57 protein-coding genes and 1 other RNA gene (1 of these 58 cut by a window edge) are annotated in these 56,158 nt (G+C 74.2%); 40 read left to right on the plus strand and 18 right to left on the minus strand.

From position 1 onward, the window contains the following. The 5 genes from cobC to ABD160_RS06020 all read left to right on the plus strand — a co-directional run. Positions 1-62 carry the 3' portion of an Rv2231c family histidinol phosphate aminotransferase CobC gene (cobC, locus tag ABD160_RS06000; RefSeq protein ID WP_344019139.1) on the plus strand. It extends 1,036 nt beyond the left edge of the window, so 62 of the gene's 1,098 nt are visible here — the last part of the coding sequence; its start codon lies beyond the left edge, outside the window; its stop codon occupies positions 60-62. Between the two features lie 59 nt (positions 63-121). Further along, positions 122-1,273: a Nif3-like dinuclear metal center hexameric protein gene (locus tag ABD160_RS06005; protein WP_425563587.1), complete on the plus strand. Its 1,152-nt coding sequence runs from the start codon at positions 122-124 to the stop codon at positions 1,271-1,273. Next, positions 1,270-1,995: a zinc ribbon domain-containing protein gene (locus ABD160_RS06010; protein ID WP_344019143.1), complete on the plus strand. Its 726-nt coding sequence runs from the start codon at positions 1,270-1,272 to the stop codon at positions 1,993-1,995. The genes ABD160_RS06005 and ABD160_RS06010 overlap by 4 nt, the downstream gene beginning before the upstream one ends. Positions 1,996-1,997: 2 nt before the next feature. Continuing rightward, a complete protein-coding gene (locus tag ABD160_RS06015; protein WP_344019359.1) occupies positions 1,998-3,140 on the plus strand; it encodes a bifunctional RNase H/acid phosphatase in 1,143 nt (380 codons plus the stop codon). A gap of 215 nt (positions 3,141-3,355) precedes the next feature. Then, positions 3,356-3,541: a hypothetical protein gene (locus ABD160_RS06020; protein WP_344019145.1), complete on the plus strand. Its 186-nt coding sequence runs from the start codon at positions 3,356-3,358 to the stop codon at positions 3,539-3,541. 129 nt (positions 3,542-3,670) lie between these two features. On the opposite strand, the gene ABD160_RS06025 is transcribed toward ABD160_RS06020, so the two are convergent. Together ABD160_RS06025 and ABD160_RS06030 are read right to left on the minus strand one after the other, a co-directional pair. After that, the gene (locus tag ABD160_RS06025; RefSeq protein WP_344019147.1) at positions 3,671-5,167 is read right to left on the minus strand and encodes an SLC13 family permease; all 1,497 of its coding nucleotides are present in this window, start codon (positions 5,165-5,167) and stop codon (positions 3,671-3,673) included. Beyond that, entirely contained in the window at positions 5,164-5,928 is a 765-nt protein-coding gene (locus ABD160_RS06030) for a sulfite exporter TauE/SafE family protein (RefSeq protein WP_344019149.1), read from the minus strand. The genes ABD160_RS06025 and ABD160_RS06030 overlap by 4 nt, the downstream gene beginning before the upstream one ends. A gap of 176 nt (positions 5,929-6,104) precedes the next feature. On the opposite strand from ABD160_RS06030, the gene ABD160_RS06035 reads away from it, so the two are divergent. Then, entirely contained in the window at positions 6,105-7,055 is a 951-nt protein-coding gene (locus ABD160_RS06035; RefSeq protein ID WP_344019151.1) for a bile acid:sodium symporter family protein, read from the plus strand. Positions 7,056-7,089: 34 nt separating this feature from the next. On the opposite strand, the gene ABD160_RS06040 is transcribed toward ABD160_RS06035, so the two are convergent. Then, positions 7,090-8,268 (minus strand): LLM class flavin-dependent oxidoreductase, encoded by a 1,179-nt coding sequence (locus tag ABD160_RS06040; protein WP_344019153.1) that lies wholly within the window; start codon positions 8,266-8,268, stop codon positions 7,090-7,092. A 30-nt stretch (positions 8,269-8,298) separates the two neighbouring features. Further along, a complete protein-coding gene (locus tag ABD160_RS06045) occupies positions 8,299-9,783 on the minus strand; it encodes an aldehyde dehydrogenase (protein ID WP_344019156.1) in 1,485 nt (494 codons plus the stop codon). Between the two features lie 247 nt (positions 9,784-10,030). Here ABD160_RS06045 and ABD160_RS06050 point away from each other — a divergent pair, with 247 nt between their 5' ends. The 6 genes from ABD160_RS06050 to ABD160_RS06075 all read left to right on the plus strand — a co-directional run bounded on the left by ABD160_RS06050 (position 10,031) and on the right by ABD160_RS06075 (position 15,018). Next, the gene (locus tag ABD160_RS06050) at positions 10,031-11,008 is read left to right on the plus strand and encodes an AraC family transcriptional regulator (protein ID WP_344019158.1); all 978 of its coding nucleotides are present in this window, start codon (positions 10,031-10,033) and stop codon (positions 11,006-11,008) included. A 57-nt stretch (positions 11,009-11,065) separates the two neighbouring features. Continuing rightward, on the plus strand, positions 11,066-12,508 hold the full coding sequence (locus tag ABD160_RS06055) for a protein adenylyltransferase SelO (RefSeq protein WP_344019160.1): 1,443 nt from the start codon (positions 11,066-11,068) through the stop codon (positions 12,506-12,508). A gap of 151 nt (positions 12,509-12,659) precedes the next feature. Continuing rightward, positions 12,660-13,091, plus strand: a complete 432-nt coding sequence (locus tag ABD160_RS06060) for an ATP-binding protein (protein ID WP_344019162.1) — start codon at positions 12,660-12,662, stop codon at positions 13,089-13,091. Then, positions 13,088-13,789: a response regulator gene (locus tag ABD160_RS06065; protein WP_344019165.1), complete on the plus strand. Its 702-nt coding sequence runs from the start codon at positions 13,088-13,090 to the stop codon at positions 13,787-13,789. The genes ABD160_RS06060 and ABD160_RS06065 overlap by 4 nt, the downstream gene beginning before the upstream one ends. A gap of 15 nt (positions 13,790-13,804) precedes the next feature. Further along, positions 13,805-14,213, plus strand: an RNA gene (rnpB, locus tag ABD160_RS06070) — RNase P RNA component class A. Between the two features lie 370 nt (positions 14,214-14,583). Continuing rightward, complete coding sequence (locus ABD160_RS06075; RefSeq protein WP_344019167.1) at positions 14,584-15,018, plus strand: hypothetical protein; 435 nt, start codon at positions 14,584-14,586, stop codon at positions 15,016-15,018. 223 nt (positions 15,019-15,241) lie between these two features. Here the strand turns inward: ABD160_RS06075 and ABD160_RS06080 are convergent, their stop codons facing one another. Both ABD160_RS06080 and ABD160_RS06085 read right to left on the minus strand, forming a co-directional pair. Then, positions 15,242-15,775, minus strand: a complete 534-nt coding sequence (locus ABD160_RS06080; protein WP_344019170.1) for a GNAT family N-acetyltransferase — start codon at positions 15,773-15,775, stop codon at positions 15,242-15,244. Beyond that, on the minus strand, positions 15,775-16,557 hold the full coding sequence (locus ABD160_RS06085; RefSeq protein WP_344019172.1) for a GntR family transcriptional regulator: 783 nt from the start codon (positions 16,555-16,557) through the stop codon (positions 15,775-15,777). The genes ABD160_RS06080 and ABD160_RS06085 overlap by 1 nt, the downstream gene beginning before the upstream one ends. Before the next feature lie 108 nt (positions 16,558-16,665). Between ABD160_RS06085 and ABD160_RS06090 the strand changes: the two genes are divergently transcribed. From ABD160_RS06090 to ABD160_RS06120, 7 genes are all read left to right on the plus strand, one after another. Next, positions 16,666-17,088, plus strand: a complete 423-nt coding sequence (locus ABD160_RS06090; RefSeq protein ID WP_344019174.1) for a plasmid replication, integration and excision activator — start codon at positions 16,666-16,668, stop codon at positions 17,086-17,088. 122 nt (positions 17,089-17,210) lie between these two features. After that, on the plus strand, positions 17,211-17,642 hold the full coding sequence (locus ABD160_RS06095) for a hypothetical protein (protein ID WP_344019176.1): 432 nt from the start codon (positions 17,211-17,213) through the stop codon (positions 17,640-17,642). Continuing rightward, positions 17,639-17,989, plus strand: coding sequence for a WhiB family transcriptional regulator (locus ABD160_RS06100; RefSeq protein WP_344019178.1), 351 nt, complete (start codon positions 17,639-17,641; stop codon positions 17,987-17,989). Before ABD160_RS06095 ends, ABD160_RS06100 begins: the two co-directional genes overlap by 4 nt. A gap of 154 nt (positions 17,990-18,143) precedes the next feature. Then, positions 18,144-19,775 (plus strand): FtsK/SpoIIIE domain-containing protein, encoded by a 1,632-nt coding sequence (locus ABD160_RS06105; protein WP_425563581.1) that lies wholly within the window; start codon positions 18,144-18,146, stop codon positions 19,773-19,775. Then, complete coding sequence (locus ABD160_RS06110) at positions 19,772-21,457, plus strand: replication initiator (RefSeq protein ID WP_344019181.1); 1,686 nt, start codon at positions 19,772-19,774, stop codon at positions 21,455-21,457. The genes ABD160_RS06105 and ABD160_RS06110 overlap by 4 nt, the downstream gene beginning before the upstream one ends. Then, on the plus strand, positions 21,447-21,647 hold the full coding sequence (locus tag ABD160_RS06115; protein WP_344019183.1) for a helix-turn-helix transcriptional regulator: 201 nt from the start codon (positions 21,447-21,449) through the stop codon (positions 21,645-21,647). Before ABD160_RS06110 ends, ABD160_RS06115 begins: the two co-directional genes overlap by 11 nt. A gap of 2 nt (positions 21,648-21,649) precedes the next feature. Next, positions 21,650-22,891, plus strand: coding sequence for a tyrosine-type recombinase/integrase (locus ABD160_RS06120; RefSeq protein WP_344019185.1), 1,242 nt, complete (start codon positions 21,650-21,652; stop codon positions 22,889-22,891). A 122-nt stretch (positions 22,892-23,013) separates the two neighbouring features. On the opposite strand, the gene ABD160_RS06125 is transcribed toward ABD160_RS06120, so the two are convergent. Further along, entirely contained in the window at positions 23,014-23,520 is a 507-nt protein-coding gene (locus tag ABD160_RS06125; RefSeq protein ID WP_344019187.1) for a hypothetical protein, read from the minus strand. A gap of 359 nt (positions 23,521-23,879) precedes the next feature. On the opposite strand from ABD160_RS06125, the gene ABD160_RS06130 reads away from it, so the two are divergent. Next, on the plus strand, positions 23,880-24,311 hold the full coding sequence (locus ABD160_RS06130) for a VOC family protein (protein ID WP_344019189.1): 432 nt from the start codon (positions 23,880-23,882) through the stop codon (positions 24,309-24,311). A 36-nt stretch (positions 24,312-24,347) separates the two neighbouring features. Here the strand turns inward: ABD160_RS06130 and ABD160_RS06135 are convergent, their stop codons facing one another. Then, on the minus strand, positions 24,348-24,992 hold the full coding sequence (locus ABD160_RS06135) for a TetR/AcrR family transcriptional regulator (RefSeq protein WP_344019191.1): 645 nt from the start codon (positions 24,990-24,992) through the stop codon (positions 24,348-24,350). A gap of 49 nt (positions 24,993-25,041) precedes the next feature. Here ABD160_RS06135 and ABD160_RS06140 point away from each other — a divergent pair, with 49 nt between their 5' ends. The 3 genes from ABD160_RS06140 to ABD160_RS06150 all read left to right on the plus strand — a co-directional run bounded on the left by ABD160_RS06140 (position 25,042) and on the right by ABD160_RS06150 (position 27,792). Beyond that, entirely contained in the window at positions 25,042-26,328 is a 1,287-nt protein-coding gene (locus tag ABD160_RS06140; RefSeq protein ID WP_344019193.1) for an FAD-dependent oxidoreductase, read from the plus strand. Positions 26,329-26,527: 199 nt separating this feature from the next. Beyond that, a complete protein-coding gene (locus tag ABD160_RS06145) occupies positions 26,528-27,025 on the plus strand; it encodes a VOC family protein (RefSeq protein ID WP_344019195.1) in 498 nt (165 codons plus the stop codon). 62 nt (positions 27,026-27,087) lie between these two features. Next, positions 27,088-27,792: a hypothetical protein gene (locus ABD160_RS06150; RefSeq protein WP_344019197.1), complete on the plus strand. Its 705-nt coding sequence runs from the start codon at positions 27,088-27,090 to the stop codon at positions 27,790-27,792. Here ABD160_RS06150 and ABD160_RS06155 read toward each other — a convergent pair whose 3' ends face one another. Continuing rightward, on the minus strand, positions 27,793-28,200 hold the full coding sequence (locus ABD160_RS06155; RefSeq protein WP_344019200.1) for a VOC family protein: 408 nt from the start codon (positions 28,198-28,200) through the stop codon (positions 27,793-27,795). Between the two features lie 103 nt (positions 28,201-28,303). On the opposite strand from ABD160_RS06155, the gene ABD160_RS06160 reads away from it, so the two are divergent. Next, positions 28,304-28,780: a hypothetical protein gene (locus tag ABD160_RS06160; protein ID WP_344019202.1), complete on the plus strand. Its 477-nt coding sequence runs from the start codon at positions 28,304-28,306 to the stop codon at positions 28,778-28,780. A gap of 44 nt (positions 28,781-28,824) precedes the next feature. Here the strand turns inward: ABD160_RS06160 and secD are convergent, their stop codons facing one another. From secD to ABD160_RS06175, 3 genes are all read right to left on the minus strand, one after another. Next, positions 28,825-31,128 carry a protein translocase subunit SecD gene (gene secD / locus ABD160_RS06165; RefSeq protein WP_344019204.1) on the minus strand — a complete coding sequence of 768 codons (2,304 nt, stop codon included), beginning with the start codon at positions 31,126-31,128 and terminating at the stop codon, positions 28,825-28,827. Positions 31,129-31,259: 131 nt separating this feature from the next. Then, positions 31,260-31,631 (minus strand): hypothetical protein, encoded by a 372-nt coding sequence (locus ABD160_RS06170; RefSeq protein WP_344019206.1) that lies wholly within the window; start codon positions 31,629-31,631, stop codon positions 31,260-31,262. Between the two features lie 65 nt (positions 31,632-31,696). Next, complete coding sequence (locus ABD160_RS06175) at positions 31,697-33,202, minus strand: amidase (protein WP_344019208.1); 1,506 nt, start codon at positions 33,200-33,202, stop codon at positions 31,697-31,699. A gap of 257 nt (positions 33,203-33,459) precedes the next feature. Between ABD160_RS06175 and htpG the strand changes: the two genes are divergently transcribed. Both htpG and ABD160_RS06185 read left to right on the plus strand, forming a co-directional pair. Continuing rightward, positions 33,460-35,340 (plus strand): molecular chaperone HtpG, encoded by a 1,881-nt coding sequence (gene htpG, locus ABD160_RS06180; RefSeq protein WP_344019210.1) that lies wholly within the window; start codon positions 33,460-33,462, stop codon positions 35,338-35,340. 61 nt (positions 35,341-35,401) lie between these two features. Then, positions 35,402-36,460, plus strand: a complete 1,059-nt coding sequence (locus ABD160_RS06185; RefSeq protein WP_344019212.1) for an ABC transporter substrate-binding protein — start codon at positions 35,402-35,404, stop codon at positions 36,458-36,460. A 124-nt stretch (positions 36,461-36,584) separates the two neighbouring features. Here the strand turns inward: ABD160_RS06185 and ABD160_RS06190 are convergent, their stop codons facing one another. Next, the gene (locus ABD160_RS06190) at positions 36,585-37,190 is read right to left on the minus strand and encodes a TetR/AcrR family transcriptional regulator (RefSeq protein WP_344019214.1); all 606 of its coding nucleotides are present in this window, start codon (positions 37,188-37,190) and stop codon (positions 36,585-36,587) included. A gap of 86 nt (positions 37,191-37,276) precedes the next feature. Between ABD160_RS06190 and ABD160_RS06195 the strand changes: the two genes are divergently transcribed. From ABD160_RS06195 to ABD160_RS06215, 5 genes are all read left to right on the plus strand, one after another. Continuing rightward, on the plus strand, positions 37,277-37,810 hold the full coding sequence (locus ABD160_RS06195) for a GNAT family N-acetyltransferase (RefSeq protein WP_344019216.1): 534 nt from the start codon (positions 37,277-37,279) through the stop codon (positions 37,808-37,810). 101 nt (positions 37,811-37,911) lie between these two features. Further along, entirely contained in the window at positions 37,912-38,586 is a 675-nt protein-coding gene (locus tag ABD160_RS06200; protein WP_344019218.1) for an HAD family hydrolase, read from the plus strand. Positions 38,587-38,665: 79 nt separating this feature from the next. Continuing rightward, entirely contained in the window at positions 38,666-40,012 is a 1,347-nt protein-coding gene (locus tag ABD160_RS06205; protein WP_344019221.1) for an MFS transporter, read from the plus strand. 70 nt (positions 40,013-40,082) lie between these two features. Then, entirely contained in the window at positions 40,083-40,979 is an 897-nt protein-coding gene (locus ABD160_RS06210) for a pseudouridine-5'-phosphate glycosidase (RefSeq protein WP_425563582.1), read from the plus strand. A 4-nt stretch (positions 40,980-40,983) separates the two neighbouring features. Further along, positions 40,984-41,850, plus strand: coding sequence for a carbohydrate kinase family protein (locus ABD160_RS06215; protein ID WP_344019225.1), 867 nt, complete (start codon positions 40,984-40,986; stop codon positions 41,848-41,850). A gap of 70 nt (positions 41,851-41,920) precedes the next feature. Here the strand turns inward: ABD160_RS06215 and ABD160_RS06220 are convergent, their stop codons facing one another. The 4 genes from ABD160_RS06220 to ABD160_RS06235 all read right to left on the minus strand — a co-directional run bounded on the left by ABD160_RS06220 (position 41,921) and on the right by ABD160_RS06235 (position 45,888). After that, positions 41,921-42,463, minus strand: a complete 543-nt coding sequence (locus ABD160_RS06220; protein ID WP_344019228.1) for an NAD(P)H-dependent oxidoreductase — start codon at positions 42,461-42,463, stop codon at positions 41,921-41,923. After that, the gene (locus tag ABD160_RS06225) at positions 42,460-42,981 is read right to left on the minus strand and encodes a flavin reductase family protein (protein ID WP_344019230.1); all 522 of its coding nucleotides are present in this window, start codon (positions 42,979-42,981) and stop codon (positions 42,460-42,462) included. The genes ABD160_RS06220 and ABD160_RS06225 overlap by 4 nt, the downstream gene beginning before the upstream one ends. Positions 42,982-43,183: 202 nt before the next feature. Continuing rightward, positions 43,184-44,344 (minus strand): sigma-70 family RNA polymerase sigma factor, encoded by a 1,161-nt coding sequence (locus ABD160_RS06230; RefSeq protein WP_344019232.1) that lies wholly within the window; start codon positions 44,342-44,344, stop codon positions 43,184-43,186. Positions 44,345-44,529: 185 nt separating this feature from the next. Then, on the minus strand, positions 44,530-45,888 hold the full coding sequence (locus tag ABD160_RS06235; protein ID WP_344019234.1) for an alpha/beta fold hydrolase: 1,359 nt from the start codon (positions 45,886-45,888) through the stop codon (positions 44,530-44,532). Between the two features lie 269 nt (positions 45,889-46,157). On the opposite strand from ABD160_RS06235, the gene ABD160_RS06240 reads away from it, so the two are divergent. The 4 genes from ABD160_RS06240 (at position 46,158) to ABD160_RS06255 (ending at position 50,551) form a co-directional block, all read left to right on the plus strand. Beyond that, on the plus strand, positions 46,158-47,954 hold the full coding sequence (locus ABD160_RS06240) for a PHA/PHB synthase family protein (RefSeq protein WP_344019237.1): 1,797 nt from the start codon (positions 46,158-46,160) through the stop codon (positions 47,952-47,954). Positions 47,955-48,105: 151 nt separating this feature from the next. Continuing rightward, positions 48,106-48,621, plus strand: a complete 516-nt coding sequence (locus ABD160_RS06245) for a helix-turn-helix domain-containing protein (RefSeq protein WP_344019239.1) — start codon at positions 48,106-48,108, stop codon at positions 48,619-48,621. A 106-nt stretch (positions 48,622-48,727) separates the two neighbouring features. Then, entirely contained in the window at positions 48,728-49,096 is a 369-nt protein-coding gene (locus tag ABD160_RS06250; RefSeq protein ID WP_344019241.1) for a hypothetical protein, read from the plus strand. Positions 49,097-49,246: 150 nt separating this feature from the next. Then, positions 49,247-50,551: a patatin-like phospholipase family protein gene (locus ABD160_RS06255; protein ID WP_344019243.1), complete on the plus strand. Its 1,305-nt coding sequence runs from the start codon at positions 49,247-49,249 to the stop codon at positions 50,549-50,551. 6 nt (positions 50,552-50,557) lie between these two features. Here the strand turns inward: ABD160_RS06255 and ABD160_RS06260 are convergent, their stop codons facing one another. Next, positions 50,558-50,842, minus strand: coding sequence for a YggT family protein (locus ABD160_RS06260; RefSeq protein ID WP_344019245.1), 285 nt, complete (start codon positions 50,840-50,842; stop codon positions 50,558-50,560). Positions 50,843-51,006: 164 nt separating this feature from the next. Here ABD160_RS06260 and ABD160_RS06265 point away from each other — a divergent pair, with 164 nt between their 5' ends. From ABD160_RS06265 to ABD160_RS06285, 5 genes are all read left to right on the plus strand, one after another. Beyond that, positions 51,007-51,990, plus strand: a complete 984-nt coding sequence (locus ABD160_RS06265) for an ABC transporter substrate-binding protein (protein ID WP_344019247.1) — start codon at positions 51,007-51,009, stop codon at positions 51,988-51,990. A 137-nt stretch (positions 51,991-52,127) separates the two neighbouring features. After that, a complete protein-coding gene (locus tag ABD160_RS06270) occupies positions 52,128-53,174 on the plus strand; it encodes an iron chelate uptake ABC transporter family permease subunit (protein ID WP_344019249.1) in 1,047 nt (348 codons plus the stop codon). After that, positions 53,171-54,238 (plus strand): FecCD family ABC transporter permease, encoded by a 1,068-nt coding sequence (locus tag ABD160_RS06275; RefSeq protein WP_344019251.1) that lies wholly within the window; start codon positions 53,171-53,173, stop codon positions 54,236-54,238. Before ABD160_RS06270 ends, ABD160_RS06275 begins: the two co-directional genes overlap by 4 nt. Beyond that, a complete protein-coding gene (locus ABD160_RS06280) occupies positions 54,235-55,059 on the plus strand; it encodes an ABC transporter ATP-binding protein (RefSeq protein WP_344019253.1) in 825 nt (274 codons plus the stop codon). Before ABD160_RS06275 ends, ABD160_RS06280 begins: the two co-directional genes overlap by 4 nt. A 59-nt stretch (positions 55,060-55,118) precedes the next feature. Then, complete coding sequence (locus tag ABD160_RS06285) at positions 55,119-56,132, plus strand: ABC transporter substrate-binding protein (RefSeq protein ID WP_344019255.1); 1,014 nt, start codon at positions 55,119-55,121, stop codon at positions 56,130-56,132. The last annotated feature ends 26 nt before the right edge of the window (positions 56,133-56,158 follow it).

Here is a 56,158-nt window from a genome sequence, read left to right on the forward strand (position 1 = left end):
TCGCCCGCCGGCTCGTCGAGGAGCTGGAGCTGGCCCTGCGCACGCTGGTGGTGCCGGCATGAGCGCCACCCTGCGCGACGTGACCGACGCGCTGGAGGCGGCCTACCCGCCGGCCCTGGCCATGGAGTGGGACGCGGTCGGGCTGGTCTGCGGCGATCCCGCGGAGCCCGTCGGCTCGGTGCTGTTCGCCGTCGACCCGACCCCGGAGACCGTCCGGGAGGCGATCGACTCGGGCGCCGGGCTGCTCGTCACGCACCATCCGCTGCTGCTGCGCGGGGTGCACGGCGTCGGCGCCGACACCCCCAAGGGCGCGCTGCTGCACACACTGATCCGGGCCGGCGTCGGGCTGTTCACCGCGCACACCAACGCCGACATCGCCGATCCCGGCGTCTCGGACGCGCTGGCCGCGGCACTGGGCCTCGCCGTGGCGGGCCCGCTGCAACCGGAACCCGCCGAGCCGCTGGACAAGATCGTCACCTTCGTCCCGGTCGGGCCGGCGATCGCGCAGGTGCACACCGCGCTGTCGGACGCGGGCGCCGGTCGCTTCGGCAACTACTCGCACTGCTCGTTCGCCACCGCCGGCACCGGCCAGTTCCTCCCGCTGGACGGGGCGGTGCCCGCGATCGGCGAGGTCGGCCGGCTGGAGCGGGTCGCCGAGACCCGTCTGGAGATGGTGCTGCCGCGGTCCCGGCGGAACCAGGTCGTCGCCGCGCTGCGCGCCGCGCACCCCTACGAGGAGCCCGCCTACGACCTGCTGGAGATGGCCCCGCTGCCGTCGTCGCGGGGGTTGGGCCGGATCGGCTCGCTGCCGGAGCCGGAGCCGTTCGCCGCCTTCACCGAACGGGTGGCGGCGGCGTTGCCGGCCACCGCGTGGGGCGTCCGCGGCGCGGGTGACCCGGACCGGCCGATCCACCGGGTCGCGGTGAGCGGCGGCTCCGGCGACTCCGCGCTGGGCGCCGCCGCCCGGGCCGGGGTCGACGCCTACGTGACCGCCGACCTGCGGCACCATCCGGCGTCCGAGCACCTGCTCGACGGCACCGGGCCGGGCGGCCCGGTGCCCGCGCTGGTCGACGTCGCGCACTGGGCGTCGGAGTGGCCGTGGTGCGAGCAGGCGGCGGGCGTCGTCCGGGCGGCGCTCGGCGGTAGCGTCTCGGTGTCGGTCTCCCGGCTGCGCACCGATCCGTGGACCACGGCGGCCACCGCCGCTCCCGGGGCCGTGTCCTCAGCGGCTGCGCACCAGCCGACCCCCCATCACACGGAGGCGAGATCATGAAGGCCGACCCCACCGCCCAGGCGAAGCTGCTGCAGCTGGCCGAGGTGGACGCCGAGATCGGCCGGCTCGCCCACCAGCGCCGGACGCTGACCGAGCACAAGCAGTTCGACGACGCCGAGCAGCGGCTCCGGGACGCGCGCGATGCCGCCGTCCGGGCCGAGACCCGGGCCGGTGACCTGGACCGGGACATCGCGCGGATCGAGCGGGACGTCGACGGTGTCCGGGCCCGCACCGAGCGCGACCAGAAGATGCTGGCCGGAGCCGGGATCGGGGCGAAGCAGGCCACCGAGCTGCAGCACGAGCTGGACACCCTGGCCCGCCGGCAGGGCGTGCTGGAGGACGAGCAGCTCGGCGTCATGGAGGAGCGCGAGGCGGTCGGGGCGGAGCTGGAGCACGCCCGCGCCGAGCTGGCCGCTGCCGAGGAGCACATCGCGGAGATCCGGGTCCGCCGCGACGCCGCCGAGGGCGACATCGACGTGTCCCGGGCCGGGCGGGACCGCGCGCGGGCCGAGCTGGTCGCCGCGCTGCCGGACGACCTGGTCGCCAACTACGAGCGGATCCGGGCGAAGGGCGGGGTCGCGGCCGGCGCGCTGCGCGAGTCGCGGTGCAGCGCCTGCCGGCTCGAGCTGGACCGCACCTTCATCGCGCAGGTCCGCGGGACGCCGGCCGACGAGATCGTGCACTGCGAGGAGTGCGGCGCGATCCTGGTGCGTGGCAAGTGAAGCTGGTCGTCGAGGCGGACGGCGGGTCGCGCGGCAACCCCGGGCCCGCCGGATACGGCGCGGTCGTGCTCGACGCGACCGGGCGGCAGGTGCTCGCCGAGGTCTACGACGGGCTGGGCACCACCACGAACAACGTCGCCGAGTACCGCGGGCTGATCGCCGGTCTCGCCGCGGCCCGGGAGCTGGGCGCCACCGAGGTCGAGGCCCGGCTGGACTCCAAGCTCGTCGTCGAGCAGATGAGCGGTCGCTGGAAGGTCAAGCACCCGGCGTTGCAGGAGCTCGTCGACGAGGCCCGGGACCTGGTCCGCCACTTCGACGCCGTGACGTTCGGCTGGATCCCGCGTGCGGACAACGCGCGCGCCGATGCGCTCGCGAACCGGGCGATGGACGGCGGATCGAGCCCGACGCCGGAGCCGTCGGCCGGCCCGGAGCCCAAGCCCGGATCGGCGACCGAGTCCTCCGAGATCGGCGCGACCGACTCGTCGGCGGTGGCGGCGGCCTGGACCGGGCAGGTCGGTACCCCGGTCCGGATGATCCTGCTGCGGCACGGGCAGACCGAACTGTCGGTGGAGCGCCGCTACTCCGGGCACGGCGACCCGGAGCTGACCGGCGTCGGTCAGGAGCAGGCCGCCGCGGCGGCCCGCGCGCTCGCCGCCCGGCTGGCGAAGGAGGGCGTCGCCCCGGCCGCGGTGCTGTCGTCGCCGCTGCGCCGGGCCCGGCAGACCGCCGCCGCGGTCGCCGAGGCGACCGGCGCCGACCTGCTGGTCCGGGACGCGCTGATCGAGACCGACTTCGGCGGCTGGGAGGGCCTCTCGTTCGCCGAGGCGCGGGAGCGGGATCCCGAGCTGCACGGCCGGTGGCTCGGCTCGGCCGACGTCGAACCCCCCGGCGGGGAGAGCTTCCGCTCGGTGGGGGAGCGGATCGAGGCGGAGCGCCGCCGGATCGTCGAGGACTTCCCGGGATCCACGGTGATCGTGGTCAGCCACGTGACGCCGATCAAGATGCTGATCCGGGACGCGCTCGGCGCCGGCGACGAGGTGCTGTTCCGGATGCATCTCGATCTCGCGTGCACCAGCGTCGCCGACTTCTACCCCGACGGCGGGGCGTCCGTCCGCCTGGTGAACGACACGTCCTACCTGGACTGAATCGGCGGGCGGCCGGGCCCGGCCCGATACCGCGGAACGGCGCGCCGCGCACGCAGGCGCGCCGCTGGATCGATACAACCATGGCCCGAACGGGCGGAGTCGACTCCGGAGCGTTGTCCCCCCACCCCGCCCGGGCGATGATCTGCGAGCACCGTACGGGGTGGATCTCGTACGGAGCGTGAACGCTGTCTCGGTGTCGGGGAACGGAGAGACAAATGTCGGTGCGGTCTTCTGGAGCGCTGTCCCACGAGCACGACTACGGATACGACCTGGCCCACGAGATGAGCACGATCGCGCGGCTGCCCCAGCAGCGGCGCGGCACGTCCCGGCCGATCGGTGCGCCGGCCCGCGAGCTGGACCCGGACACCGATCTCGGGCACGACATGGCCCACGAGATCTGACCCACCGACCGCGGACCCACCCAACGCGGACCCACCCAACGCGGACCCACCCAACGCAGACCCACCGACGGCCCCGCCCGGCACCCGCCGCGCGGGGCCGCCGCACGTCCGCCCCCGCCGCTGCGGCGTTCAGGTCAGCAGCGCCAGCGACGCCCACAGCGCGAGGGTCGACGCGAGCAGTGCCGGCGGGACCGTGACGGCACCCAGGCCGACGAACGTCCCCAGCCGGGGCGGGTCCCCGTACCCGGCCGCGATCCGCCGCCACAGCAGCGTCGCCAGCGATCCCGGGTAGGTCAGGTTCGGCCCGATGTTCACCCCGAGCAGCATCGCGAGGACCAGCCCGGCGTGCGGCGACGGGCCGAGCGCGGCGAGCAGGACGAGGGTCGCGGGCAGGTTGTTCACCAGGTTCGCCAGCACGGCGGCGACGACCGCGGTGAGCAGCAGCCCGGCGAGATCGGGGGTGTCGGGCAGCAGCGTGCCGAGCCCGGCGGCGAGCCCCTGCCCGGCCACCCCGGCCACGACGACGCCCAGCGCGAGCACGAACAGGCAGAATCCGGGGGAGGCGGCCGCGACCAGCCGCACCGGCCCGGTCTCCCCGCGCCGCAGCGCCCGGACCGCGAGCACCGCGGCACCGGCGGCGGCGATCACGCCCGGGCCGACGCCGAGCGCCGAGGACAGCGCGAACCCGGCGAGCGTCGCGGCGAGCACCGACAGCGCGAACACCGGCACCGGTTCCGGTCGGGGCGCCCCGCCGAACCGCTCCCCGGGACCGGTGCCCGGCCGCTCGGTGCCCCCGGGACCGGCGCCTGGCTGCTGGGTGCCTCCGGGACCGGCGCCTGGCTGCTGGGTGCCCCCGGCGTCGGCATCCGGTGGCTCGGTGCCCCCGGGACCGGTCCCCGGCCGCTCCGGCCCCTCGGGACCGGCCACCGGGCCCTCCGGCGTCCCGGCAGCCGGATCCCCGGTGCCGACGCGCCGCCCCACCGACCCGCCGTCGCCCCCGCCGGACCCGCCGGACCCGTCCTGCAGGTCACGGGCGAAGTACCGGCGCAGCACCAGGTACTCCACGACGAGCACCGCCACCCACGGCCCCACCATCAGCCCGGCGAACCCGAGGAAGCTCAGCCCGGTCGCCGGGAACGCCAGCAGGTTCGTCAGGTTCGACACCGGCAGCAGCCCGGAGCCCGAGTTCGACAGGTGCGCGCACGCGTAGGAGTGCGGCCGCGACGGCAGCCGCAGCCGGGCCGCGGTGGCCAGCACCACCGGCGTCAGCAGCACGACCGTCGCGTCCAGGCTCAGCACCGCGGTCGTCCCGGCGGCCGCGCCGAACACCAGCACCAGCAGCCGCCCGGGCCGCCCGCCGGACGCGCTGCCCAGGCGCGCCCCCAGCCACCGGAAGACGCCCTCGGCGTCGGCGAGATGGCCGAGCAGCAGGATCGCGGCCAGGAACCCGACGGTCGGCGCCAGCCCGCCGATCTCGGCCAGTGCGCCGTCGACGGTGACCAGCCCGGCGGCGACGCTGAGCAGTGCGGCGGGCACGGCGACGGCCGCCTCGGGCAGCCCGAACGGTCGTAGCGTCGCGGCGGTGAGCACCGTCGCCAGCAGCGCGACCGCGAGCAGCAGGCTCACTGCAGGAACAGCGCCACGCCGACCGCGAGCCCGAGCAGCACGACCGCCCAGCGCAGCACGTTCTCCTGCAGCCGGCGCGCGACGAGCGCCCCCAGGAAACCGCCGACCAGCGTGGTCGGGGCCAGCAGCGCCACCGCGAGCCAGTCGACCGGCGCGCCGATCGCGAACACCACGACCGTGACCGAGGCGACGACCAGCGAGAGCACCCCCTTGAGCGCGTTCAGCCGGCGCAGCTCGTCGTGCGCGAACAGGGCCAGCGTGGAGATCAGGATGACGCCGAGCGCGCCACCGAAGTAGCCGCCGTAGATCGCCGCCAGGAACACCGCGACCAGCAGCCCGGTGGAGCGGTCCCCCTTCCCGCCCGCCGGGTCCCCGATCAGCCGCTTCAACCGCGGGCCGAGCGCCATCGTCAGGCTGGCCAGGATCACCAGGCCGGGGACGACGGCGTCGAACACGGTCGCGGGCAGCACCAGCAGCAGGGCGCAGCCGACCGCGGAGCCGAGCGCGGCGACCGCGGCGGTCCGCGCGATCCGGCCGCCCTGACCGACCAGCTCGCGACGGGCACCCGCGACCAGGCCGACGTATCCCGGCCACTGGGCGACCGAGTTGGTGACGTTCGCCGCGAGCGGTGGGAAGCCGACCGCCAGCAGGGCCGGGAACACCAGCAGCGAACCGCCGCCCGCGACGGCGTTCACCCCGCCCGCGAGCAACCCGGCGACCAGCAGGAAGACCAGGGTCCACGGCTGCGAGGGGTCGATCACCAGCAGACCGTAGACCGGCCCGCGCCCGCCCGCGTGATCGCCGTCGTGGTGCGCGGGGCCGCGATCCGCGTGGCCGGACGCACCACGACGGCGATCATGCCGCCGGCGTCCCGCCATCCGGACGTCCGGTTTGCACCGATGGTGGGGTGCGGTGCGAGGCTGCACGGGTGAGTGCGATGCAGCGCGTGCAGGCGGTGGGCGACGTGGTCGGCCGATGGTTCCCGGTGATCGTCCTCGCGGCGGGCGCGGTCGCCCTCGCCGTGCCGGGGGTGTTCACGGGCTGGTCGTCGGCCGTGCCGTGGCTGCTGGCGCTGATCATGCTGGGGATGGGCATGACGCTGCGGCCGGTCGACTTCGGCTACATCGTGCGGCGGCCCGCGGCGTTCGCGATCGGCCTGGGCGCCCAGTACGTCGTGATGCCCGCGATCGGCTGGCTGCTCACCGTGCTGGTCGATCTGCCGCCGGAGATCGCGGTCGGGGTGATCCTGGTGGCCTGCGCACCCGGCGGCACGGCGTCGAACGTGATGGTCTTCCTGGCCCGCGGCGACGTGGCGCTGTCGGTGGCGATGACGTCGGTGTCGACGCTGGTCGCGCCGATCGTGACGCCGCTGCTGGTGCTGCTGCTGGCCGGGCAGTACCTGCCGGTCTCGGCGGGCAGCCTGTTCCTCTCGATCGTGCAGATCGTGCTGATCCCGGTGGTGCTGGGCTTCCTGCTCCGGCGGTACGCGGGCGGCGTCGTCGACCGGGTGACGCCGGCGCTGCCGCTGGCGTCGGTCGTCGGCATCACGGTGGTGGTGATGATCGTCGTCGCCGGTTCGGCGGATGCGCTGTTCACCGCCGGGCTCGCGATCGTCGGTGTGGTGGTCGTGCACAACCTGGCCGGGCTCGCCCTCGGCTACGCGGTGGCCCGGGCGTTCGGGCTCGACGCGACGGCGCGCCGTGCCGTGTCGATCGAGGTCGGGATGCAGAACTCCGGGCTCGCCGCGACCCTGGGCACCGTGCACTTCGGTCCCGCGGCGGCCCTGCCCGGCGCGGTGTTCTCGGTGTGGCACAACGTGTCCGGCGCCGCGCTGGCGAGCTACTGGTCGAAGCGCCCGGTGCCGGCCACCACCGCCGTGCGGGAGTGACCGGCACCTGCCCGGGTGCCTGCTCGGTGGCTTCTCAGTGCCTCAGCCCGGCCTCCTTCAGCAGCGGCATGACCCGCTCGCCGAAGTACTTGAGCTCCTCGTTGTAGTCGATCAGGCCGAAGATCATGCCCTCCATGCCGGCCTCGTTGAGCTTGCCCAGCTCCTCGGTGACCTGCTCCGGGGTGCCGACGATCGGGTAGCCGCCCCAGCCGGCGATGAACCGCTCCTGCATCGCCTTGACGGCGTGGTCGAACGACTTGCTCTCGCCCGATCCGGCGATCTTGATGACGTTGCCGGCGGCACCCCAGTCGCCCTCGTCGATCACCTGCTGGAAGGCCCGCTTGGCCTCCTCCTCGGTGTCCCGGCAGACGACCAGGCCGTAGGTCATCACCTGGATGTCGCGCTGGTAGTCGTCGCGCGCCTTGGACCGGACCTTGTCGGTGTAGGCGGCGATGTTCTCCAGGGTGTCCAGCGACGCGAAGTTGATGTCGACGTTGCGCGCGGAGAACTCGATGCCGGCCGGCGAGTTGCCGGCGTTGAGCAGCGCCGGGCGGGGCGCCTGGTGCGGCTTGGGGTACGCCTCGAGCAGGTCGCCCCGGAAGAACTCCGACTCCAGGCTGAACGATCCCTCCTCGGTCCAGAGCCGGGTGGCGAAGTCGATCCAGTCCTGGCCGAAGGCGTAGCGCTGGTCGTGCTCGCGCTGCTCGGTGCCGAACATCTCCATCTCCGGCGGCACCCAGCCCATCACCAGGTTCAGCGCGAACCGGCCGCCCGAGATGTGGTCGATGGTCGTCGCGGCCTTGGCGGCGACGATCGGGTGCACGGTCGGCAGGTGCGAGGTGGCGGCGATGGAGATCCGCTCGGTCGCCTCGGCGAGCCCGGCGGCCCAGGCGTAGGTCTCGAAGCAGTTGCCGTTGAAGTTCGTCGACCCGCCGAAACCCTTCCAGCGGGCGACCGGGACGAGCACGTCGAAGCCGAGATCGTCGGCCCGGGTCGCGATCTCCCGGGTGTGCTCCCAGGTGATCCGGTAGTCGCTCGGGGCGTGGCTCATGATCAGCCCGTACGAGCAGTTGGTGCCGAACAGGCCGAGCTTCATCTTCTGGTCGCCGAACAGCGGATTGGTCTGCGTGCGGTCGACCAGCGGCCGGGTCTCCTCCGGCGGGCGGGGATCGGTCGGGTTGAGGCCGAGGCGCTCGTTCGCGGTGACGGTCACGGGGGTGTCTCCTTGGATCGGGTGCGGGCTCTAGCCGAGCTGGAAGGGATCGCGGGTGCCGCCGGTCAGCTCGACGAACACGGACTTGTTCTCGGTGTACTCGTTGATCGCGTCGACGCCGTTCTCCCGGCCGATGCCGCTGGCGCCGAAGCCGCCGAACGGCATGTTCGGGGCGATCACCCGGTACGCGTTGATCCACACCGTGCCGGCGCGCAGCCGCCCGGCGACCCGGTGCGCGCGGTGCACGTCCTTGGTCCAGACCGCGCCGGCCAGGCCGTACGGGGTGTCGTTGGCGAGCTTGAGCGCCTCGTCCTCGTCGGTGAACCGGTAGGCGGAGAGCACCGGCCCGAACACCTCCTCGCGGACGATGGTGTTCTCCGGCGTCACATCGGTGACGACGGTCGGGCGGACGAACAGCCCGCCCCGCTCGGCGTCCGGCTCGCCACCGCAGGCGAAGGTCGCGCCCTCGGCGGCGGCGCCGCGCAGGTAGCCGAGCACCTTCTCGTACTGCGGCCGGTTCGCGACCGGGCCCATCTCGGTGGCCTGCTCGGTCGGGTCGCCGAGGACGATCGCGTTCGCCCGCGCGACGACCTTCTCCACCAGCGCGTCGTGCACGTCGGCGTGCACGATCAGCCGGGACCCGGCCATGCAGGTCTGCCCGGTCGCCGCGAACACCCCGGCGACCAGCCCGTTCGCCGCCGCGTCCAGGTCGGCGTCCGGGAACACGATCTGCGGGGACTTCCCGCCCAGCTCCAGGGTGACCCGGTTGACGTTCGCCCCGGCGGCCTGCGCGACGGCCGCACCGGTCGCCGTCGAACCGGTGAAGGCGACCTTGTCCACCCCGGTGTGCCCGGCCAGCGCCTCTCCGGTCGCCCGGTCCCAGCCGGTGACGACGTTCAGCACGCCGTCCGGCAGCCCGGCCTCGTGCAGCACCTGGGCGAACGCGACGGTGGAGGCGGGGGAGTGCTCGGACGGCTTGACGACCATCGTGCAGCCCGCCGCCAGTGCCGGCGCCAGCTTGAACGTCAGCAGCAGCAGCGGCGAGTTCCACGGGGTGATCGCGCCGACCACGCCGACCGGCTCGCGGGTGGTGTAGCCGAAGTAGTTCGGGTTGACCGGCGGGACGGTGCGCCCCTCGACCTTGTCGGCCAGCCCGGAGAAGTAGTAGTACCACTGCGGGAGCGCGGTGAGCTGACCGCGCATCTCGCGCAGCAGCTTGCCGGAGTCGTTCACCTCCAGCCGGGCCAGCCGCTCCGCGTTCGCGGCGATCGCGTCGCCGCAGCGGCGCAGGATCGCGGCCCGCTCGAACCCGGTCCTCGCACCCCACTCGCCGTCGAACGCGCTGCGGGCCGCGGCGACGGCCTCGTCGACGTCGGCGGGGGAGCCGTCGGCCAGCCGGGCCCACGGCTCGCCGGTGTAGGGGTTCTGCGACTCGAACGTCGCGCCGGACCGGGCGGGCACCGTCCGGCCGTTGACGAAGAGCCCGAACTCTTCCAGTGCTGGTGTCTGCGACATCGTGTCCGGCATCTCCCTCGCAGGTCTCCCCGGCCGGCTCCGTCGCCGGTCGGCGGTGGATCCGGACGCTAGGGCGGCCCGCGCGGCACTCGATATCCGCGCGCCGCGCCGGTCCAGCCGTTCCGTGCACCGGCGCGGGTCTGCACCGAGCGGACGGCCGCACGCACGCAACGGCTGGTAGGGGCGCCGCGAACGGACATAGGCTGCGCGGGACGAGTGATCCGCGGCACGAGGAGGTGTCGAGACGATGCGGTCCGGCGGCACGCTCGAGCGTTTTCCGGTACTGGCGACGCACAGCCTGGAGCAGGCCCGCGACGCGGTCACCCGGACCTACCTGCGGCACGACCTCACCGCGCCCGACGAGCAGGTCGCGATGACGCTGAACGCCACCACCGACCGGGTGTTCACCGTCGGGTACCTGACGTACCGGTCGCCGGCGACGCTGGTCATGCCGCCGACCGAGGACAACTACCACGTGAACCTGACGGTCGCGGGCGTCACCAGGGCCGAACGCAGCGACGGCGACCGGGCGCGGACCGGTGCCCGGGCGTCGGGCATCGTGCTCCTGCCGGACCGGACGAACACGGTCCGCTGGTCACCGGACGCCGAGCAGCTCATCCTCAAGATCCCGCGGACCAGCCTGGAGACCCACCTGAGCGAGCAGCTCAACCGGCCCGTGCACGACGTCGTCGACTTCGGGTTCGGTCTGGACCTCACCACCCCGGCCGGCCGGACGCTGCTCGCGTCGGTCGAGTTCCTGGCGCGCGAGCTGGACCGGCCCGGCGGGCTGGCCGAGATGCCGATCGCCCGCGAGCAGCTGGAGGCGTTCGTGATGACGCAGCTGCTGCACGCCGGGCGGCACCGCTACAGCGACGCGCTGGTGGGGCCGCCCGATCCGGTGCGCTCCGGCCGGCTCGGCCCGGTCCTCGACCACATGGAGCAGCACGCCGACGATCCGCTGACCCCGCAGGAGCTGGCGAGGGTGGGCTGCATGAGCGTCCGCACCCTGCACGCCGCGTTCCAGCAGGAGCTGGGCGAGTCGCCGATGGGGCACCTGCGCCGGATCCGGCTCGACCGGGTCCGGGCCGAGCTGCAGCGCTGCGACCCGGCGACGGTGCGGGTCACCGACGTCGCGCTCCGCTGGGGGTTCCTGCACCAGAGCCGGTTCGCCCAGCAGTACCGGCAGCGGTTCGGCGAGCTGCCCAGCCAGACCCTGCGCGGGTGACGCGGGCCGCCCTCACCGGCCCTGCCGGTCCGGCCCGCGGCTCGTAGCCTGGACGGCATGACCGCAGCCACGGAGATCGCGTTCGAGAACACCTTCGTCCGCGACCTGGACGGCCTGTACCTGCCGTGGAACGCCGCACCGGCGCCGGAGCCGCGGCTGGTGCTGCTCAACGAGGCGCTGGCCGCCGAGCTGGGCCTCGATCCGGCCGCGCTGCGCGGGCCCGCCGGACTCGGCCTGCTCACCGGGACCGCGGTGCCGGAGTCGGCGACGACGGTCGCGCAGGCCTACGCCGGGCACCAGTTCGGCAACTACTCGCCGCGCCTGGGCGACGGCCGCGCGCTGCTCGTCGGCGAGCTCGTCACGCCGTCCGGGGAGCGCCGCGACCTGCACCTCAAGGGATCCGGGCGGACCCCGTTCGCCCGCGGCGGCGACGGGAAGGCGCCGCTCGGGCCGATGCTGCGCGAGTACCTGGTGTCCGAGGCGATGCACGCGCTCGGCGTCCCGAGCACCCGGTCGCTGGCGGTCGTCGCGACCGGCGAGCACGTCATGCGCGAGCGCGGCCCGGAACCGGGCGCGGTGCTGGCCCGCACGGCGTCGAGCCACCTGCGGGTCGGGACGTTCCAGTTCGCCGCCGCCACCGGCGAGACCGAGCTGCTGCGCAGGCTCGCCGACCACGCGATCGCCCGGCACCATCCCGGCGCCGGCTCGTACCTGGAGCTGTTCCGCCGGGTGGTGCAGGCCCAGGCGCAGCTGGTCGCACGTTGGATGCAGGTCGGCTTCGTGCACGGCGTCATGAACACCGACAACATGACGATCTCCGGCGAGACCATCGACTACGGCCCCTGCGCGTTCCTCGACGCGCACGACCCGGCGACCGTGTTCAGCTCGATCGACCACGGCGGCCGCTACGCCTACGGCAACCAGCCCGGCATCGCGCAGTGGAACCTGGCCCGCTTCGGCGAGGCCCTGCTCCCGCTGCTCGACGACGACCCCGAGGAGGCGATCCGGCTCGCCACCGGCGTGCTCCAGGAGTTCGCCGACCGTTACCTCGCCGCCCGCGACGACGGGTACCGCCACAAGCTCGGCCTGCCGGACGGGCTCGACGCCGAGCCGCTGCTGGTCGACCTCGCGACGCTGCTCGCCGAGCGGAAGCCGGACCACACGCTGTTCTTCCGGCGCCTGGCCGACGCCGCCCGCGGCGACGCCGGACCGGTCCGCGACCTGTTCGACGACCCGGCCGCGGTGGACGGCTGGCTCGCCTCCTGGCTGGCGACCGGGCCGGACCCGGCGGCGATGGACCGGGTCAACCCGGTCTACGTGCCGCGCAACCACCTCGTCGAGGAGGCGCTCGGCGCGGCCGTCGCCGACGGCGATCTCGAGCCGATCCAGTGGATGCTGCAGGTGCTGGGGCATCCCTACGACGAGCGCGAGGGCTACGAGCGCTACGCCCGGCCGCCGGGCCCGGACGCCCCGCCGTTCATGACCTTCTGCGGCACCTGACCGGCCCCGCCCCACCTCGCACCGGTTTCCGCGCCGAGATGCAGCTCAGCGGGCCGTGAAGATCGACGATTCCCGCTGATCCGCATCTCGGTGACCGGGCGGGCCGGGACGCGGTGTCCCTGGAACCCGGGACGCGAGGACGGACACGGTCGTGCTCCGCGACCGTCCCGGTCGTCCCAGGCTGCAGGAGGACCGATGTCCGGAACACGTCCAGCGCCTCGACGCTCGCGGCCGGCCTGCAGCTGACGGTGACCTGCGCGGCCGGCGGCGTCGGCCGCCGCCACCCGGGAGCCCCGCCGCGGAGGTCGCGCTCCTGCGGATCGCCCAGGAGGCGCTGGCCAACGTCGTCCGGCACTCCGGCGCGCGCACCGCGCGGATCGAGCTGACGGTGCAGGAGGCGGACACGGTGCTCGTCGTGGCCGACGACGGCGGCGGGCAGCGGCCGGCCCGCCCGGATCCGGCCCTCGGCGGGATCGGCGGGGCGTCGATGCGCGAGCGCGCCGCGGAGCTCGGCGGGACGGTCACGGTCGGCCCCGGACCCGGCGGCACCGGTACCCGCGTCGTGACGAGGATCCCGCGGTGAGCGACGGCACCGCGGGCCCGATCGACGTGCTGGTCGTCGACGACCATCCGGTGTTCCGGCTCGGGGTGCGGACCAGGCTGTCGGCCGAGCCGGACATCGTCGTCGTGGGTGAGGCCGATACCGGTGCAGCGGCCCTGGAGCTGGTGGAGCGGACCGCGCCGGACGTCGTCCTGGTCGACCTGAACCTGCCCGACATCGACGGCGTCGAGCTGATCCGGCAGCTCGGTGCCGTCGCGCCACGGACCGCGCCGCTGGTGCTGACCATGCTCTCGGCCGACGCGGTGACCGCTGCCGTACGGGCCGGGGCGCGCGGCTACCTGCTGAAGGACGCCGAGCCCGGCCGGATCGTCGCCGCCGTCCGCGCGGTCGCCGCGGGCGACTCCGTGTTCGGTCCGCAGGTCGCCGCGCGGCTGCTCGGGGGCCTCGACCGGGCGATGCCCGACCGGATGGCGTTCCCGGACCTGACCGGGCGCGAACGCGAGATCCTCGGCCTGCTGGCCGACGGTCTGGGCAACGCCACGATCGGCCGCCGGCTCGGGCTGCGGTCGAAGACGGTGCGCAACTACGTGTCGAACGTGATCGGCAAGCTGCAGGCCGCCGACCGGGCCGAGGCCGTGTTGCGGGCCCGCCGGGCCGGTCTCGGCGAGTCCCGGCCGGGCCTGCCGCCCACCGGGGGCCGGGCCGAACCGGATCGCTAGAATCCGCGGTGCGGACGAGTCGGTCGGGCGACCGCGTCGGGATCCACGGGTCCCGTCGAGGAAAGTCCGGACTCCACAGGGCAGGGTGGTTGTCAACGGCAACCCGGGGCGACCCGCGGGACAGTGCCACAGAGAACAGACCGCCTCCGGGTCCGCCCGGAGGTAAGGGTGAAACGGTGGTGTAAGAGACCACCAGCACCCCGGGTGACCGGGGTGGCTCGGTAAACCCCACCCGGAGCAAGGTCGAGAGACCGCTCCGTCATCCGTGACGGGGCGGTTGCGCAGGCGTTCGAGGGCTGCCCGCCCGAGCCTGCGGGTGGACCGCTGGAGCCTGCCGGCGACGGCAGGCCGAGATGGATGGTCGCCGAACGGTGCACCGTGAGGTGCCCGGGAACAGGATCCGGCTTACAGACCGACTCGTCCGCCCCGCTCTCCCCGACATGCGCCGGGGGAGCGGGTTCGTACGCTGAGCAGCGGAAACGCTCTCGCGACCTCTCGTCGTCTCTCGACGGTCTGCGACGTCCTACGGCCCAGTGACGGCCCGGGACATGATCATTCACCTGGCTCGGTCCCGGTTCTTCTGCCATGCGCCCGGTCTGCTGGTGATCTCCTCGCGGCGCGGGCTCGTCCCTGCCAGGGCGGGGAGTGGGGTGCAGGGCACGGGGTCCCGCCTTGCACCCCACTCCCCGGTCTGGCTGCCGTCTCGGCGCGCCGTGAGGAGATCACCAGCCCCGCCGCGCTTCCCTGATCTCCGAGCGGTGTCGGGCCCGGGCGGAGCCCGGATATCCTTGGTTATGACGGATGACGGTTCCGAGGACGCCGATGACGTCGACCGTGCGACGGTCCATTGCGGGAAGTGTGGCTCACCGGTGCCAGATCCGGCGGCCTGGCTGCATGAGCCGGAGCTGCAGCAGCGGTCATGTCCGATGTGCGGGGCGGTCGGACGCGGGATCGCGGAGATCTTCGCGTCGGATACCGCTCAGGGCTATGAGTTCGCCGAGCGCAAGAGCAAGGTGCAGGGCAAGAAGAAGCCTCGATCCGAACTCCAGGTCGGTGATCAGCTAGCGGTGACGGCGGGCAGGTACGTCAAGAAGCGTCGGCTGATCGACCGGGACGCGGACTGGTACGAGGAGACCGTCGTGGATCCGGAGACCGGAGACGTTCTCCACTCGTGCGCGGAGCCTCTGAGCGACCACTTGGGCCACGGCTCGGATAGGGCCCGCGAGTAGCGCAGGTCCGGGTGAGCGGTGCCGTTCGCCGTCTGAGATCAGTTGCCGCTTCAGTGTGGCCTGGGGCCGGGTAGCCGAGCCACGGCGCCGCGAACGGGCCGGAGGTGTAGTGAGCGAGCGACGGGGCCGGCGTGGCCGGCCCCGCGCCGCCGGAGGCGGCGCCTTGATCCTCAAGAGGCGGAATCGGCAACGCACGGGCTCGCGGTCCGCGCCGCCATCGGGTTCAGCCCGCGACCCGTGGCTCGGGGAAGACGTAGACGAGGGCGGGTTCGGTGAGGCCGTCGTTGAAGCGGTGTGTGACTTCGGCGATCCGCGCGGCGCCCGAACGGTCGTAGAGCCGGACGGCGGCCGTGTCCTTGGCCATGACGTCGAAGACGACAGTCCGGCCCAGGAGGTAGGCGTGGTGGCGAAGGACGAGGATCAGGAAGCCTGCAAGTCCCTGGCCCCGATGTCGGGGGTCAACGAACAGGCGGGCCATGACGGCGATGTCGGTGACCGATCCGCCGGTGTGCTCGGCCCAGGCCCGGGCGGCGTCGTCGTCGGGTTGGGCCTCGGCGAGCGTGACCTGACCGACCGGCGTGCCGTCGACCACCGCGGTCCAGTGCTGGATGGCGTGGGGGTGCTCCAGCCAGGCCGGAGGATCGGCGATGCCCTCGACCGGGTAGCCGTTCTCGGCGTAGACCCGCTCGAGTACTGCGGCGAGTTCGGGCAGGTCGGCGTCCTCACGCTCTCGGACGGTGCGCACGGCGTCAGCCATCAGTCCTCCACCGGCATGTCGTAGTCCAGGGCGGCGAAGTCGGCACGCATGACGAAGCGGGTCACCTCGAACGGCTCGCGGTCGGCGTTGATCCCGGTGTGCCACAGGTCGATCACCGGGACGCCGTCGGGGATCGTCATGCGCTGGGCCTCCTCGCGGGTGGGCATCCGCGCCGAGATCTCCTCGCGCACGTGGGTGATCACGTGTCCGAGCGCTGCGAACTGGCCGTAGATGCCCTCCGGTCCGAGGTCGGCAGAGTCGGCGAGCGGGTTGCCCTCGACCAGGCTCCACGTCGCGTAGGTGATGCCGATCTGCAGCGGCTCGTCGTCGGCGAAGTACCAGTTCTCCCGCTGCACGACGAGGGTTCCGGGCACGATGCCGAGTCGTTCTGCGACTTCGGCCGGTGCCTCGATCCTCGTGATCCGCGAGTCGACGTGCGGGCGACGGCCCTGGGCGACGGCCTCTGCGCCGAACGGGCCGAGCTCGTTGGTCGCACGCATCGCCGCGCTGTAGCGACGCCGGCCGAACCGCATCCACCGCGGCTTGGCCCTGACGAACACCCCGCGCCCGTGCTCGGCGCTGACCAGCCCCTCGCGGCGCAGTGCGGCGATCGCTTCGCGGACGGTGTTGCGTGCGGCGCCGTGCTGTTCCGCGAGCGCGCGTTCTGACGGGAGCTTGTCGCCGGGCTGGTACCGGCCTGCCGTGATCGCCTCGCGCAGCTCGTGCGCGATGGCCCTGTAGTCGCTGGTGGCGCCCCTCGGCGCCCGTGCCGAGGACGTCATGACTTCACAGTAGCGAACTGGCATGAGCCAGTCACTTGACCCACTGGCTCAAGCCTGCTCTACTGGCTCAAGCCAGTGATGCGAATCACACTTATCAGGAGGCCTGACATGGCTATCACCACGAAGTTCCCGGTCGCGATGGGCGATGTGTTCCCGCACGGCGCGTTCGTCGTGTCGGAGGTCGAGCCGGTGCGTGACTTCGACAAGTCCGCGCCGGGGCGTCCGGTGCAGCAGCTGGACAAGGAGTCCGGCCTGCCGGTGTGGTCGGTGTCGGTGCTCGACGCCGACCCGGCTGCGCGCCGGAGCGACAAGACGGTGACGGTGAAGATCGCTGCGCCGCATCAGCCGGTCCCGCCGGAGGCCGCTGCGGGTCTGCCGTTCCGGCCGGTGGAGTTCGACGGGCTGACCGTGACGCCGTACGTGCAGGAGTCCGGGGGCCGGCCGCGGGTGGCCTACAGCTTCCGCGCCGCCGGGATGCGCGCACCGGGGCATCAGCGCCCGGCGTCGGGCAAGAACCAGGACGCCGCCTGACCGTGCTTCTCACCTGCCGTTCGTGCAGGTGGAGGGGGGCCCGCTGCAACGGGCTCCCCCTCCGGATCTCCCTCACCCCTCGCCCTAGCCAGGCACTGAGTTCGGAAGGACACCGACCCTAGATGAACACCCAGCCCGCTGGTTGCGCCACCGTCGTCCCGACCGCCCTGCTCGTGGAGGCCGGCCTGCGCCGGGTCGCCACGGCGATCCGCACGGTGGCCCCGCCCCCGCCTGGGGACGTGCTCGCTCACGCCGCCCGCGCCCGACGGCTCGCCGAGCTGCATGCCCGCCGGGCCCGCTGGTGGACGGTGCTGGAACGCGACATCGTCGGCAACCACGACCTTCCGATGATCTACGCCCAGGCCGCCTACGCCGCGGTGGCCGCCGCCGAGCGCGAGGCCCGGTTCTGGACCGACACGGCCGAGGACTGGACCGCGCGCGCCGAGCAGCGCCCGACCTCCGACGTCGCCGGGGCCATGTCGAACTGGCACGACCTCGGTCTGACCGCACCGCCCAACGGCCTGCCCGCCACCGGCACGGGCCTGCTCCGATGACGGCGCAGACCACCGGCCGGCCGGTCCTGCGACTGGTCGCGCTGGGCGATCCCGCCGCCTCGTTCGACACCCGGTGGCGTGAGGACGCGGCGTGCTCCGGGTTGGACACCGAGCTGTTCTTCCCCGTCGACGAGCGCGCCGAGTCGGTGGAGCCGCCTCGTCGGGTGTGCCGGGGCTGCCCCGTGCGCGCCGCCTGCCTGGCCGACGTCCTGGCCACCGAGGACCCCGCCCGCCGCTACGGCATCACCGGCGGCACCACACCGGCCGAGCGCCGGACCCTGCACCGCGCCGGACTCACCACCGCCCCCGCCGCCACGGTCCCGGCCGCCGGGGGTGACGTCGCATGACCAGCAAGCCGCGTCCGCCTCGGTGCGAGGTCTGCCGGGTCCCGCTGCACGAGCGCCCCGACCCGCGCCGCCGTCGGTGCGCCGACCACCTCGACCAGCTCGCCCTGGTCCCCCTCACCACCGTCCGCTCCGCTCGCCGGAAGGGTGACCGTCGATGATCACCACCGTTGCCCCGCCGGCCGCGGACGTCCCCTTGTCGTGGGAGCAGATCACCATGGTCGGCGGTGCCGTCGCGGCCGCGGTGCTCTACGTGCTGTACCGGGTCGGGCACTACCTGGCGCGGGTCCTGGAGGCCCTCGCCACCGCCGCGGTCGTGTTCGTCGCCGTCTACCTCGCCGCCAAGGGCGTCGTCGTCGCGCTGGTGTGGACGGTGCGGCACTGGCGCACCACCTCCACGGTCACGGTGGTGTCGGCGTGGTGCTGGTGGTGGGGCTGGCTCTCGCTGCTGCTCGTCGCGCTCGCAGTCGCAGCCGGTCTGGGGCTGTGGCGGATCGCCGCGCCGCTGCCGTTCGACCAGCACGCTGGGCGGCGGATCCGGTCGTGGTGGCAGCGCTGGGCCGTCTACGCGCCCCGGATGCCGCGCTGGCTGCGCTCCTGCAACCTGACCGTCCCGGATCGGGCCGGGGCGACGGTCATCCAGGTCAACCCGCTGCGCCGCACCGCGACCGCGCCCCGGTCCCGGCCGCGCCGCGACCAGCTCCCGCGCATCCTCGCCGTCCGCTCCGGCCCGTCGTGGGATGAGGTCCGCGTGCGGCTGGTGCCCGGGCAGACCCCGGAGGACTTCGACCAGGCCGCTCGTGCCCTCGCCGTGGCCCGGGGTGTGAACCGCTGCCAGGTCCGCGAGCTGGGCCCGAACGTGGTGTCGATCGACTACCAGCGCCGCAACCTCCTGGATCGGGTCGTCGACGCCCCCGCCCTCGACGCGATGGCCGGCCTCACCGGCGACGCGATCGACCTGGACCGGGTGCTGTCCGGTGCGACCGAGTACGGCACCGGGTGGCGGCAGTCGATTCGCGGCAGCCACACCCTCGTCGGCGGCGCCACCGGCGCGGGCAAGGGCTCCCTGATGTGGGCACCCCTGCTCTCGATCGCCCCGGCGATCCGGGACGGCCTGGTGCGGGTGAACGGGATCGACCCGAAGGGCATGGAACTGGCCTACGGCCGCGACGTGTTCCACCGCTACGCCGTCACCTCCCGCGACGCCCTGGCGCTGCTCGACGACCTCGTCGAGCAGATGGAGACCCGCAAACGCGAGCACGCCGGAACCACCCGGCTCGTCCCCATCACCCGCGATACCCCGTTGGAGATCGTGGAGTTCGACGAGATCGGCGCCCTGCTGCGCTACGTCGGGGACCGCAAGACCCGCGAGGCGATCACCGAGCGCATCGCGCTGCTGACCACACAAGGGCGCGCACTGGGCTACACCGTGCGCGGCTACGTCCAGGAGCCGACCAAGGACACCGTCCCGGTCCGCGAGCTGTTCCCGCGCCGCATCTGCCTGCGCGTGGCCTCCAAGAGCCACGTCGCGATGGTGCTGGGTGATCAGGCCTATGACCGGGGTGCGTGGGCGAACCGCATCGGCGAGTCCGAACCCGGCGTCGGCTACCTGTTCGGCGAAGGCGTCCGCGAGCCCCTGCGCGTGCGCGCCGCGTGGGTGCCGGACGAGGCGATCAAGGCCCTCGAACGGTTCGTGACCGCGCCGTCACCGGACCCGGCCCGTCACCCGGCGCCGGTGCTGCCGTTCCGGCCCGGGACCCCGGCCCAGCCCGCCGGAGGTGCCGCATGAGCGCCGACCAGACCGTCCCGGCCCCGATCGACCAGGAGTCGATGACCCGCGCCCAGAAGGCGATGCTGGCGCTATCGAACGAGGTCGCCACGCAGCTCGCCGAGGACCACGGCGTCTGCGTCCGACCGCTGGCCATGCGCAGGATCGACCAGAGCAGCGGCCGGGTCGACGTGGTTCCGGTGCCGTGTGGGTCGACGCGGGAGGACCAGTGCCGCCCGTGCGCGGAGAAGGCCCGACGCCTGCGGATGGTCCAGTGCCGCGAGGGCTGGCACCTCGACAACGAACCGATCGCGAAGCCCGCGGACCCGACCGCCGCGCAGAAGGAGCTGATGGCGGTGCGGGCGGATCTGCACGTCGCCTACACCGACGCCCGCGCCCAGGGCGACGAGGCCGAGTGCGAGGAGATCCGCGAGACGGTCGCCGAGCTCGACCAGGAACTGCGCGCGCTCGGGGTCCGCGGACGGCTCGCCCCGCTCGACCCCGGCCCACAGACCGTGCGCCGCTCCACCCGGCGTCGGCAGGATGCGCCGAACCTACCCCGTCGCCCGGTGGAGGACCGCACGGTGGGCCGGGTGTTCGGCGGGAAGTACCGGCCCTCCACGTTCTTGACGTTGACCCTGGACAGCTACGGGCGGGTTGACAAGCACGGCGCCGCGCTCGACCCCGAGTCCTACGACTACCGCCGGGCCGCGCGGGACGCGATCCACTTCCCCAAGCTGCTGGACCGGTTCTGGCAGAACACCCGCCGGTGCGTGGGCTGGGACGTGCAGTACTTCGGCACCGTCGAACCCCAGAAGCGCGGGGCACCGCACTTCCACGCCGCCATCCGCGGCACCGTCCCGCGCTCCGAGCTGCGCGCGATCACGGCCGCGACGTATCACCAGGTGTGGTGGCCCGCGCACGACGAGATCGTCTACTCCGGGGACCGGCTCCCGCGCTGGGACAACCACCACAAGGCGTTCGTCGACCCCGACACCCGGGCGCCGCTGCCGACCTGGGACGAGGCCACCGACCCGGACGCGCTGGCCACCCCGGCGCACACGGTGGTGTTCGGGCCGCAGGTCCACGTGAAGGGCATCCTCGGCGGTTCTGAGGAGGCCGGACGGCACATCGGCTACCTGACGAAGTACCTCACCAAGTCCGTCGGGCAGGTCGCCGGCCTCGACGAGTCCGCGACGTCCCGCCAGCGGGAGCACGCCCGCCGCCTGGCCGCCGAGCTGGCCATCACGCCGTGCTCGCCGCGGTGCCCGATCTGGCTGCTCTACGGGATCGAGCCCAAGGGCGCCCGACCCGGAACTACCCCGGGGCACTGCAAGGGCAAAGCGCACAAGCCCGAACATCTCGGCATCGCCGGACGCCGCGTCCTGGTCTCCCGCAAGTGGTCCAACAAGTCCCTGTCCGACCACCGGGCCGAGCGGACCGCGTTCGTTCGGCAACTGCTCGACCGCGCCGGAGTCGCGCCCGCCTACGCCGTCGACGACGGCCCGTTCGAGTGGGAGACGACCAAGCCGGGGGACACCGACGTGCCACCCCGCACCGTGCTGCTGCTCCACGCGATCAGCCAGCGCTCCCGATGGCGCGCCGACTACGACGCCGCGGTCCTCGCGACCACCGACGCACCATCGGACGACCTTTCGGCAACCGGGCCCGGCGACGCCACGGAGGACCGTCATGCAGCGTGAGCGACCGGAGATCGATCCGCTGTGGACGGCCGCTGAGCTGTCCCACTACCTCGGCGTCCCCGTCCAGACCCTCTACCAGTGGAAGTGGCTCGGCCAGGGCCCGCCGGTGCACAAGATCGGTCGCCACCTGCGGTACGACCCGACCGAGGTGCGCGCCTGGATCGCCGCGTCCCGCTCGAAGGTGGCGTAGGCATGGGACACGTCGAAGACCGCTGGTGGCGCGACGAGCGCGATCCCGCTACCGGCAAGACGGAGCGTCGCAAGACCGAGCGGTTCGGCCGTGGACACCGCTACCGGGTCCGGTTCCTGGACCCCGAAGGCCGCGAGCGCAGCCGGAGCTTCCCGGACCGCCGGAAGCGCGCCGCCGACGAGTTCCTGGTCAGCATGGAGAGCGACAAGAGCCACGGCAGCTACATCGACCCGAAGGCCGGCCGGATCACCTTCGGCGACTACGCCCGGCGCTGGCTGGCCTCCCAGACGTTCGAGGCGTCGACCCACAACAGCGTGACGTGGCGGCTGAACGCGCAGATCCTGCCGTTCTTCGAGCGCCGGGAGCTGGGGGACATCAGCCCCACCGACGTGCGCACCTGGATCCGCGGGATGCAGGATCGCGGCGTCGCCGAGAGCTACCAGGCCGGGTGCTTCGCGCACGTCTCGTCGATCTTGACCGCCGCGGTCGACGACCGGCTCATCCGCGAGAACCCGTGCCATGCCCGCTCGGTGGTCCGGCCCAAGCGTCCGCCGGTCAAGGTGATCCCGTGGTCGCGCACTCGTGTCGACGCGCTGCGGACCGCGATGCGGGACCGGTTCGCGATCTTCGTGGCGCTCGGCGCCGGGTGCGGGCTCCGGCAGGGGGAGGCGTTCGGCATGTCCCCGGACGACATCGACCGGGAGGCCGGCGTACTCCATGTCGTTCGGCAAGTGCGCCTCGTCGACAGCCGACTCGCGTTCGCACCTCCCAAGCGCAACAAGACTCGCGACGTCCCGATCCCGGACGCCGTCCTGCACCTGGTCGACCAACACATGCGGCGGTTCCCGCCGGTGCCGGTCACGCTGCCGTGGCGCACACCGTCCGGCGAGCCGACCACGGCCCGCCTGCTGCTCACCGACGAGCGTGGGGGAGCGCTGAGGCGCAACCACTTCAACGAAGCCGTGTGGAACCCGGCCCGGAAGGCGGCCGGTGTCGTCAACCCCACCCGACAGGACGGGACACACGCGCTTCGGCACTACTACGCGTCCGTCCTGCTCGATGCGGGGGAGAACATCCGCGCGCTCTCCGAGTACCTGGGGCACCACGACCCGGGCTTCACCTTGCGCACCTACACCCACCTCATGCCGTCCAGCTCGGCCCGCACCCGTCGTGCGATCGACGCCGCGTTCGGGGGCCGTGAGGAACAAGCTGACGGCCCCGGGACGGCCCAGGGCGATTCATAGGTCTCTGACCTGCGGCGACTTCTGCATCCGGCTTACAGACCGACTCGTCCGCACCCCAGCGCCTGACCTGCCGGTCGGTCCGGATCGACCGGTCGGGGGCACACACGGGGCACCCGGCCGGCCTACGCCGGATGAGCTTTGCCCCACGCCCAGAGCGCCCGGTCGAGGGTGCGGAGGTCGGTCCCGCAGCGCCGGGCGATGCCGCGACACGTCGTCAGATAATCGGCGTAGGCCGGCCAGGTCGAGTCCTGTTCGCCGTGCCGCCGGAGAGTCCGCATCGCGAGGACATCGATGACCGTGAACGTGTCAGGCTTCGCGACGGTCAGGAAGGCGCTGGCGACCGGCACACCAACGCCCCGGAGCAGCCCGAGCACCCGGTGCGCGAGGTGTTCCGGCGCCCGAAGGGCCATCTCGGTGATCGTCTCGACGTCCGCCGGATCGTTCCGTCGGAGGAAGGTGATCGCACGGTTCGACTTCCACTTGATCACGTCCTCGGCTTCCGGGAACGTGAAGTACCCGCGCTCGCCGACTGCTCGGTGAATCAGTCCGAGCACGTGGTCGTCGGCAGTCGACGGATAGGCGGCTGCCCACGCAGTCACGAACTCCGCATCGATCTTCTTCGTCGTCATCGGTGTATCCCCATGCTCGGAGGATCGGCGACTGCTGTCCCGTCGTGAAGTGGGTCCACCCGCACGTGCGACACCGAGTCGATAAGACAGTTGCCTACTCAGCTTCCGCGGATCGTGTGGAATCCGGTGCAGCGCCGAGGACGGTGTCGATGGCCTCACGTGTCCTGTCGTCGGAGTCGGGCCAGACGTGCGCGCAGGTGTCGAGGGTCGCCGCAGCGGTGGCGTGGCCGAGCCTGCTCTGGACCGTCCTCTCGATCGGTCCGTCGGAATGGACGAGCGGGTACTGCCGGCGTGGCACCGCCGGTCGTCCCCAATCCTCGCGTCGTCCGCATCCGGAACTCGAAGTAGCCTGCCGCCCCATGGAGCAGCGAGTCAGCCTCATCACGCTCGGCGTCGCCGATCTGCCGCGCGCCCGGGCGTTCTACCTTGCGCTCGGATGGCAGGGGCAGGAGGTGGAGGAGACGGTCTTCTTCCAGGCCGGCGGGCTGGCACTGGTCCTCTGGGACAGGGCGAAGCTCGCCGCGGACTGCGGGGTGCCCGACGAGCGGGGCGGCGGGTTCGGCGGGATGGCGCTCGCCCACAACGTCCGCTCCGACGCGGAGGTCGACGACACGCTCGCCACCGCGGAGCGGGCCGGCGGCACGGTGACCAGGCCGGCGGCCGTCACCCCGCTCGGATTCCGCTCCGGGGTCTTCGCCGATCCGGACGGTCACCTGTGGGAGGTCGCGCACAACCCGGAGTTCCTGCTGGCCGACGACGGCACCCTCACGTTGCCGGACTTCGGCCGGTAGCGGCCGCACGCGCCGAAGCCGGGTGCGCCCCGGTTCTCACGGCGCCCCGCGGGGCCCGAGCAGGCTCGCCGCGGCGACCCGCTCCAGCCAGTCCCGGTAACCCTCGACCGGCCACCCGCGCAGCCCGACCAGGCGGCGGTAGGACGCGCCGTCGTTCAGCGTCCAGATCAGGTCTGCGGCGTCGTCGACCGACAGCCCGGGGTGCAGCCCGTCCAGTGCCGCGAGGTGGCTGGCGAACGCCCGCGCCCCGGCGAGCCGTTCGGTCTCGGCCTTCGTCCGCAGTGCGGCCGCGTCGGCGTCGACGTCGGCCGCCGCGTCGATCACGGCACCGAGCGCCGCCGCGCGCTGCTGCACGCCGACGGTCATCCCGGCCCAGAGGCGCAGCGCCTCGGCGGGGTCGGTGGCGGCGACGATCCGCCGGACCTCGGGCCGGTCCGCCATCGGGACCGGCTCGTCGTCGCCGACCAGGCAGAAGTCCCAGGCCAGCGACAGCAGCGCGGGCTTGCCCCCGGCGGCGTTGACCACGGTCCGGCGGCTCACCCCGGCGGCGGTGGCGACCGCGTCGAGGGTGGTGGCCGCGTACCCGTCGCGTTCGAACAGGCCGGCGGCGGCCGCGACGACGGCTCGCCGGGTGGCCCGCGCGCGCTCGTCACGCAGGTCCGAGCGGTACGTCCTCGACATCGGCCACCTTTCAGTGCACTCTGAGTGCAGTCATAATACGGGAGGCGTCGTGCGGATCTCGATCATCGGTGCCGGTCCGGCCGGCCTGTTCCTCGGGGCCGCGCTGGCGCGCCGCGGGCATGCGGTCGTCGCCGTCGACCGTGACGGCGGCCCGGCCGCCGACGGGCGCTGGGACCGGCGCGGCGTCATGCAGTTCCACCATCCGCACGGGGTCCGCCCGCAGGTCGGTGCGGCGCTGCGGGCCGAGCTCCCCGAGGCGTACGACGCGTGGCTGGCCGCCGGAGCGGAGCCGATCACGTTCACCCTGCCGGACGGGCGCCGCGTGTCCGGCGGCATGCGCTCGCGCCGCGAGACGTTCGAGCGCGCCCTGCGGGCGGTCGTGGTGCGCGAGCCCGGGTTCACCGTCCGGCAGGGGCACGTCGACGCCGTCGCGATCGCCGACGGCCGCGCCCGCGGCCCGGTCGTGGACGGTGCGGTGCTGCCGTCCGACCTGGTGATCGACGCGTCCGGGCGGTCCGGTCGGGCGACCCGCGCGTACGGACCGGCGCCGGCGCCGGCGGGCGACACCGGGATCGCCTACGTCAGCAGGCAGTACCGGCTGCACGATCCGGCGGCCCCCGGCCCGATGACGAACCCGCTGGCCTGGCAGGCCGATCCCGACGGGTACCAGGTGGTCGTCTTCCGGCACGAGGCCGGGATCTTCTCGGTGCTGCTGGTCCGGCCGGCGGGGACGCTGCGCGACCTGCGGCACGACGCCGCGTTCGACGCCGCCTGCCGGGCGGTCCCCGGTCTCGACGACTGGACCGACCCGGACCGCGCCGCGCCGATCACACCCGTGCTGCCCGGCGGCCGGCTGCACAACCGGTACCGGCCCCAGCCCGGGATCGACGGCCTCGTCCTGGCCGGGGACGCCGTCTGCACCACCACGCCGATGTTCGGCCGCGGCCTCGCCACCACGATGATGCAGGCCCGGGAGCTGCTCCGGCTCCTCGACCGGGGCACCCCCGGGGACTTCGGGGCGTGGTGCGACGCCGAGATGCGGCCCTGGGTGGACGACCACGTCCGGTCCGACGCGTGCACCCGCCTGCTCTGGACGGGCGCGGACGTCCCGGACGGCCCGCTCCCGTCGAGCCTGGTGCTGGCCGCGGCCGAGGCCGATCCGCGGATCGGCGCGTTCTGCGGGGACTACCTGGCGATGACCGCGGGCCCGTCCGCGCTGGCCGCCGCCGAACCGCTGGCGAGGGAGGTCTACGACTCCGGCTGGCGCCCGGCCCCGTCCGACGGACCGACCCGCGACGAACTGGCGCGCATCATCCGTACCGCCGTCCCCGCCTGACCGCACCGCCGAGATGCGCACCAGCGTTCCGCAGAGATCGACATTTCGCGCTCACGCGCATCTCGGCGGTTCAGGGCACGGGCGTGTGCCCGGTCCGGCGTGACTCCCGCGGGGCGGGGCCCCCGGGCGCGCTCGTCGGGGGCGGCCGGGGTGCGCGGCGGGGCTCGCCGGGCGCCGGATCCGCTGCCAGGATCAACGGATGGGCGGCTTCTACCACCTCTGCTTCGCCGTACGGAGCATCGAGGCGGCGACCGGGGAACTCGCCGCCGTGCTCGGAGTGGAATGGAACCCGATCCGGGACGGCAGCCTGGGGGACTGGTCCTACCGGATCGTGTTCTCGACCGCCGGGCCGCCGTTCTTCGAGGTCATCGAGGGCTCCCCCGGGAGTCCCTGGGACGTCACGGAGACCGGGTCCCGGTTCGACCACATCGGATACTGGTCCTCCGACGTCCGCCGGGACCGGAACCTGCTCGTGCGCAGGGGAGCTCCCGTCGACTTCGACGGCTGCCCTTACGGCAGGTCCTTCACCTACCACCGCCTGACCGGGGTCGGGGCACGGGTGGAGTTGGTCGATCTCGATGCCCAGCAGGGCTTCCTCGACGCGTGGGCGCCGGGCGGAGGGCCGATGCCACCGTTCGATCCCGGACCGCCCGACAGCACCGACGGCACCGACGGCGGGCCACCGGCCCGCCCGTGAACCGCCGGTAACCCCCCGCCGTCCCGCTCGTTGGGCAGGACACGGCGAGTCGAGGGGGACGCATGCGCCGAGGGCGACGGAACGTACTGGCGGCGACCGCGGCGACACTCGCCGCCCTGGTCACGGCGGGGGCGCTGCATCCGGCACTGGCGTTCGACCCGTTCGGCCCGTCCGGCACCGTGGTGGTCACCCCGGCGTCGTCGAACCAGTTCGCCGGGACCTACGACCGCGGCGCGGGCAGCCGCGGGTTCACCTCCCGGCTCGGCGCCCCGCCCGGTGGCGGCACGGGCGCGCTGGAGCTGCGCACCCCCGGCGACGACGACCGGATCCAGTTCGGCACCGACGAGATCGCCGGCCCGCTCGGCCGGTTCCGGTCCAGCAGCTACTGGGCGGTGCGGGACCCGGCGTCGCCGGGGACGGCGATGCCGTCGTTCCAGATCGCGGTCGACATCGACGGCGGGCACCTGGAGCCGCGCGACCTGCACGTGCTGAGCTACGTCCCGGAACCGGCGCCGGCCGGGGAGTGGACCCGCTACGACGTCGGCTCCGGCACCTTCTGCCTGATCCGGCAGGTCGGCGCGGCGGACGCCTACCGGGAGTGCGTGGCCGGCGGTGAGCGCCGGACCCTGGACCAGATCATCGAGGCGTATCCGCAGGCCACCGGGTACGCGGCCGGGGTGAACCAGGGCGGCGGCACCGCAGGCCTGGTGTCCGCGGTCGACCTGATCCAGGTGGGGAACCGGACCTACGACCTGGAGCCCGGCTGATCAGGACACGCAGAACTCGTTGCCCTCGGGATCGCGCAGTGTGGTGGTGACCGGGCCGCGATCGGACGTCGTCCACAGCACCGCGGCGCCGAGCGCCACCAGCCGGGCCACCTCGGCGGGCGCGGCGTCCGGGCCGACCTGCAGGTCCAGGTGGACGCGGTTCTTCGCGGTCTTCGGCTCCGGCACGCGGGCGATGAAGATCCGCGGCCCGGGACCCCGGCAGGTGGCGACGTCCCGGAAGGCCCGCCGGTCGCCGTCGGCGACGGTCTCCGCCTCGGTGATCCGCCCCGCGGCCAGCAGCCCGTCGACGACCGTGGTGTGGTCCTCGATCTCGTAGCCCAGGGCGGCCGCCCAGAACCGGGCCAGCGCGTGCGGGTCGGCGGCGTCGAACGCGATCTGCAGCTGCACACCGCCGATCGTGCCGCCGAACCCGGTCAGGCGCTGTCCTGGATCGCGGAACTGTCGGTGCCCCGCGCCATCATCGGCGCACACCGACGACGAGGAGCGCGCGATGACCGGGAGCGACCCCACGATGGCCGAGATCACCGCCGCGGTGGAGGTGGGCCGAGCCGGCGATCCGGCGGCCGCGCGGGGCCTGCTCGCCGCGCTCTGGGAACGCATCGGTCCGGCGGGCGATCCGCTGCACCGGTGCATCCTGGCGCACTATGCCGCCGACGTGGCGGGCGACCTGCAGGAGGAGCTGCGGTGGGACGAGCGCGCGCTGGCCGCGGCCGGCGAGATCACCGACGAGCGGGCCCGCGCCCTCGATCCGTCGCTGCGGATCGCCGGTTTCTACCCGTCGCTGCACCTCAACCTGGCCGACGTGCACCGCAGGCTCGGCGACGACGCGGCGGCGCACCGGCACCTGGGGCAGGCGGCGGAGCGCGTCGACGCGCTCCCCGGGGACGGCTACGGCGCGATGATCAGGTCCGGGATCGAGCGCTGCGGCGAGCGGCTGGCCCGCGGTGACCGATCGGTGTCGGGGTGAGGCGCGGGGATCACGCCCGGTCCGGGCGCGACCCCCGCGCGGGCTCACACGACGGCGCCGTCGGAGTTGCGGGTGCGGGCCCGGTCCGCCCGCGACGGGTTCCGCCGGCCCGCCTTGCCGACCGGCTGCTTGGACTTCCCGACCCGCGGCGGCATCCCGCCCCAGCGGCGCTGCAGCAGGATCGAGACCGGGCCGGCGACCACGATCGTCGAGATCGTGCCGACCACGATGCCGACGATCAGCGCCAGCGCGAAGTCGGCGAGCGTCGCCCCGCCGAGCACCAGCAGCATCACCAGGATCGTCAGGGTGGAGATGCCGGTGTTGACCGTCCGGGGCAGGGTCGAGAGCACCGCGGACCCGACGACCCGGTGGAAGGGTTCCTTCGCCCGCTGCGCCCAGTGCTCGCGCACCCGGTCGAACACGACGACGGTGTCGTTCACCGAGTAGCCGATCACGGTGAGCAGCGCGGCCAGGAACACGCCGTCGGCGGTCCGGCCGGTCCAGGCGAACACACCGACGACGACCATCACGTTGGTGAACAGCGCGGCCACCGCGCCGGCGCCGAGCGTCCACCGGAACCGGTAGGCCAGGTAGACGAACTGCGCGGCGAGCGCGACGCCGAGCGCGATGATGCCGCCGCGGGCCAGCTCGGCGCCGAGGCTCGGGCCGATCATCTCGTCGCGCAGCACCTCGGCGCCGCCGCCCGCGCTGCCGACGGCCTCGCGCAGCGCGGCCACACCGGCGTCGTCGAGCTCGCCGGCCCGCAGGCCGATCGCGCCGTCGCCGGTCGCGGTGACCGACAGGTTCGGGAACCCGGCCGCGGTGACGGCGTCGCGCGCCTGCTCGACGGTGATGTCGTCGGTCGTCGTGAACTCGACCAGCCGGCCGCCGGTGAACTCGACGCCGAGCTCGAGGCCGCGCAGGAACAGCCCGCTGACGGCGACCACGAGCACGGCGCCGGCGACGGCCAGGATCTTGCCCGGGTTGCGCAGGAAGCCGGGATCGCGGGCCTCCAGCTTCCGGCGGACCGGGCCGATGGCGGCGATACCGGTGATCTTCGGCCGGCGCCGCACCGCGGGGATCTTCAGCACGGCCAGGGTCAGCAGCCGGGACAGCACCAGCGCCGAGAACAGCGACACCACGACACCGATGACGAGCGTGACGCCGAATCCGCGGACCGGCCCGGAGGCCAGGCCGAACAGCAGCACCGCCGCCAGCAGCGAGGTGACGGCGACGTCGCCGACCGCGGACAGCGAGTTCTTGTAGCCGTTCTCCGACGCGCGTTCCAGGCGTGGTTTGACCGCGTACTCCTCGCGCGACCGTTCCGCGATCAGCACGTTCGCGTCCACCGCCATACCGACGGCGAGCACGAACGCGGCGAGGCCGGGCAGGGTCAGTGTCGCGCCGAGCCCGGTCTGCACCGCGTAGGCGGTCAGCGCGTACCCGCCGAGCGCGACGACGGCGACCAGGCCGACGAGCCGGTACACCACGATCAGGAAGGCACCGGCCAGCGCCGAACCGATGATCGCGGCCAGCGCGCTGGCCTCGATGGCGTCGGCGCCGAGCGTCGGACCGACGGTCCGCTGCTCGATGATCTCGACCGGCACCGGCAGCGCGCCGCCCTCGATCAGCACCGCCAGCTCGGACGCCTGCTCGGGCGAGAAGTTGCCGCTGATCTGGGTCTGGCCGCCGACCATGCCGATGTTGCACTGGATGGTCTCGTGCACCTGCGGCGAGGAGATGACCTGGTCGTCGAGCACGATCGCGACCCGGCGCTGCGGGTCGCCGGGCGGGTTGCACGCCGCCTGCCCGGTGAGCGCCTGCCACCGGGCGGGGCCCTCGCCCTCGAACCGGACGTCGACGACGTGCCCGACGCCCTGCGGGTTCGGCGCCGACATCGCCGAGCCGATCAGCTCACCGGCCAGCGCGGGCGGGCCGAGCTGCAGCGGCTGCCCCTCCTCGTCGGTGTTGGCCTGGTCCTCGCCGGGCACGCCGACGCCGAGCACGGGATGCATGGTCAGCTGGGCGGTCCGGCCGAGGGTCTCGGCGGCCTCGGCCGGATCGGTGAGGCCGGGGAGCTCGACGATGATCCGGTTCTCGCCGGAGCGGGCCAGGCTCGGCTCGGCGACGCCGAGACCGTCGATCCGGCCGCGCAGCACCTCGAGCACCCGGTCGGTGGCCTCGGCGTCGGCGGCCACCTCCTCGGTGTCGCGGGTCTCCAGCACGATCTGGGTGCCGCCGCGCAGGTCCAGGCCCAGGGTGGGGGCGGTGGTCAGCGCGATGACGGAGGACAGGACGAGTACGGCGAGCGCGATCAGCGAGCGCCAGAGCACGGGTCGTTGCTGCACGGGGATCCTCGGGGGAGCGTCCGGTGTGGGACGGGGGAGGGGCGGCGGGCGGGTGCGCGTCGCGCCGGCCCGGACCCGGCTCCGGCACGCGGGGTGCGGGCCCGGAGGCGATCCGGGAGGGCGGCCGCGGATCAGGCCGTGGGCGGCCCGCGCGGATCGGCCGGGGTCCGGTGCCCCGGTTCGGGCCCGGTGGTGGGGTCCCGGTCCGGCGTCGCGCCGTCCGCGGCGACCTCCGGCAGCGCCGGGACCAGCGCGTCCAGCGCGGGTCCGGGATGCCCGTGCACGGTGCTGTCGTCCGGCGCCGAGCCGGGGCCGCCCGGGGCGGCCCGGCCGGGCAGCGCCGACTGCGGCGCCGACGCGCTCGGCGCGAACTCGCTGTGCACCGTCGTCGGCGCCGGTGCCGGTTCGGCCACGGCGGGCCCCGCGACCGGGGCGAGGACCGCGAACAGCGACAGCAGCAGCACGGCGACGACGCGTCGCGCGGGTGTGCGGGTCGGGCTCACGAGCGGTCCGTCCGGTTCGGGAGGGATACGGCGGTTCCGTCCCGACGGTACCGGCGCCCGCGCGGTCAGCCGTCGGCGGGCAGCACCGCCGCCGGCAGCGGCGGCCGGACGCGCTCCGGCAGCGCGGCCTCGACGGCCGCCGCGAGTGCGAGCAGCTCGGCGTCGCCCCAGCGCGGGCCGATCAGCGAGACGCCCAGCGGGAGGGTCCCGCCGTCGCCGTCCGGCGCACCGCCGGCCGGGACGGTGATGTTCGGATACCCGGCCATCGCGGCCGCACCCGAGCTGCCCAGCACGAAGTCGTCCCCCGCGCCCAGCTCGACCGGCCAGGCCGGGCTGTTCGTCGGGGCGATCACGGCGTCCAGCCGGTGCCCGGCGAGCGCGGCGTCGAGGTCGCGGCGGCTCAGCGTCGTCGCGGTGTCGCGCGCCGCCCGGTAGTCGGCGCGGCCGGTGTCGCCGCCGGTCGCCAGCGCCGCCTCGAACAGCTCCTGGCCCCAGTGCGGCATCTCGACGTCGGCGTGCCGGCGGTTGTACTCGACGAGCTCGGCCAGCGAGGCCGGGCCGGTCACGCCGGGCGAGCGCAGGTAGGCGTCGATGTCCCGGGCGAACTCGGTGACCAGCGCGGTCAGCTCTGCCCCGGCGGCGTCGGCGCTGCCGGGCAGCTCCACCGGATCGACGAGCACGGCGCCGCGGTCGCGCAGGGTCCGCAGGGTGGCGGCGAACGCGGCGTCGGTCTCCGGGCTGGCCCCCTCGGCGACCCGCAGGACACCCAGCCGCACGCCGTCGAGGTCCCGGGCCGCGGGTGTGGCCGGCAGCGGAGGGGCCGGTGCCTGCGCCGTCGCCGGATCGGCGGGATCGGGTCCGGCGATCGCGGCGAGCACCCGGGCGGCGTCGGCGACCGAGCGCGCCATCGGGCCCGCGGTGTCCTGCTCCGCCGAGATCGGCACGATGCCGCTGCGCGACACGGTGCCCAGGGTCGGCTTCATCCCGACGATCCCGTTGGTGGCGGCGGGGCACACGATCGAGCCGTCGGTCTCGGTGCCGATCGCGACCGGGGCGAGGGCGGCGGCCACCGCGACGGCCGAGCCGGCGCTCGACCCGCAGGCGGTCCGCCCGGGGGAGTGCGGGTTGCGGGTCAGCCCGCCGACCGCGCTCCAGCCGCTGCTCGAGCGGCCGGACCGGAAGTTCGACCACTCCGACAGGTTGGTCTTCCCGAGCAGGACCGCACCGGCCTCGCGCAGCCGGGTGGCGATCGCGGCCGCCGGCGGGCGGGACCCGGCGAGCGCGGTGGACCCGGCCGTGGTGGGCAGCTGCGGCCCGGTCGAGGTGTTGTCCTTCACCAGCACCGGGATGCCCTCGAGCAGCCGGGGCGGCTCCCCGGCGGCCCGCCTGCGGTCGCTCTCGGCCGCCTGCGCCGCCGCCGTCGGATCGACGGCGACGACCGCGCGCAGCTGCGGGTCCAGCTCGGCGATCCGGTCGATGTAGAAGGAGGTCAGCCGGGCGGAGGTCAGCCGGCCGGCCGCCATCGCCGCCTCCAGCCCGGCCAGGTCCGTCCGGTCGAGATCCAGATCCACCGTTCCTCCTCCGCCCGCCGTGCCGCCGGGGGGTGTCCCCGCGCAGCCGGCGACCACGCCGAGTGCCAGGGTGGCGCACAACGCGACCGCTGCCATGCGCACGGTGCCTCCTCGGTCGGGATTCCGGCGAGCAACGATCTTGGCCGGGAGGTCCGGCCGCGACAAGGCGGACGGGACGTCGATCACGCCGGCGGGTTCGGCAGAATCGGGTCACCCGCACCGGGGCACACGGCAGCACCAGGGAAGAGAGGACCGACGTGAGCACGGAGACGATCGAGTTCCAGGCCGAGGCACGCCAGCTGCTGCGCCTGATGATCCACTCGATCTACTCGAACAAGGACGTGTTCCTGCGCGAGCTGATCTCGAACTCCTCGGACGCGCTGGACAAGGTCCGGCTCGCCGCCTACCAGGACAAGGATCTCGGCGCCGACACGTCCGACCTGCACATCGAGCTGGTCCCCGATCCGGAGGCGCGCACCCTGACGGTCCGCGACAACGGCATCGGCATGACCCGGGACGAGGTCGTCGAGCTGATCGGCACGATCGCGAAGTCGGGCACCGCAGAGCTGCTCGCCCGGCTGAAGGAGGCCGAGGGCGACTCGGCGTCCGAGCGCAACCTGATCGGCCAGTTCGGGGTCGGCTTCTACTCGGCGTTCATGGTCGCCGACCGGGTGGTGCTGACCACCCGCAAGGCGGGCACCGACGAGGGCGTCCGCTGGGAGTCCGACGGCGAGGGCTCCTACACGATCGAACCGGCCGAGGGACTGCCCCAGGGCACCGCCGTCACGCTGCACCTCAAGGCGTCCGACGCCGAGGACCAGCTGCACGACTTCGCGGACCGCACCGTGCTGCGCCGCACGGTGAAGACCTACTCGGACTTCATCACCTGGCCGGTCCGGATGCCGGCCGAGGGCGAGGGTGAGGGTGAGGGGGCCGGGCCGGAGACCCTCAACTCGATGAAGGCGCTCTGGGCCCGTCCGCAGCGCGACGTCTCCGAGGAGGAGTACGCCGAGTTCTACCGGCACGTCAGCCACGACTGGCAGGAGCCGCTGGAGACGATCCGGCTCGCCGCCGAGGGCACCTTCGAGTACCAGGCGCTGCTGTTCCTGCCGAAGGTCGCGCCGATGGACCTCTACATGCGCGACGCCCGCCGCGGCGTCCAGCTCTACGTCCGCCGGGTGTTCATCATGGACGACTGCGAGGCGCTCGTCCCCGAGTACCTGCGGTTCGTCAAGGGTGTCGTCGACGCGGCGGACCTGTCGCTGAACGTCTCCCGGGAGATCCTCCAGCAGGACCGGCAGATCTCGGCGATCCGCCGGCGGCTGGTCAAGAAGGTGCTGTCCACCATCGGCACGCTGCGCGACGAGCAGCCGGAGAAGTACGCGACGTTCTGGGAGCAGTTCGGCCGGGCGCTCAAGGAGGGGCTGCTCTCCGACGCCGACAACCGGGAGACGATCCTCGGGGTGTCGTCGTTCCTCAGCACGCACGGCGAGGAGCCCACCGGCCTGGCCGCCTACGTCGAGCGGATGCGCGAGGGCCAGGACGCGATCTACTACATGACCGGCGACTCGCGCAGCGCGATCGAGTCCTCGCCGCACATGGAGGCGTTCCGCGAGAAGGGCTACGAGGTCCTGCTGCTCACCGACCCGGTCGACGAGGTGTGGGTGGACACCGTCGACGGTTTCGGCGGGACCCCGCTGCGTTCCATCGCCAAGGGCCAGGTGGACCTGCAGACCGACGAGGAGAAGGAGCAGGCGCAGCAGCGGCAGGCCGAGTTCGGCGGGCTCTGCGAGTGGATGGCCGGGGTGCTCGCCGACGACGTCAAGGAGGTCCGGCTGTCGTCCCGGCTCACCACCTCGCCCGCGGTCCTGGTCGGCGACGAGTTCGACATGACCCCGACCCTGGAGAAGATGTACCGGGCGATGGGCCAGGAGCCGCCGAAGGTGAAGCGGATCCTGGAGCTGAACCCGTCGCACCCGCTGGTCACCGGACTGCGCGACGCCCAGGCGGCGGGCCGCGACGAGAGCGGAACGGCCGAGCTGCTGCACGGCATGGCGCTGCTCGCCGAGGGCGGCGACCTGCCCGATCCGTCCCGGTTCGTCGGGCTCCTCGCGGAGCGGCTGCAGCAGACGCTGTGAATCACGACTGAACGACTGCACAGATGTCGATCCCGGCGGGAGTGCGGGCTAGCGTGTCCCGGTGCCCCGCTCCCGCCGGATCCCGGCCGCGTCGCTGATCGCGGCGCTGGCGCTCGTGCCCGCCCTGCTCGCCGGCTGCGCCGCCGGACCGGAACCGGACGTCCCGGCGGAGCAGCCGGCCGCCGGGACGATCCGCAACTGCGACGTCGACGTCCCGGTCGAGCGCCCGGAGCGGATCGTCGCGATGTTCCACAACGCGGTGGAGGCGGTGCTCGCGCTCGGCGCGGCCGACCGGCTGGCCGGCGCGGCCTACCTCGACAACCCGCTGCTGCCCGAGCTGGCCGGCGAGTTCCACCCGGAGACCGACCGGCCCGTCTACTGGCCGGAGGAGTACCCGTCCCGGGAGGAGGTCCTGCGGGTCGCACCGGACCTGGTGGTCTCCGGGTTCACCGGCGCGTTCACCCGGGAGGGCCTCGGCACCCGCGCCGACCTGGCCGGGACCGGGATGAACACGTTCCTGTTCAGCTCGTTCTGCCCGGCCGCCGACGGCGGCACCCAGGAGGCGCTGGCCGCCAACGACGTCTCGCTCGACGCCGTGCAGCGCGACCTCACCGATCTCGGGCGGCTGCTCGGCGCCGAGGACCGCGCCGCCGAGCTGACCGGCCGGATGCAGGCCACCCTGGCCGACGTCGCCGAGCGGCTCGACGGGGTCACCGCACGACCCCGGGTCGCGATGCTGAACGCCCCGGCGGGCAGCACCGAGCTGCGGGTGTTCGGCACCGGCGACGTCGCGACGACGATCATCGAGGCGGCCGGCGGCACCCAGGCGTTCCCGGAGATCGCCGGTCGTCAGCGGACGGTCGGCCCCGAGGGGATCATCGCGGCCCGGCCGGACGTCGTCGTCATCCCGGCCTGCTGCGGGATCGACGCCGGCCCGGAGTCCGCGGAGTCGCTGGCGCAGCGGCTGCGCGACGACCCGGCGCTCGCCACGGTGCCCGCCGTCCGGGACGGCAAGGTCTTCACGACGACGTTCGCCGAGGTGAGCCCCGGCATCCGGAACGCCGACGCGGTGCGCACGCTGGCCGGTCGGCTGCATCCGGAGCTGTTCACGGACGGCTGACGCGGGAGCGGTGCGGGGGAGTGGGTGCATCCGCCCGGCGCCGTTGCCGAGCGGACGCCGGTGACCGTAACCCGACACCTGTGGCCGAGTACAGCGGGCGAGATTCGATCGTTGCCGTGGCGCGCTACCCGGCGGCGGGCAGCGGCGGGTGGCCCGGGCGCAGCCCGTCGAGCAGCAGGGCCAGATAGCGGCGCCGGTCCTCGCCGGTGGTGTCCCCGGCGCCCTCCGCGCCCTCGGCGACGGCCAGCGCCATGACCAGCAGCGCCGACAGGTCGCGGGCGGTCAGCTCGGGCCGGACGGCACCGGCGTCGCGGGCCCGGTCGAGCAGCCGGTTCAGCGTCCGGCCGTAGCGCTGCACCGACTCCACGTCGAAGGCGCCCGCCTCGCGGGCGAGCCGCAGGATCGTGCGGCGCCCGGCGATCGCCTCGACCGCGCGGGACAGCGACCCGGCCAGGTCGGCCCACGGGTCGTCGGTGCCGGCCGCCGCGGTCGGCTCGATCTCGTCGGCGAAGACCTCCTCCAGCACCGCACGGATCAGCTGGTCCCGGGTCCGGAAACGGCGGTACAGGGTCGCGACCCCGACGCCCGCCCGGCGCGCGATCTCCTCGAGCGCCACGTCCGGGCCGTCGGACTCGAACGCGGCCGCCGCGGCCTCGACGATCCGACGGTGGTTGCGCGCCGCGTCGGCCCGCAACGGCCGGGCCGGGCCGGGCCCGGTCATGGTGGTCATCGGAGCACGGTAACGGGTGACCGGCCCCGGACGTGGCGGGACGGCGAGGGGCGGCGGCGCGGCGCCGACTGCGGAAGGATCGCGGCGTGCGTGCCGATCTCCGCGTCCTGCCGACCGCCGACCTCGGGAAGGACGGGTTGCGCGGGCTGCGCGGGTTGCTGGACGCGGCGTTCGACGACTTCGACGACGCGTCCTGGGACCACGCGCTCGGCGGCCTGCACGTGCTGGCGGGCCCGCCGGACGCACCGTTCGGGCACGCCGCCGTGGTGCTCCGGCGGGTGCTGCACGGCGGCGTCGCGCTGCGCACCGGCTACGTCGAGGCGGTCGCCGTGCACCCGTCCCGGCAGCGGCAGGGGCTGGGCGGCGAGCTGATGGACGTCGTCGACGGGCTGGTCCGCGGCGGCTACCGGCTCGGCGTGCTCGGCGCCTCCGAGCGCGCCGCGCCGCTCTACCGCAGGCGCGGCTGGCAGCTGTGGCGCGGACCGCTGGCCGCGGTCACCCCGGACGGTGTCGTCGCCACCCCGGACGAGGCCGGCAGCGTGCACGTCCTGCCGGTGGACGCGCCGCTGGACCCGGCGGTGCCGCTGATCTGCGACTGGCGCGACGGCGAGCTCTGGTGACCGCGCGCGGTGCGGGCGCCGCCCCGGAGTGACCGGGCCGGTTCACCGCGGCGTCAGGTCGAGGTCGCCCGCCGGACACCCGGGGACGTTGGAGTTCCCCCGTGCAACTCGCGGTCCTCGATCTCGCAGGCACCACGATGGCCGACGACGGGTTGGTCCTCGCGGCGCTGCGGGCCGGACTGCGCGCGGCCCGGGTCCGGGTGGACGGCCCGGGCTACCCGGCGCTGGACCGGCAGGCCCGCTCGACGATGGACCGGTCCGCGATCACCGTTCTGGGCGAGCTGCTCGACGGCGACATGTACCGGGCCCGGCGCGCACACTCGGCGTTCACCGAGTACCTGACCGCCGCCGCGGACGACGGCCGGGTCCGCCCGGTCCCGGGCGCGCCGCAGGCGCTCGACGCCCTGCACGACGCCGGCCTCAAGATCGCCGTGATCTGCGGCTTCGATCCGGACCTGCGGGACCGGCTGGTCGTCGCCCTGGATTTCGGCGCGCGGGTGGACCTGCTGCTCTCACCCGCCGACGTCGACGGGCGGGGCCTGCCTGAGCCCGACCTGCTGCACGCCGCCATCCGCCGGACCGGCTGCACGGCGTCGCAGGTGGCGGTGGCCGGGGACGCCACCGCCGACATCGACGCCGCGGTCCGGGCCGGGGCCGGACTGGTGATCGGCGTCCGCGGGGGAGCGCACGGCGAGCCCCGGCTGCGGGCGGCCGGCGCGGACGCCGTCATCGACTCGGTGGCCGATCTCCCGGCGCTGCTCGGGCTGCCCGGTTGAGCCCGGCCACCCGGTGAGGTCCCACCGCACGCGACCGGGCGTACGGTCGGCTCGGCTCATCGGTCGGGGAGGGGAACGCGTGGCGCGACGCACGGTGGCGGTGGCGGCCCTCGGGACGACCCTCGCGCTGATCTCCTACACCGCTCCGCTCGCGACCCTGGAGGCGATCTCGGCCGATCTCGGGACCGGCCCCTCCGGGCGGTCCTGGATCCTCAGCTCGATGAGCCTCGGGCTCACCGCGCTGCTGCTGACCGCAGGCACCCTCGCGGACCGGTTCGGCAGGCGGGCGACCTTCGTGACCGGCGCCGCCGTCCTCGCACTGACCTCCGCCGGCGGTGCGCTCGCCACCGGCACGGCCGGGTTCGTCGCGGGCCGGATCGGGCAGGGCGTCGGCGCGGCCGCGATGATCGCCTGCAGCCTGGCGCTGATCGGGCACGCGCTGCCACCCGGCCCGCGACGCGCCAGGGCGACCGGCCTGTGGGGCGCCGCGCTGGCCGCCGGGATCGCCGCCGGCCCGCTGCTCGCCGGTGTGCTGCCGTGGCGGTGGCTCTACCTGCTGATCGCGGTCGCGGCGGTGCTGCTCGCGGTCGCCGCCCGGTCGCTGCTCGTCGAGTCCTCGGCCGCCCGCCCGCGCCCGGTCGACCTCCCCGGCATGGTCCTGCTGGCCGCCGGGCTCGCCGTGCTGCTGGCCGGCCTGACCGAGGCGCGCCGGCTGCCGGTCGGCGCCGGCACCGTGGCCCTGCTGGTCGCCGGGGTGCTGCTGCTGGCCGGGTTCGTCGTCGTGCAGTTCCGGTCGCCGCACCCGATGGCGGGCCCGGAGCTGTTCCGCAATCCCGGGCTGATCGCGGCGACCGTCGCCAGCCTCGCCACCGGGCTCGGCATCATCTCGCTCAGCTCGTACCTGCCCGCCCTGATGCACGGGGTGCACGGCGACCCGCCCGCCGTCTCCGCGCTGCTGCTGCTCGGCTGGTCCGGCACCGGCATCGTCACCGCGCTGCTCGCCCGGCGGATCAGCGAGCGGATCGGCGACAGCGTCCGGCTCGGTGCCGGGCTGCTCGTGATGGCGGTCGGGCAGGTCGGCCTGCTGGCCGCCGGCGGCGGATCCGGCGTGGTCCTGGCATCGTTGATCGTCACCGGCGCGGCGACCGGCGTGGTGAACGCGAGCCTGGGCCGGGAGGCCGTCGCGTCCGTCCCGGCGGACCGGGCCGGGACCGGCAGCGGGATCAACAACACCAGCCGCTACCTCGGCGCCGCGATCGGGGTGACCGTCACCTCGGTGCTCACGGCGCCCACCGGCGGGGAGACCGCCGCGCAGCTCCTGGCCGGCTGGCACGTCGCGGTGCTGGTCGCGGTCGGTGCGACGATCGTGGGTGCGGTCGTGGCGCTGGTCTGTGCCCGGGTGGCGGCGCGCAGCCCCGTGTCCTGACGGCGGCGGGCCCGCCGCCGGCACCCGGCCTGCGCCCGGCCCCGGCGCCCGATCGCTAGTGTCGATCACGATGAGGATCGCCCACGAGGTCTCCGACGCCCTTGCCGCGGGCCGGCCGGTGCTGGCCTGCGAGTCCACGATCGTCACGCACGGCCTTCCCCGGCCGCGGAACCTGCAGGTCGCGCGGGAGGCCGAGGAGCTCGTCCGGTCGCTCGGTGCCGTCCCGGCGACGATCGGCGTGCTGGACGGCGAGGCCGTCGTCGGGTTGTCGGGCGCCGAGCTGGACCGGTTGGCGGGCGACGCCGGTGTCGCCAAGCTCAGCGCGCGGGATCTCCCGGTGGCCGCGGTCACCGGGGTGTCCGGCGGGACGACGGTCGCGGCGACCGCGCACCTCGCCCACCGGGCCGGGATCCGGGTGTTCGCCACCGGCGGCCTCGGCGGGGTGCACCGGGGCGCGTCGACCACCTTCGACGAGTCCGCCGACCTGCCCGCGCTGGCCCGGCTGCCGATCGTCGTGGTCAGCGCCGGGGTGAAGTCGGTGCTCGACGTGCCGGCCACCCTGGAGCGGCTGGAGACCCTCGGCATCCCGGTCGCCGGGTACCGGACGGACGCGTTCCCCGGCTTCTACGTCGCCGACTCCGGCCATCCGGTCACCCAGCGCGTGGAGTCCCCGGAGCAGGCGGCGACCGCCTGGCGGGCGGCCCGCGAGCTCGGCCTGGACGCCGCGCTGCTGGTCGCGAACCCGGTGCCGGTCGAGCACCAGCTGCCGCCCGCCGAGCACGACGCCGCGCTCGCGGACGCGCTGGCCGCCCTCGGCGCGGCCGGGATCACCGGCCAGGACGCGACCCCGTTCCTGCTGCAGCGGGTCCGGGACGCCACCGGTGACCGCAGCCTCGAGGTGAACGTCGCGGTCTACCGGAACAACATGACGCTCGGCGCCCGGATCGCCGCTGCGCTGGCCGGCTGATCCGGTGCCGGGTACCGCGGGGACGCTGGCGGTGCTCGGCGACCTGGTCGAGGACGTCGTCGTCTGGGCGTCCGGCCCGCTCGATCCCGGCACCGACACCCCGGCCCGGATCTTCCGCCGGCGCGGCGGCAGCGCCGCGAACGTCGCCGCGGGCGCCGCGCTGCTCGGCGCGCCGGTGCGGTTCCTGGGCCGGGTCGGCGCGGACCGGGTGGGCGAGGCGCTGGTCGCGGACCTGGCCGGCGGCGGGGTGGACGTCCGGGTGCAGCGGCACGGGACGACCAGCTGCGTGGTCGTGCTGGTCGACGCGGACGGCGAGCGCACGATGCTGCCGGACCGGGGCGCCGCCGCCGGGTACACGCAGCCGGATCCGTCGGTCGTCGACGGGGTGACGCTGCTGCACCTGCCCGCCTACGGGCTGCTGGCCGATCCGTGCGCGACGGCCGCGCGCGGGCTGGCCGCCCGGGTCCGCGACGCCGGGGGAGCGGTCTCGGTGGACGTGTCGTCGACCGGTGTGCTGCGGGCCTACGGGCCCGGGCGGTTCCTCGACGACCTGGCCGCGCTCGCCCCGGCGCACCTGCTCGCGAACCGGGACGAGGCGGACCTGCTGGGGCTGCCGGCGACGGCACCACCCCGGACGGTCGTGGTCGTCAAGGACGGCGGCGCACCCGCCCGGGTGTGGACGTCGGGGCCGCCCACCCGGGTCCCGGCGGAACGGGTCGACACCGTCCGGGACACGACGGGGGCCGGTGACGCCTTCGCGGCGGGCTACCTGACCGCGGTGCTCGCCGGCGCCCGGCCGGTCCCGGCGACCGCCGCCGGGCACCGCAGCGCGGCCCGGGTGCTGGCCGGCCCCGGCGCCGGCGGCGGCTGAACGAGCCGGCCGCGCCGGACCTGCCGGACCTGCCGGACCTGTCGGACCTGCCGGACCTGCCGGACCGCTGTCAGACGACCGGCGTGATCGACCGCAGCGCCTCCGAGGACCGCACCGCGGCGGTCAGGTCGGACAGCGCCCGCCCGTGCGCCGCGGCCAGCTCCGCGGAGTCCCCGGTGAGGGTGTTGCGGTCGACGTAGCCGGAGTGGTCCAGGTACAGGCCGGGGGAGAGCACCTGCACCGCGAAGAACCCGGCGAGCACGGAGCGGAGCCCGTCGACGGCGAGGAAGTGGTGGCCGGTCGCGCCGGTCAGCACGACGGCGGCGGCCTTGCCCTGCAGCGGCGCGGTCTGCTCGCCCCACTTGCCGCGCTCGGTCGCCTCCAGCAGCGCCTTCAGCGACGCCGTGTGCCCGGCCCGGTACACCGGGCTGCCGAACACCACGGCGTCGGCCTCGGCGAACGCCGCGGTGACGTCCTCGGACGAGGTCTGCGACAGCTCGATCAGCCGGGTGCTGTCGCCGGCCTTCTCCGCTCCGGCGAGGATCCCGGCGACCGCGGCGGCGGTGCGCCCGCCCGGCTCCGGACCTGCGACGACACCGACGATGCTGCTCACGAGGACTCCCGCGGGGTGAGGTGGTAGCCGCCGCGGTAGAACAGCAGCGGCAGGCGTTGCGGATCGGCGCCCAGCGCCTCGACCCGGGCGGCGACGATCGTGTGGTCGCCGCCGTCGTACTCGTTCCAGAGGGTGCAGTCGACCCAGGCGCCGACCCCCTCGAGCACCGGCGCACCGGACGGCGCCGGTGTCCAGCTGACCCCGGCGAACTTGTCCGTGCCGGAGCGGGCGAACCCGGCGCTGTGGTGCTCGTGGTCGGCGGCCAGCACGTTCACGCAGAACCGGCGGACCTCCCGGATCCGCGGCCAGGTGGACGAGCCGCGGGACGGCGAGAAGCTGACCAGCGGCGGGTCCAGCGACAGCGACGAGAACGACTGGCAGGTGAAGCCGATCGGACCGTCCGGTCCCTGTGCCGTCACGACGACGACCCCGGAGGCGAACGCACCGAGCGTGTCGCGCATCGCCTCGGGTGTGACCGGGCCGGGAACGGACGACGTGTGGGTCGTGGATCCGGGCATGCCCCGACCCTAGGCAACCCGCGCCCCGGCGGCCAATGATCACCGGCTCGCCGTCCCACCCAGTGCGACGCGGCCCCCGCGCTGTACGGACCGAGCTGTACCGACCGCCAGGCCCCGCACACGACGACGGCCGTGCGGATCGCTCCGCACGGCCGTCGGGTACTGCCGTGGACGTGCCGGGGCGGGGAGTGCCCGGCCCGGCTCAGCTCGCGTAGGCGCGCAGCTTGTCGGCCCGCTCGCCGACCCGCAGCTTCGCCATGACCTCGCGCTCGATCTGGCGCACCCGCTCCCGGGAGAGCTTGAAGGCGCGGCCGATCTGGTCGAGCGTGTGCGGCTGCCCGTCGTCGAGACCGAACCGCATCCGGATGACCTTCTGCTCGCGGTCCTCCAGGGTGGCCAGCACCCGGCGGAGGTCGTCGTGCAGCAGGCTGGAGATCACGGTGTTCTCGGCGTCGGTGGCCTCGGCGTCCTCGATGAAGTCCCCGAGCGGGGCCTCCTCCTCGGAGCCGACCGGCATGTCCAGGCTCACCGGGTCGCGGGCGTGGTCGAGCAGGTCCGCGATCTTGTGCTCCGGGATCCCGGACTCCTCGGCCAGCTCGGCCTCGCTGGGCTCGCGGCCCTGCCGCTGGTGCATGTCGCGCTTGATCCGGGCCAGCTTGTTCACCTGCTCCACCAGGTGCACCGGCAGCCGGATGGTGCGGGCCTGGTCGGCCATGCCACGGGTGATCGCCTGCCGGATCCACCAGGTGGCGTAGGTGGAGAACTTGAAGCCCTTGGTGTAGTCGAACTTCTCGACCGCCCGGATCAGCCCCAGGTTGCCCTCCTGGATCAGGTCCAGCAGCGGCATCCCGCGCCCGGTGTAGCGCTTGGCGAGGCTGACCACCAGGCGGAGGTTGGCCTCCAGCAGGTGGTTCTTCGCCAGCAGCCCGTCCCGGACGATCGCGCGCAGGTCGCGCCGGTACTGCGGGTCCAGCTCGTCGAGCGTGCCGTCGGCGGCGGCGGTGTCCAGCCGGTGTTGGGCGAACACGCCCGCCTCGATCCGGCGGGCCAGCTCGACCTCCTCCGCCGCGGTGAGCAGCGCGGTCTTGCCGATGCCGTTGAGGTAGACGCGCACCAGGTCGGCGGCCGGGCTCTGGGCGTCCAGATCCTCGGCCACGGCGGCGGCCGCACCGGGTACGGTGGACGTGAGAGTGGTGTCGCGGTTCGAGCCGGCCGACCGGGAGCGCCGGGAGACCGGGGCACTGGGCACGGCCTTGGTCACGCTTCCGGGAGCGGGGGCCTCCGTCGTGAGGCGGGGGCCGGGAACGGCCGGGTTCTCGGCCGTCGGCACGGCCGCAGCGGTCGTGGTCGCCGTCATGTGCATTCCTCCCCTGCTCGGGCGCGACGAGGGACGGTGGGTTCTCGTCGCATCGCCCTACACGGGGTCCAACGCGCTGTCGCAGTGGATCGTTCCCGCGACCGGGCCCCGGCGACCAGGAAATCGTCGCCGGGGCCCGTGTCGTCGGTCACATGAGGTTGCGGTTCTCTCAGGGTCCTCTTAGAGAGCCCTCAGGGCGCGGGCACCCGCGGGGTGTTCCGTGGGTCGGCCACCGCCCGGACGCTGCTGCGCCGGCGCGAGGCCTTGCCGCCGCTCCGCTTCGCCGGTTCGGGCACCGAGTGCCCGTAGACCGTCTCCATCAGCACCGGCCAGTCGTGGCGCAGCGCGTCCCGGCCCATGAACAGGCCCAGGTGCCCGGCGGTGGCCGTCCGGTAGGTGATGTCCTCGGCCGGGGTGGAGACCTTGTCCGCCGCGGCGAACAGCTGCGGAGCCGGCGTGATGTGGTCGGTCGAGCCGGCGAGCATCAGCAGCGGGCAGTCGATCGCGGCCATGTCGACCGGCCGTCCGTCTACCGTCAGCGTCCCGTCGATCAGCCGGTTCTTCCAGAACAGGTTCTCCACCAGCCACAGGTAGAACGCGCCGGGGATGTCCTGGGTGTACTTGAACCAGTCCTCGAAGACCCGGTACCGCTCGACGTGCGTGGGGTCGTCGATGTTCTCCAGCAGCTGCAGCTGGCGGGAGATCTCGGACTGCGGCTGGATCGAGATGAAGTTCGACAGCACAGCGGAGCCCGGCATGTTCCCGCCGCCCGCCGCGACCAGCGCCTTGTAGGGCGCCATCCCCATCGTCCCGGCCATCAGCTTGGTGGAGGCGGCGATCACCGAGTCGCCCGCGTGGAAGTCGATCGGCGCCCCGGCCAGGGTCAGCGTGTTCACCCGCTCCGGGTGCAGCGCCGCGTAGATCGTGGCCAGCCAGCCGCCCTGGCAGTCGCCGACCAGGTTGGCCCGGCCGCCCATCCGCCGGATCGAGCGGTCGATCACCTCCAGGTAGTCGGTGATGGTGACCTTGCGGGTGGCCGTCGTCGCGGGCCGCCAGTCCAGCGCGTAGAGCCGGGTCAGGCCGGCGGCGCGGATCATCGCGAGCTGGCTCTGCTGCGGCGAGTAGTCGACGACGGTCGAGGAGTGCCCGGCCTGCGGCGGCAGCACCAGGGTGGGGACGACGGCGTCGTCCCGGTGCTCGGCCTCGGTGAAGTTGCGCAGCAGTGCGAACGGGGTCGCCAGGGCGATCTCGTTCTTCAGGTGCCACTGCGGCTCGCGCCGGTCGGCCATCGTCGACAGCCAGAGCAGCGAGCGGCGGGCCGCGTCGCCGGGCTTGGCGATCCGCTGGACGGCGTCGATCCAGTAGGCGCCGGTCGCGCGGCCGACCTCGGTCACCACCTTGGTGACGTTGTGCGCGTTGTAGGAGATCAGGAAGCGCAGCGGGTCGATCCGTCCGCCCTTCTCGGGGGCGGCGTCCGAGGTGGTCTCGGGCAGTGCGTGCGGGCGACGCTCCCCGGTCGGGGAGCTCGCGTGCGAGGTCGCTGTGCTCATGGGCCTCTCCCATCAACTCTGATGACCGGGGCTCACCGGTTACCGAACGGTAAACCGTGTTCGGTATGTCAAGCAAGCACTGGCCTACTCCGGAGTAGTGCTTGCTCTATCAAGCGCAGGTGAGAGGGGTCTCAACGTGACCCGGCGCGCCCCGTGCTGCCTACCGGTGAGTACCCCGTCACGATGGGACATCGCTTTCGCGCCACCCCCTTTCGGGGCCGCGCGGAACGCACGGACACCCACCCGGCCCTCCAGGAGTGAGGCGAACAGTGACGACGCAGCCCCTGACCACGCCCGAGCCCGCGAACGACGCCACCCCGGCGAGTCAGGCCGGTCACGCGGCGGAGGTGCTGCGCCGGCAGGCCGCCGGTCTGGTGCGCGACCTGCGCGAGCTGGCCGATCCCGAGGGGCTGGCCGCGAAGGTCGATCCGGTGGGCTTCGGCGGCGCGCTCGGCGAGGCGGCGAAGTCGCTCGCCACCAGCCCGGGCGCGGTGCTGCGCGCGGGCCTGGGCTTCGGCCTGGACTCGGCGCGGGCGGTCGCCGCCGCGGCGTCCCGGGCGGTCGGCGGGACGACCGCCGGCCCGGCGTCGCTGCCGGAGCGCGACAAGCGGTACGCCGACCCGGCCTGGGAGGACAACGCCTGGTACTACCTGGCCCGCCAGGAGCACGCCCTGCTGGCCGACCGGCTCACCGAGCTGTCCGCGGCCGCCCGGGTGTCGCCGGTCGCGCGGCGCAAGCTCGACTGGCTGGTCGCGCAGACGATCGAGGCGCTCGCCCCGCCGAACTCGATCGTCACCAACCCGGCGTGGCCGAAGAAGATCGTCGACACCGGCGGGCTGAACGTGGTGCGCGGCGCCCGGAACCTGCTGCGCGACGCCGTCCAGAACCGGGGGATGCCGCGCCAGGTGACCCCGGGGGAGTACGTGGTGGGCAAGGACCTCGCGGTCACCCCGGGCCAGGTGGTGTACCGGAACCGGCTGATCGAGCTGATCCAGTACGAGCCGCAGACCGACACGGTGCACGAGATCCCGCTGCTGATGAGCCCGCCGTGGATCAACAAGTACTACATCATGGATCTGGCGCCGGGTAAGTCGCTGGTGGAGTGGGCGGTGCAGCACGGGCACACCGTGTTCATGATCAGCTATCGCAACCCGGACTCGGCGCTCGCCGACGTCACGATGAGCGACTACCTGCAGGAGGGTCCGGTCGCCGCGCTCGACGTCGTCCGGGAGATCACCGGGCAGGACCGGGTGAACGTCGCCGGGCTGTGCCTGGGCGGGGCGCTGTCGGCGGCGGCGGTGGCCTGGCTGGAGGCGAAGGGCAGGCAGTCGGTCAACTCGCTGACCCTGATGAACACCCTGCTCGACTACACCGGCCCCGGGCAGCTGGGCGTGTTCACCGACGAGAAGACGGTGAACCGGCTGGAGCGCAGCATGCGCAAGGACGGCTACCTGCCGGCGTCGAGCATGAAGACCACCTTCGACCTGCTGCGGGCCACCGACCTGGTGTGGAACTACGTGGTCAACGACTGGATGCTCGGCGAGGACCCGAAGCCGTTCGACATGCTGAGCTGGAACGCCGACTCCACCCGGATGCCCGCGGCGATGCAGACCGAGTACCTGCGCACGCTCTACCTGGAGAACCGGTTCGCCGAGGGCAAGCTGGAGCTGGCGGGGGAGCGGCTCGACGTCGCCGACGTGCGGCCGGACAGCTACGTGATCTGCGCCGAGTCCGACCACATCGCGCCGTGGCGGTCGGTCTACACGGGAGCCGCGAAGATCGGCGGGACGGTCCGGTTCGTGCTGTCGAACTCCGGGCACATCGCCGGCGTGGTGAACCCGCCGTCGCCGAAGTCGCGGCACTGGTTCGGCGAGTCCGACGATCTCCCCGAGTCCGCCGACGAGTGGCGCGACGACGCGGGTGAGCGCACGGCGTCCTGGTGGGAGGACTGGACCCCGTGGATCGCCGCGCACGCCGGTCCGGAGATCGCGGCCCCGAAGCGGATCGGCAGCGACGCGCACCCGCCGCTGGAGCCCGCGCCGGGCCGGTACGTGCTGCGGGGCTGATCCGGGGCTGATCCGGGGCGCGCCGGTGCCGCCGCGCCGGTGGGTGCGCAACGGGCGTGCAACGGGGACAATGCGCGGCCATGGACCGCGTACGTTTCCCGTCCGCGCGCCGGCGCCCGCCGCGCGGACCGATCCACGCCGGTGCCGGCCGGTGAGCCGCGCGCAGCGGGGCACCGATCCCGCCACCCACGGCAACGGCCACCGCCGGGCCGGGACCGACGGCGCCGATGCCGCGTCGGCCGCGGAGGGGCTGCGGGACGCCGGGCAGCGCGCCGCGGAGGACGCCTGGAGCGCGCAGGTGAACGCGCTCGGCGGTTTCATCCGGGCGCAGCGCCAGATGGCGAAGCTCTCGCTGCGCGAGATGGCGGCGATGACCAAGGTGTCGAACGCCTACCTGAGCCAGGTCGAGCGCGGGCTGCACCAGCCGTCGTTGAAGGTGCTGCGGTCCATCGCGGACGCGCTGCACCTCAACACCGACCAGATGCTGAGCCGGGCCGGGTGGACGGTCCGCGACCCGGCGGAGGCCGAGGCGGAGCCGGCGGCGCCGGTCGCCGAGGAGGTGCCCGGTGTCGAGGCCGCGATCGCGGTCGATCCGCGACTGTCCGACGAGCAGCGGGCGGCCCTGCTCGGGGTGTACCGGAGCTTCGTGGAGCGCGGCCGGAGCTGAGCGCGTGCTTGACATACTTAACGCTCGTGCGTAGTTTACCTGGCATGACCCGGGCGCGGAACCGCGTCCGGCATCCCGGAGCAGACCTCCACGAGAGGAGTTCGTCATGAGCGCCCCCACCGAGCAGTTCGCCGACTTCGCCAAGCGCGGGCAGGACCTCGTCACCGAGTCCGTCCGCAGCTGGACCGACACCGTCCAGGGCCTGGCCGGCCAGTTCACCGGCGGCTCCCGCCCGCAGCTGCCGGACGCCGGCGTCACCGTCGACCGGGTCTTCGACTTCTACGAGCAGCTGCTGGGTCACCAGCGCGAGCTCGCCCGCACCGTGGTCGGTGCCGGCACCTCGGTCGTCGACCAGCTCACCGAGCAGGCGAGCCGGGCCGCCGAGGCCGTGACCGAGCACGCCGCGGCCGGCACCGAGAAGGTCGCCGAGACCGCCCAGAAGTCGACCCGCACCGCGCGGCCGTCCTCGAAGTAGTCCCGCCGGGCAGGCGCAGCACACGGGCCCCCGTCCACCCGGACGGGGGCCCCGTCGCGTGCCCGGCCCCGCCGGGCCGGTGTCCGATGTGACCGGCGCGCGGGGCCCCCGCACTGTCCCCGCCGAGCGGGCACCGGTAGACCTGGGCGCATGAGCACCTCCGTGGGGCCCCGCCGGATCGCGATCGCCTGCCAGGGCGGGGGCAGCCACACCGCGTTCACCGCGGGCGTGCTGGCCCGGATGCTGCGCACCGGCGCGTTCGACGGCACCGAGATCGTCGGCCTGTCCGGCACCTCCGGCGGCGCGATCTGCGCGCTCGTCGCCTGGGACCGGCTGCGGCACGGCGACGATCCGGAGCACCGCGCCGCCGCCGCGGACGCGCTGGAGGCGTTCTGGGCGGACAACGCCGCGCGCGGCCCGATCGCCCGCCTGCAGAACGCCGGGATGGTCTGGGCGGGCGCGCTGCAGGGGCTCGGGCTGCTGCCGGCGAGCACGCCGTACGCGATCCCGCGCCCGATCGACGGCACCCGCCAGTTCCTGGAGCTGCTGGGCAGGCACGTCGACTTCGACGCGATCGCCGCCGACCCGGCAGGCCGGGAGCCGCTGCTGCTGCTCGGCGCCGTCGACGTGCTGGACGGCCGGTTCCGCGCGTTCTCCAGCCGGACCGACACGATCAGCGGCGAGATGGTGCTCGCCTCCGCGGCGATCCCGAACCTGTTCCGCGCCGTGCACGCCGACGGCGGCGTCTACTGGGACGGCCTGTTCTCGCAGAACCCGCCGGTGCGCGACCTGCTCGACACCGACCCCGACGAGCTCTGGGTCATCCAGATCAACCCGTCCCGGATCCGGTCCGAGCCGCGGACCCTGGTGGAGATCTCCGAGCGGCGCAACGCGCTGGCCGGGAACCTGTCGCTGAACCAGGAGCTGGGGTTCATCGAGACGATCGACCGGCTGCTCGCCGACGGCGAGCTGCGGCCGGAGGCGGGGTACCGGCACGTCACCGTCCGGATCCTGGAGATGCCGTCCTCGGTGATCGCGTCCCGGATCCTCGGGTCGGCGTCCAAGCTGAACCGGGACGGGGCGTTCCTGGAGCGGCTGCAGCGGCGCGGTGCGACGCAGGCCGATCGCTTCCTCGGCGCGCTGGCGTTCGAGCGGGCCGTGCGCGAGCGGGACGCCGCCGGTCTCGCCGCGGCGATCGCCCCGGACGCCCGGCTCTGGTCCACCGCCCCGTTCCGCGAGCGCGCCCCCGGCGGCTCGCCGCTGGCCGACGCCGTCGGGGAGATCCTGGCCGGCGAGTTCGCCATCGACACCACCCGCAAACAGGTCGCCCGGGACGACGCGGTGTGGGCGGTGCGCATCAGCTCGCCGGACGGCGACCGGGCCGAGGGTCTCGCCCGCGCCACGCTGGACGCGCAGGGCCGGGTCACCGCACTGCGGCTGGGCCCGGCCGGGTAGCCGCGATCAGAACGGGATCAGCGGGACGACGACGATCCGCAGCACCAGCACCACCAGGAACACGATCAGCACGGACACGTCGAGCCCGATGGACCCGATCTGCACCGTGTTCAGCCGGCGGCGGATCGGCGCCACCACGGGCTCGGTGGCGCCGTGGGTGATCCGGCGTGCGGTGTCCAGCGCGGCACCGCCGCGGCCGGAGCCGAGCACGTCGATCCAGTCGACGATCACCCGCGCGATGAGCACGAACTGGAAGATCAGCAGTATCAGGCCGAGCAGCGACGCGATCATGCCCTCATCGTCCCCTTCACACCTGAGAGTCCGGTGAGAGGGCCCTGCGGATCCGCTGACCGGATCGCGACACTCCTTGACCACCGTGCGAACCCACCCGGAACGAGACTGGCCCGGACCGTCCAGGGCTCCCGCGGGAGCCGCGCACGTCCAGGAGTATCGCCATGCCGCTCGCCCCCGCCGATCCCGACACCGAGTGGGCCCGCATCGTCGCCGCGCTGAGCAGGCGGGGCTTCCTCGGGGCCGGTGCCGCGGTGGCCGGGATGCTGCTGGCGGGCTGCGGCACCGGCCCGGGTACGGACACCGCTGACACCGGCACCGTGGGCGAGACCGTCGGGACGACGGTCGGTGACCGGCGGGCCGTCGTCCCCGCCGACCCGCAGCGGGTGGTCGTGGTCGAGGCCCGCGCCGGGCTCGAGTTCGCACTGCTCGCCGGCTACCCGGTCGTCGCGTCGGACTGGGACGACGACAGCCACCTGGTCGCGATGCTCCCGGACGGCACGGCCCGGCTGCCCGGCGACAACATGACGCCCGATCCCGAGGGGATCCTGAACCACGACCCGGACCTGCTCGTCGTCGGCCGCGCCTGGTGGGAGTACTACCAGGAGCAGGGCTCGCTGTCCGAGGACATCGCCCCGGTCCTGGTCGCCGACGACACCACCGCCGACTGGCGGGCGGTGATGACCCGCCAGCTCACCGAGATCGGCCGGGCGGACCGGGCGCGGGCGGCGCTCGACCGCTACGACGACCGGGTCGCGCGGGCCCGCGCCGAGCTCGCGCCGCTGCTGGCCGGGCGGACGGTGGCGATGCTCGGCGTGGACGCCGACGGCTTCTGGACCTTCCCCAACATGTTCCCGTCGAACGTGGCCACCGAGATCGGGTTCGACCTGATCGGCCACGACCCCGCCGCCGCTCCGCAGATCGTCCGCCTCAGCGCCGAGCACCTGGACACCTACCGGGACGCCGATCTGCTCGTCGTCCAGAACCCGGACGACCCCGGGGCGCAGAACCCGGCCTTCGCCGCGCTGCCCGCCGCCCGGGCCGGCCGCATCGTCGAGCTGGAGTACGCCAACCGGTTCGGGTTCGCCCTCACCGCGCTGGACCTGGTCGAGGACCTCACCGCCGGCGTCGTCCGGCACCTCGGCTGACGGTCCCGTCCTGCCCTGTCCTGCCCCGTTCTGTCCCTGCCCTGTCCTGTCCGGCCCCCGGAGGCGTCCCGCCGTGCCCGCTCCGCTCCACCGCCCCCTGCCCGGTGCCTGATCCGGCCCCCGGCGGGCGCGCGGCGGTGGCCGCAGCACCGGTGCCGGTCCCACCGCGCGCGGCCCGCCCCGCGACGGTCCGATGGGCCGGGCTGCTGCTCGCGGCCGGCGCACTGGTGCTGTGCGTGCTGCTCAGCGTCGCCGTCGGGGCGAAACCGCTGCCGCTCGGCACCGTGCTCGACCTGCTCGGCCGGCTCGACGACCCGGCCGGCGGCAACGACCTGCTGATCGTCCGGGACCTGCGGATCCCGCGGACCCTGCTCGGGCTGCTGACCGGCGCGGCGCTCGGCCTGGCCGGTGCGCTGATCCAGGCGCTCACCCGCAACCCGCTCGCCGATCCCGGCATCCTCGGGGTCAACGCCGGCGCCGCGTTCGCGGTGATCCTCGCGGTCGGCCTGCTCGGGCTCACCAGCCTGCGGGCCTACGTGTGGTTCGCGTTCGCCGGCGCGGCGGCGGCGGCCGTGGTGGTCTACGCGATCGGCTCGCTGGGCCGCGGCGGCGGCACGCCGGAACGGCTGACCCTGGCCGGGGTCGCGTTCGGCGCCGTGCTCGGCGGCATCGGATCCGGCCTCACCCTGCTCGACCCGCAGACCTTCGACGCGCTGCGGTTCTGGACGGTCGGCACGCTCGCCGGGCGCCCGATGGACGTCGTCGTCGAGGTGGCGCCGTTCCTCGGGATCGGGATCGTGGCGGCGCTCGCGCTGGCCCGCCCGCTCAACGCGGTGGCGCTCGGCGACGACCTCGCCGCCACGCTGGGGACGAACGTCGCGCGGACCCGCACGGTCGGCGTCGTCGCGATCACCCTGCTCTGCGGCGGGGCCACCGCCGCGGCCGGGCCGATCGGCTTCGTCGGGCTGATGGTGCCGCACGTGGCGCGCTGGATCGTGGGCCCCGACCAGCGGTGGATCATGGCCTACAGCGTGCTGCTCGCGCCGGTGCTGCTGCTCGCGGCGGACGTGCTCGGCCGGGTCGTGCTGCGCCCGGGGGAGCTGCAGGTCGGCATCGTCACCGCGTTCGTCGGGGCGCCGGTGCTGATCGCGCTGATCCGCAGGCGGAAGGCGACCGGGCTGTGAGCGCCGTGCGCGGCGGCCCCGGCGGGGTGGACTTCGGGCACCCGGTCCGGGTGCTCCGCCGCGGTCCGGTCGCGGTCCGGATCGGCCTCCGCCCGGTCGCCGTCACCGTGGCGCTGGCCGCGGTGGCGGTCGGCACCGGACTGGCCGCACTGGGCAGCGGGAGCTACGAGATCCCGCTCGGCGACGTCGCCGGGGCCCTGCTGGGGCGGGCCGACGGGCGCGTGCACATGGTCGTCGTCGAGTGGCGGTTGCCGCGGGTGCTGCTCGGCCTGCTGTTCGGTGCGGCGCTCGGCGCCTCCGGCGCGATCTTCCAGTCGCTGACCCGCAACCCGCTGGGCTCGCCGGACATCATCGGCTTCGCGACCGGCTCCTACACCGGGGCGCTGGTGGTGATCCTGCTGACCGGCGGCGGCTACGCGATGGTGGCCGGCGGCGCGCTGGCCGGGGGCCTGGCCACCGCCGCGGTGGTGTACCTGCTGGCGTGGAACCGCGGTGTCTCCGGCTTCCGGCTGATCATCGTGGGGATCGCGGTGTCGGCGATGCTGGCCGCGGCGAACGCCTGGCTGATCCTGCGCGCCGAGCTGGACGCGGCGATGTCCGCGGCGATCTGGGGTGCGGGCAGCCTCGCCCGGTCGTCCTGGGAGCAGGTCGGGCCGGTGCTGGCCTGCCTGGCCGTGCTGGTCCCGCTCACCGCGCTGCTCGCCCCCCGGCTGGGGGTGCTGGAGATGGGCGACGACACCGCCGCCGCGCTCGGCCTGCGGGTGGAACGGCTGCGGCTCGCACTGGTCGTCGTCGGCGTCGCACTGACCGCGCTGGTCACCGCCGCGGCCGGGCCGATCTCGTTCATCGCGCTCGCCGCGCCGCAACTCGCCCGGCGGCTGACCGGCCGCACCGGCGTCGGCGTCGGGTCGGCGGCCGCGATGGGCGCGGCCCTGCTGGCCGCGAGCGACTGGGCGGCACAGCGGGTGATCGCGCCGAACCAGCTCCCGGTCGGCGTCGTGACCGTCTGCATCGGTGGGGGGTATCTGCTGTGGTTGCTGATCCGGGAGGCACGGACGTCGTGAGCAGGTTGCGTGCCGAGGGCCTGACCCTGGGATACGACGCGACGGTGGTCGCCCGCGATCTCGACGTCGCGGTCCCGGACGGCGGGTTCACCGTGATCATCGGGCCGAACGCCTGCGGCAAGTCGACGCTGCTGCGCGCCCTGGCCCGGCTGCTGCGCCCGGCGGCGGGCACCGTGCTGCTCGACGGGCGGGCGATCGGCTCGTACCCGTCGAAGGAGGTGGCACGCCGGATCGGGCTGCTCCCGCAGTCCTCGCTCGCGCCGGACGGGATCACCGTGGCCGATCTGGTCGCCCGGGGCCGCACCCCGCACCAGAGGCTGCTGCGCCAGTGGACCGCCGCCGACGAGCAGGCGGTCGTCTCGGCGATGGCCGCGACCCGGGTGACCGAGCTGTCCGCCCGCCGGGTCGACGAGCTCTCCGGCGGGCAGCGCCAGCGGGTGTGGGTGGCGATGGCGCTCGCCCAGTCGACCCCGCTGCTGCTGCTCGACGAACCGACCACCTTCCTCGACGTCGCCCACCAGATCGAGCTGCTCGAGCTGTGCCACGACCTGCACACCCGCGACGGGCACACGCTCGTCGCGGTGCTGCACGACCTCAACCACGCCGCCCGCTACGCCACCCACCTCGTCGTGATGGCGGCGGGCGAGGTGGTCGCCCAGGGCCCGCCCACCGAGATCCTCACCGCCGAGCTGGTGGAGCGGGTGTTCGGCCTGCCCAACGTGATCGCCGACGACCCGGTGACCGGGCGCCCGCTCGTCCTGCCGCTCGGGCGCGCACCCGCGCCGGAGCACACCGGGCTCACCGTCCGGCAGAGCCCCTGACCGGCCCCTGACCGGCCCCTGACCGGCCCCGCCCATCCCGCTACCTGGAGGAACATCCCGTGACCGCCCCGACCGTCCTGCCCACCCGCGAATCCGGCGTCACCGACGCGCAGTGGGCGCGGATCGTCGCCGACCTCACCCGGCGCGGCTTCCTCGCCGGCACCGCGGCGGCCGCGCTGGCCCTGGCCGGCTGCGCCGGCGGCACCGGGCCCGCGGCGCCGGGCGCGCCGTCCGGCGACCGGCGCGCGGTGAGCACCCCGCAGGGGGACTACGACATCCCGGTCGATCCGCAGCGGGTCGTCGCGATCGACTCCCGGGTGGACCTCGAGCCCGCCGTCGCGCTCGGCCTGCCGCTGATCGGCTACACCAACCGGACCGCCCAGCCCTGGATCCCGCTGCCCGACGGGGTGCCGCTGCTGTCGCAGATCCCCGACGTCGAGCAGATCCTCGGCCTCGAACCGGACCTGATCATCTGCACCAAGCTGGAGCAGGAGAGCGAGTACTGGCCGATCTCCCGGCTGCAGGAGGTCGCCCCGGTGCTGCCCGTCGAGTACAGCCTGACCTGGCAGGAGAACCTGCGCCGGATCGCCGGCTGGCTGGGCAGGCCGGACGCCGCCGAGACCGCGATCGGCGAGTACGACGCCGCCGTCGCCGACGTCCGCGCCCGGCACGCCGACGCGATCTCCGGGTCCACCGTGATCGGGGTGACCTACTCCCCGGAGGAGGGCCGGCTGTGGGGGACCAGCCTGCAGGGGGTGGAGTTCGAACAGCCCGCCGGAGCGGTGCTGCGGGACCTGGGCGGACGCACCCTGGACACCGCCCTGTTCGCCGACGACACGTCGCTGGCGATGGAGAACATCGAGGTGCTCGAGGCGGCGGACGCGATCCTGTTCGCCGACTCCCGGGAGGACCCGCTGCTCGACCGGCTGCGGACCCAGCCGCTGTGGCAGCAGCTGCCCGCCGTGCGGGCCGGCCGGGTCGCGGTGCAGTACGGCGACACCTACTTCGGCGGCGGCTACACCTCGGCCTACGTGCTGCAGGGCTGGGACGACACGTTCGCCACCCTGGCCTGAACGGCTGCGGGCCGGTGCCCTCCGGC

Origin of the sequence: Pseudonocardia kongjuensis (genome assembly GCF_039526905.1) — a bacterium.
Classification (GTDB): Bacteria; Actinomycetota; Actinomycetes; order Mycobacteriales; family Pseudonocardiaceae; genus Pseudonocardia; species Pseudonocardia kongjuensis.

Coding starts and splice junctions, on each gene's coding strand:
- ABD160_RS06075 (WP_344019167.1), top strand. CDS start 14,584: ATGACGGATGACGGTTCCGAGGACGCCGATGACGTCGACCGTGCGACG.
- ABD160_RS06045 (WP_344019156.1), bottom strand. CDS start 9,783: ATGTCGCAGACACCAGCACTGGAAGAGTTCGGGCTCTTCGTCAACGGC.
- ABD160_RS06260 (WP_344019245.1), bottom strand. CDS start 50,842: ATGATCGCGTCGCTGCTCGGCCTGATACTGCTGATCTTCCAGTTCGTG.
- ABD160_RS06190 (WP_344019214.1), bottom strand. CDS start 37,190: ATGACCACCATGACCGGGCCCGGCCCGGCCCGGCCGTTGCGGGCCGAC.
- ABD160_RS06035 (WP_344019151.1), top strand. CDS start 6,105: ATGCAGCGCGTGCAGGCGGTGGGCGACGTGGTCGGCCGATGGTTCCCG.
- ABD160_RS06105 (WP_425563581.1), top strand. CDS start 18,144: ATGATCACCACCGTTGCCCCGCCGGCCGCGGACGTCCCCTTGTCGTGG.
- ABD160_RS06125 (WP_344019187.1), bottom strand. CDS start 23,520: ATGACGACGAAGAAGATCGATGCGGAGTTCGTGACTGCGTGGGCAGCC.
- ABD160_RS06020 (WP_344019145.1), top strand. CDS start 3,356: ATGTCGGTGCGGTCTTCTGGAGCGCTGTCCCACGAGCACGACTACGGA.
- ABD160_RS06235 (WP_344019234.1), bottom strand. CDS start 45,888: ATGAGCACAGCGACCTCGCACGCGAGCTCCCCGACCGGGGAGCGTCGC.
- ABD160_RS06115 (WP_344019183.1), top strand. CDS start 21,447: ATGCAGCGTGAGCGACCGGAGATCGATCCGCTGTGGACGGCCGCTGAG.
- ABD160_RS06255 (WP_344019243.1), top strand. CDS start 49,247: ATGAGCACCTCCGTGGGGCCCCGCCGGATCGCGATCGCCTGCCAGGGC.
- ABD160_RS06130 (WP_344019189.1), top strand. CDS start 23,880: ATGGAGCAGCGAGTCAGCCTCATCACGCTCGGCGTCGCCGATCTGCCG.
- ABD160_RS06225 (WP_344019230.1), bottom strand. CDS start 42,981: ATGCCCGGATCCACGACCCACACGTCGTCCGTTCCCGGCCCGGTCACA.
- ABD160_RS06265 (WP_344019247.1), top strand. CDS start 51,007: ATGCCGCTCGCCCCCGCCGATCCCGACACCGAGTGGGCCCGCATCGTC.
- ABD160_RS06010 (WP_344019143.1), top strand. CDS start 1,270: ATGAAGGCCGACCCCACCGCCCAGGCGAAGCTGCTGCAGCTGGCCGAG.
- ABD160_RS06250 (WP_344019241.1), top strand. CDS start 48,728: ATGAGCGCCCCCACCGAGCAGTTCGCCGACTTCGCCAAGCGCGGGCAG.
- ABD160_RS06210 (WP_425563582.1), top strand. CDS start 40,083: ATGAGGATCGCCCACGAGGTCTCCGACGCCCTTGCCGCGGGCCGGCCG.
- ABD160_RS06055 (WP_344019160.1), top strand. CDS start 11,066: ATGACCGCAGCCACGGAGATCGCGTTCGAGAACACCTTCGTCCGCGAC.
- ABD160_RS06145 (WP_344019195.1), top strand. CDS start 26,528: ATGGGCGGCTTCTACCACCTCTGCTTCGCCGTACGGAGCATCGAGGCG.
- ABD160_RS06005 (WP_425563587.1), top strand. CDS start 122: ATGGAGTGGGACGCGGTCGGGCTGGTCTGCGGCGATCCCGCGGAGCCC.
- ABD160_RS06080 (WP_344019170.1), bottom strand. CDS start 15,775: ATGGCTGACGCCGTGCGCACCGTCCGAGAGCGTGAGGACGCCGACCTG.
- ABD160_RS06110 (WP_344019181.1), top strand. CDS start 19,772: ATGAGCGCCGACCAGACCGTCCCGGCCCCGATCGACCAGGAGTCGATG.
- ABD160_RS06100 (WP_344019178.1), top strand. CDS start 17,639: ATGACGGCGCAGACCACCGGCCGGCCGGTCCTGCGACTGGTCGCGCTG.
- ABD160_RS06095 (WP_344019176.1), top strand. CDS start 17,211: ATGAACACCCAGCCCGCTGGTTGCGCCACCGTCGTCCCGACCGCCCTG.
- ABD160_RS06150 (WP_344019197.1), top strand. CDS start 27,088: ATGCGCCGAGGGCGACGGAACGTACTGGCGGCGACCGCGGCGACACTC.
- ABD160_RS06135 (WP_344019191.1), bottom strand. CDS start 24,992: ATGTCGAGGACGTACCGCTCGGACCTGCGTGACGAGCGCGCGCGGGCC.
- ABD160_RS06160 (WP_344019202.1), top strand. CDS start 28,304: ATGACCGGGAGCGACCCCACGATGGCCGAGATCACCGCCGCGGTGGAG.
- ABD160_RS06085 (WP_344019172.1), bottom strand. CDS start 16,557: ATGACGTCCTCGGCACGGGCGCCGAGGGGCGCCACCAGCGACTACAGG.
- ABD160_RS06090 (WP_344019174.1), top strand. CDS start 16,666: ATGGCTATCACCACGAAGTTCCCGGTCGCGATGGGCGATGTGTTCCCG.
- ABD160_RS06230 (WP_344019232.1), bottom strand. CDS start 44,344: ATGCACATGACGGCGACCACGACCGCTGCGGCCGTGCCGACGGCCGAG.
- ABD160_RS06120 (WP_344019185.1), top strand. CDS start 21,650: ATGGGACACGTCGAAGACCGCTGGTGGCGCGACGAGCGCGATCCCGCT.
- ABD160_RS06050 (WP_344019158.1), top strand. CDS start 10,031: ATGCGGTCCGGCGGCACGCTCGAGCGTTTTCCGGTACTGGCGACGCAC.